This is a genomic window from Cytobacillus sp. MT66, from assembly GCF_058792595.1.
Genome location: NZ_JBXAFB010000009.1, coordinates 115,343 through 173,013, shown reverse-complemented (window position 1 = coordinate 173,013; position 57,671 = coordinate 115,343). Strand labels below are relative to the sequence as shown.

At 40.9% G+C, this 57,671-nt stretch carries 49 protein-coding genes, 1 pseudogene, 1 riboswitch and 2 other annotated features (2 of these 53 running past the window's edge); of the genes and pseudogenes, 37 read left to right on the top strand and 13 right to left on the bottom strand.

All coding sequences use genetic code 11. The features are described from left to right. Positions 1–214, top strand: a binding site (T-box leader); it begins 14 nt to the left of the window's first position. Between the two features lie 60 nt (positions 215–274). The 3 genes from leuS to AC1Q59_RS17005 all read left to right on the top strand — a co-directional run bounded on the left by leuS (position 275) and on the right by AC1Q59_RS17005 (position 3,353). Next, the gene (gene leuS / locus AC1Q59_RS17015; RefSeq protein WP_492367038.1) at positions 275–2,692 is read left to right on the top strand and encodes a leucine--tRNA ligase; all 2,418 of its coding nucleotides are present in this window, start codon (positions 275–277) and stop codon (positions 2,690–2,692) included. 106 nt (positions 2,693–2,798) lie between these two features. Further along, the gene (locus tag AC1Q59_RS17010; RefSeq protein WP_492367037.1) at positions 2,799–3,101 is read left to right on the top strand and encodes a rhodanese-like domain-containing protein; all 303 of its coding nucleotides are present in this window, start codon (positions 2,799–2,801) and stop codon (positions 3,099–3,101) included. A 69-nt stretch (positions 3,102–3,170) separates the two neighbouring features. Further along, positions 3,171–3,353 carry a sporulation protein Cse60 gene (locus tag AC1Q59_RS17005; protein WP_492367088.1) on the top strand — a complete coding sequence of 61 codons (183 nt, stop codon included), beginning with the start codon at positions 3,171–3,173 and terminating at the stop codon, positions 3,351–3,353. A gap of 19 nt (positions 3,354–3,372) precedes the next feature. On the opposite strand, the gene AC1Q59_RS17000 is transcribed toward AC1Q59_RS17005, so the two are convergent. Continuing rightward, positions 3,373–4,635 (bottom strand): BaiN/RdsA family NAD(P)/FAD-dependent oxidoreductase, encoded by a 1,263-nt coding sequence (locus tag AC1Q59_RS17000; RefSeq protein ID WP_492367036.1) that lies wholly within the window; start codon positions 4,633–4,635, stop codon positions 3,373–3,375. Between the two features lie 220 nt (positions 4,636–4,855). Between AC1Q59_RS17000 and AC1Q59_RS16995 the strand changes: the two genes are divergently transcribed. Next, positions 4,856–6,466 (top strand): putative polysaccharide biosynthesis protein, encoded by a 1,611-nt coding sequence (locus tag AC1Q59_RS16995; RefSeq protein ID WP_492367035.1) that lies wholly within the window; start codon positions 4,856–4,858, stop codon positions 6,464–6,466. A gap of 13 nt (positions 6,467–6,479) precedes the next feature. Next, positions 6,480–7,199 carry a pseudouridine synthase gene (locus AC1Q59_RS16990; protein ID WP_492367034.1) on the top strand — a complete coding sequence of 240 codons (720 nt, stop codon included), beginning with the start codon at positions 6,480–6,482 and terminating at the stop codon, positions 7,197–7,199. Positions 7,200–7,260: 61 nt separating this feature from the next. Here AC1Q59_RS16990 and AC1Q59_RS16985 read toward each other — a convergent pair whose 3' ends face one another. Continuing rightward, positions 7,261–7,482, bottom strand: coding sequence for a DeoR family transcriptional regulator (locus AC1Q59_RS16985; RefSeq protein ID WP_492367087.1), 222 nt, complete (start codon positions 7,480–7,482; stop codon positions 7,261–7,263). A gap of 356 nt (positions 7,483–7,838) precedes the next feature. Here AC1Q59_RS16985 and AC1Q59_RS16980 point away from each other — a divergent pair, with 356 nt between their 5' ends. From AC1Q59_RS16980 to AC1Q59_RS16950, 7 genes are all read left to right on the top strand, one after another. Then, on the top strand, positions 7,839–8,552 hold the full coding sequence (locus AC1Q59_RS16980) for an ABC transporter ATP-binding protein (RefSeq protein WP_492367033.1): 714 nt from the start codon (positions 7,839–7,841) through the stop codon (positions 8,550–8,552). After that, positions 8,545–9,723 carry an ABC transporter permease gene (locus AC1Q59_RS16975; RefSeq protein WP_492367032.1) on the top strand — a complete coding sequence of 393 codons (1,179 nt, stop codon included), beginning with the start codon at positions 8,545–8,547 and terminating at the stop codon, positions 9,721–9,723. The genes AC1Q59_RS16980 and AC1Q59_RS16975 overlap by 8 nt, the downstream gene beginning before the upstream one ends. 15 nt (positions 9,724–9,738) lie before the next feature. Beyond that, positions 9,739–11,157 (top strand): dipeptidase PepV, encoded by a 1,419-nt coding sequence (pepV, locus tag AC1Q59_RS16970; protein ID WP_492367031.1) that lies wholly within the window; start codon positions 9,739–9,741, stop codon positions 11,155–11,157. A gap of 123 nt (positions 11,158–11,280) precedes the next feature. Continuing rightward, complete coding sequence (gene thpR / locus AC1Q59_RS16965) at positions 11,281–11,853, top strand: RNA 2',3'-cyclic phosphodiesterase (RefSeq protein ID WP_492367030.1); 573 nt, start codon at positions 11,281–11,283, stop codon at positions 11,851–11,853. Positions 11,854–11,931: 78 nt separating this feature from the next. Continuing rightward, complete coding sequence (locus AC1Q59_RS16960; RefSeq protein WP_492367029.1) at positions 11,932–12,900, top strand: NERD domain-containing protein; 969 nt, start codon at positions 11,932–11,934, stop codon at positions 12,898–12,900. Positions 12,901–13,029: 129 nt separating this feature from the next. Then, positions 13,030–15,180: a type I pullulanase gene (gene pulA / locus AC1Q59_RS16955; protein ID WP_492367028.1), complete on the top strand. Its 2,151-nt coding sequence runs from the start codon at positions 13,030–13,032 to the stop codon at positions 15,178–15,180. 159 nt (positions 15,181–15,339) lie between these two features. Further along, positions 15,340–16,119: a phosphotransferase family protein gene (locus tag AC1Q59_RS16950; protein WP_492367086.1), complete on the top strand. Its 780-nt coding sequence runs from the start codon at positions 15,340–15,342 to the stop codon at positions 16,117–16,119. On the opposite strand, the gene AC1Q59_RS16945 is transcribed toward AC1Q59_RS16950, so the two are convergent. Continuing rightward, positions 16,116–16,397 carry a YtzH-like family protein gene (locus AC1Q59_RS16945; RefSeq protein WP_492367027.1) on the bottom strand — a complete coding sequence of 94 codons (282 nt, stop codon included), beginning with the start codon at positions 16,395–16,397 and terminating at the stop codon, positions 16,116–16,118. The genes AC1Q59_RS16950 and AC1Q59_RS16945 overlap by 4 nt on opposite strands. A gap of 230 nt (positions 16,398–16,627) precedes the next feature. Between AC1Q59_RS16945 and trmB the strand changes: the two genes are divergently transcribed. From trmB to AC1Q59_RS16930, 3 genes are all read left to right on the top strand, one after another. Next, positions 16,628–17,272 (top strand): tRNA (guanosine(46)-N7)-methyltransferase TrmB, encoded by a 645-nt coding sequence (gene trmB / locus AC1Q59_RS16940; RefSeq protein ID WP_492367026.1) that lies wholly within the window; start codon positions 16,628–16,630, stop codon positions 17,270–17,272. 229 nt (positions 17,273–17,501) lie between these two features. Next, complete coding sequence (locus tag AC1Q59_RS16935) at positions 17,502–18,872, top strand: sigma-54 interaction domain-containing protein (RefSeq protein WP_492367025.1); 1,371 nt, start codon at positions 17,502–17,504, stop codon at positions 18,870–18,872. A 62-nt stretch (positions 18,873–18,934) separates the two neighbouring features. Then, a complete protein-coding gene (locus AC1Q59_RS16930; RefSeq protein ID WP_492367024.1) occupies positions 18,935–19,738 on the top strand; it encodes an enoyl-CoA hydratase/isomerase family protein in 804 nt (267 codons plus the stop codon). Between the two features lie 21 nt (positions 19,739–19,759). Here AC1Q59_RS16930 and AC1Q59_RS16925 read toward each other — a convergent pair whose 3' ends face one another. Beyond that, positions 19,760–20,578 (bottom strand): DEAD/DEAH box helicase family protein, encoded by an 819-nt coding sequence (locus tag AC1Q59_RS16925; protein WP_492367023.1) that lies wholly within the window; start codon positions 20,576–20,578, stop codon positions 19,760–19,762. A gap of 111 nt (positions 20,579–20,689) precedes the next feature. Then, positions 20,690–20,789, top strand: a riboswitch (SAM riboswitch). A 372-nt stretch (positions 20,790–21,161) separates the two neighbouring features. Here AC1Q59_RS16925 and AC1Q59_RS16920 point away from each other — a divergent pair. The 7 genes from AC1Q59_RS16920 (at position 21,162) to AC1Q59_RS16890 (ending at position 29,272) form a co-directional block, all read left to right on the top strand. Continuing rightward, entirely contained in the window at positions 21,162–21,926 is a 765-nt protein-coding gene (locus AC1Q59_RS16920; RefSeq protein ID WP_492367022.1) for an enoyl-CoA hydratase/isomerase family protein, read from the top strand. A 13-nt stretch (positions 21,927–21,939) separates the two neighbouring features. Then, on the top strand, positions 21,940–22,782 hold the full coding sequence (locus AC1Q59_RS16915; protein ID WP_492367021.1) for a 3-hydroxyacyl-CoA dehydrogenase NAD-binding domain-containing protein: 843 nt from the start codon (positions 21,940–21,942) through the stop codon (positions 22,780–22,782). A 33-nt stretch (positions 22,783–22,815) separates the two neighbouring features. Beyond that, positions 22,816–24,393 carry a long-chain-fatty-acid--CoA ligase gene (locus AC1Q59_RS16910; RefSeq protein WP_492367020.1) on the top strand — a complete coding sequence of 526 codons (1,578 nt, stop codon included), beginning with the start codon at positions 22,816–22,818 and terminating at the stop codon, positions 24,391–24,393. Continuing rightward, a complete protein-coding gene (locus AC1Q59_RS16905; RefSeq protein ID WP_492367019.1) occupies positions 24,390–25,559 on the top strand; it encodes an acyl-CoA dehydrogenase family protein in 1,170 nt (389 codons plus the stop codon). Before AC1Q59_RS16910 ends, AC1Q59_RS16905 begins: the two co-directional genes overlap by 4 nt. Next, complete coding sequence (locus AC1Q59_RS16900; RefSeq protein WP_492367018.1) at positions 25,559–26,260, top strand: alpha/beta fold hydrolase; 702 nt, start codon at positions 25,559–25,561, stop codon at positions 26,258–26,260. The genes AC1Q59_RS16905 and AC1Q59_RS16900 overlap by 1 nt, the downstream gene beginning before the upstream one ends. A 75-nt stretch (positions 26,261–26,335) precedes the next feature. Further along, on the top strand, positions 26,336–27,709 hold the full coding sequence (locus tag AC1Q59_RS16895; protein WP_492367017.1) for a hypothetical protein: 1,374 nt from the start codon (positions 26,336–26,338) through the stop codon (positions 27,707–27,709). Positions 27,710–27,841: 132 nt separating this feature from the next. Then, positions 27,842–29,272 (top strand): NAD-dependent succinate-semialdehyde dehydrogenase, encoded by a 1,431-nt coding sequence (locus tag AC1Q59_RS16890; RefSeq protein WP_492367016.1) that lies wholly within the window; start codon positions 27,842–27,844, stop codon positions 29,270–29,272. A gap of 146 nt (positions 29,273–29,418) precedes the next feature. Here the strand turns inward: AC1Q59_RS16890 and AC1Q59_RS16885 are convergent, their stop codons facing one another. Next, positions 29,419–29,733, bottom strand: a complete 315-nt coding sequence (locus tag AC1Q59_RS16885; RefSeq protein WP_492367015.1) for a PepSY domain-containing protein — start codon at positions 29,731–29,733, stop codon at positions 29,419–29,421. Between the two features lie 182 nt (positions 29,734–29,915). Between AC1Q59_RS16885 and AC1Q59_RS16880 the strand changes: the two genes are divergently transcribed. From AC1Q59_RS16880 to murC, 9 genes and pseudogenes are all read left to right on the top strand, one after another. Then, positions 29,916–30,989: a M42 family metallopeptidase gene (locus tag AC1Q59_RS16880; protein WP_492367014.1), complete on the top strand. Its 1,074-nt coding sequence runs from the start codon at positions 29,916–29,918 to the stop codon at positions 30,987–30,989. Between the two features lie 68 nt (positions 30,990–31,057). Continuing rightward, complete coding sequence (locus AC1Q59_RS16875) at positions 31,058–31,585, top strand: DUF84 family protein (RefSeq protein ID WP_492367013.1); 528 nt, start codon at positions 31,058–31,060, stop codon at positions 31,583–31,585. A gap of 152 nt (positions 31,586–31,737) precedes the next feature. Next, entirely contained in the window at positions 31,738–32,244 is a 507-nt protein-coding gene (locus tag AC1Q59_RS16870) for a hypothetical protein (RefSeq protein ID WP_492367012.1), read from the top strand. A gap of 149 nt (positions 32,245–32,393) precedes the next feature. Continuing rightward, complete coding sequence (locus tag AC1Q59_RS16865) at positions 32,394–32,576, top strand: hypothetical protein (protein WP_492367011.1); 183 nt, start codon at positions 32,394–32,396, stop codon at positions 32,574–32,576. 2 nt (positions 32,577–32,578) lie between these two features. Continuing rightward, positions 32,579–34,075 carry a sodium:solute symporter family protein gene (locus AC1Q59_RS16860; protein ID WP_492367010.1) on the top strand — a complete coding sequence of 499 codons (1,497 nt, stop codon included), beginning with the start codon at positions 32,579–32,581 and terminating at the stop codon, positions 34,073–34,075. 62 nt (positions 34,076–34,137) lie between these two features. Continuing rightward, positions 34,138–34,482: pseudogene (locus AC1Q59_RS16855) on the top strand (thioredoxin family protein); the annotation flags it as partial. A 122-nt stretch (positions 34,483–34,604) separates the two neighbouring features. Further along, entirely contained in the window at positions 34,605–35,414 is an 810-nt protein-coding gene (locus AC1Q59_RS16850) for a DUF1444 domain-containing protein (protein WP_492367009.1), read from the top strand. Between the two features lie 271 nt (positions 35,415–35,685). Then, the gene (locus tag AC1Q59_RS16845) at positions 35,686–38,280 is read left to right on the top strand and encodes a DNA translocase FtsK (protein ID WP_492367085.1); all 2,595 of its coding nucleotides are present in this window, start codon (positions 35,686–35,688) and stop codon (positions 38,278–38,280) included. A gap of 396 nt (positions 38,281–38,676) precedes the next feature. Next, a complete protein-coding gene (gene murC / locus AC1Q59_RS16840; RefSeq protein ID WP_492367008.1) occupies positions 38,677–39,972 on the top strand; it encodes a UDP-N-acetylmuramate--L-alanine ligase in 1,296 nt (431 codons plus the stop codon). Between the two features lie 782 nt (positions 39,973–40,754). Here the strand turns inward: murC and ytxJ are convergent. The 3 genes from ytxJ to AC1Q59_RS16825 all read right to left on the bottom strand — a co-directional run bounded on the left by ytxJ (position 40,755) and on the right by AC1Q59_RS16825 (position 42,109). Beyond that, positions 40,755–41,081 (bottom strand): bacillithiol system redox-active protein YtxJ, encoded by a 327-nt coding sequence (ytxJ, locus tag AC1Q59_RS16835; protein ID WP_492367007.1) that lies wholly within the window; start codon positions 41,079–41,081, stop codon positions 40,755–40,757. Between the two features lie 79 nt (positions 41,082–41,160). Beyond that, positions 41,161–41,616, bottom strand: a complete 456-nt coding sequence (locus tag AC1Q59_RS16830; protein ID WP_492367006.1) for a YtxH domain-containing protein — start codon at positions 41,614–41,616, stop codon at positions 41,161–41,163. Between the two features lie 13 nt (positions 41,617–41,629). Further along, positions 41,630–42,109, bottom strand: a complete 480-nt coding sequence (locus tag AC1Q59_RS16825) for a DUF948 domain-containing protein (RefSeq protein ID WP_492367005.1) — start codon at positions 42,107–42,109, stop codon at positions 41,630–41,632. Between the two features lie 182 nt (positions 42,110–42,291). Here AC1Q59_RS16825 and AC1Q59_RS16820 point away from each other — a divergent pair, with 182 nt between their 5' ends. Beyond that, complete coding sequence (locus AC1Q59_RS16820) at positions 42,292–43,407, top strand: aminopeptidase (protein WP_492367004.1); 1,116 nt, start codon at positions 42,292–42,294, stop codon at positions 43,405–43,407. A 70-nt stretch (positions 43,408–43,477) separates the two neighbouring features. On the opposite strand, the gene AC1Q59_RS16815 is transcribed toward AC1Q59_RS16820, so the two are convergent. After that, the gene (locus AC1Q59_RS16815) at positions 43,478–45,643 is read right to left on the bottom strand and encodes a cell division protein FtsA (protein ID WP_492367003.1); all 2,166 of its coding nucleotides are present in this window, start codon (positions 45,641–45,643) and stop codon (positions 43,478–43,480) included. Between the two features lie 274 nt (positions 45,644–45,917). On the opposite strand from AC1Q59_RS16815, the gene AC1Q59_RS16810 reads away from it, so the two are divergent. The 4 genes from AC1Q59_RS16810 (at position 45,918) to motS (ending at position 49,855) form a co-directional block, all read left to right on the top strand. Continuing rightward, positions 45,918–46,991 carry a bifunctional 3-deoxy-7-phosphoheptulonate synthase/chorismate mutase gene (locus tag AC1Q59_RS16810; RefSeq protein WP_492367002.1) on the top strand — a complete coding sequence of 358 codons (1,074 nt, stop codon included), beginning with the start codon at positions 45,918–45,920 and terminating at the stop codon, positions 46,989–46,991. Between the two features lie 237 nt (positions 46,992–47,228). Continuing rightward, positions 47,229–48,227, top strand: coding sequence for a catabolite control protein A (ccpA, locus tag AC1Q59_RS16805; RefSeq protein WP_492367001.1), 999 nt, complete (start codon positions 47,229–47,231; stop codon positions 48,225–48,227). Between the two features lie 52 nt (positions 48,228–48,279). Beyond that, positions 48,280–49,095, top strand: a complete 816-nt coding sequence (motP, locus tag AC1Q59_RS16800; RefSeq protein WP_492367000.1) for a flagellar motor protein MotP — start codon at positions 48,280–48,282, stop codon at positions 49,093–49,095. After that, entirely contained in the window at positions 49,085–49,855 is a 771-nt protein-coding gene (gene motS / locus AC1Q59_RS16795; RefSeq protein WP_492366999.1) for a flagellar motor protein MotS, read from the top strand. The genes motP and motS overlap by 11 nt, the downstream gene beginning before the upstream one ends. A 36-nt stretch (positions 49,856–49,891) precedes the next feature. On the opposite strand, the gene AC1Q59_RS16790 is transcribed toward motS, so the two are convergent. From AC1Q59_RS16790 to AC1Q59_RS16780, 3 genes are read right to left on the bottom strand one after another with little or no spacing between them, the layout of a single operon-like run. Beyond that, the gene (locus AC1Q59_RS16790; RefSeq protein ID WP_492366998.1) at positions 49,892–51,061 is read right to left on the bottom strand and encodes an acetoin utilization protein AcuC; all 1,170 of its coding nucleotides are present in this window, start codon (positions 51,059–51,061) and stop codon (positions 49,892–49,894) included. Then, positions 51,058–51,705, bottom strand: coding sequence for an acetoin utilization AcuB family protein (locus AC1Q59_RS16785; RefSeq protein WP_492366997.1), 648 nt, complete (start codon positions 51,703–51,705; stop codon positions 51,058–51,060). Before AC1Q59_RS16785 ends, AC1Q59_RS16790 begins: the two co-directional genes overlap by 4 nt. 18 nt (positions 51,706–51,723) lie before the next feature. Next, complete coding sequence (locus AC1Q59_RS16780; protein WP_492366996.1) at positions 51,724–52,356, bottom strand: GNAT family N-acetyltransferase; 633 nt, start codon at positions 52,354–52,356, stop codon at positions 51,724–51,726. Positions 52,357–52,621: 265 nt separating this feature from the next. On the opposite strand from AC1Q59_RS16780, the gene acsA reads away from it, so the two are divergent. Continuing rightward, complete coding sequence (acsA, locus tag AC1Q59_RS16775) at positions 52,622–54,340, top strand: acetate--CoA ligase (protein WP_492366995.1); 1,719 nt, start codon at positions 52,622–52,624, stop codon at positions 54,338–54,340. Between the two features lie 52 nt (positions 54,341–54,392). Here the strand turns inward: acsA and AC1Q59_RS16770 are convergent, their stop codons facing one another. After that, the gene (locus tag AC1Q59_RS16770; protein WP_492366994.1) at positions 54,393–57,302 is read right to left on the bottom strand and encodes a transglycosylase domain-containing protein; all 2,910 of its coding nucleotides are present in this window, start codon (positions 57,300–57,302) and stop codon (positions 54,393–54,395) included. A 167-nt stretch (positions 57,303–57,469) separates the two neighbouring features. Further along, positions 57,470–57,671 (top strand) — a binding site (T-box leader) (it continues 30 nt past the right edge of the window).

The window sequence follows — 57,671 nt, the reverse complement described above, 5'->3', positions numbered from 1 at the left end:
AAGGAGCAGTAATGGTATGGTGCCTCGAATCTAGAGAGTTGACGGATGGTGCAAGTCAACCAGGCTGGCCATGAACTCGCCTTTGAGCTGCAGGTGTGAATAAATATATTAGTAATGCTTGCCGTGGTCCGCGTTAAGGATGAATGAAGTGAGTGACTCTGTCACTAATGTGGGTGGTACCGCGGGAGTTCTACATAATCCTCTCGTCCCTTATTGGGGCGAGAGTTTTTTAGTTTTTTAGCGAACGAATATTCGGTTTAGGAGGAAAAGAAAAATGAGTTTCAATCATCAGCAGATTGAAAAGAAATGGCAAGCCTACTGGGAAGAAAATAAAACATTTAAAACAACTGAAGATAAAAGCAAGCGTAAATTTTATGCGTTAGATATGTTTCCATATCCATCAGGCGCGGGGCTTCACGTTGGCCATCCAGAAGGATATACAGCAACAGACATCCTTTCCCGTATGAAACGGATGCAAGGCTATAATGTTCTTCACCCAATGGGATGGGATGCATTTGGACTTCCTGCCGAGCAATATGCATTAGATACAGGCAATGATCCTGCGGAATTTACAGAAAAGAATATTAATACCTTCCGCCGGCAAATTAAGGCATTAGGTTTTTCTTATGATTGGGATCGGGAAATTAATACAACAGATCCGAACTATTACAAATGGACCCAATGGATTTTCTTAAAGCTATATGAAAAAGGTCTTGCTTATATTGACGAAGTTGCGGTGAACTGGTGTCCTGCACTTGGCACGGTTCTAGCCAACGAAGAAGTCATTGATGGAAAAAGTGAGCGAGGCGGCCATCCGGTGATTCGGAAGCCAATGAGGCAGTGGGTGCTTAAAATTACTGAATATGCTGACAGGCTTCTTGAAGACCTTGAGCTATTAGACTGGCCGGAAAGCTTAAAAGAAATGCAACGCAACTGGATTGGACGATCTGAAGGTGCGGAAGTAACTTTCCAAATTGAAGGTCATGAAGGTACCTTTACCGTGTTTACTACCCGTCCAGATACGTTATTCGGCGCGACTTATGCCGTGCTTGCACCAGAACATAAGCTAGTAGATAAGATCACAACGGATGAGCAGCGCAGTGCTGTTGATGCTTATCTTGATGAGGTTCAGAAAAAGAGCGATTTGGAAAGAACGGATTTGGCAAAAGAAAAGACTGGTGTCTTTACTGGAGCCTATGCCATCAATCCTGTAAACGGCGAAAATATGCCGATTTGGATTGCTGACTATGTATTAGCAAGCTACGGAACTGGTGCCATTATGGCTGTTCCTGGCCATGATGAGCGCGACCATGAATTTGCCAAGAAGTTTGGTCTTCCAATTGTTGAAGTCGTTGCCGGCGGTAATGTAGATGAAGAAGCGTATACAGGCGACGGGGAACATGTTAATTCAGATTTCCTTAACGGACTAAATAAAGAAGAGGCTATTTCAAAGATGATTGCCTGGCTTGAGGAAAAAGGAGTTGGCACGAAGAAAATTACTTATCGCCTTCGTGACTGGCTATTTAGCCGCCAGCGCTACTGGGGTGAACCAATTCCGATTATCCATTGGGAGGACGGTACGATGACAGCTGTTCCAGATGACCAGCTTCCATTGCTTCTTCCAAAGACACAGGATATTAAGCCTTCAGGAACAGGTGAGTCACCGTTAGCCAACATTGAAGATTGGGTGAATATCGTTGACCCAGAAACAGGCAAAAAAGGCCGCAGAGAAACAAACACCATGCCGCAATGGGCTGGAAGCTGCTGGTACTTCTTGCGTTTTATAGATCCGCACAATCATGAAGCATTGGCTGATCCTGAAAAATTAAAAGAGTGGACTCCGGTAGATATTTATATTGGAGGGGCCGAGCACGCTGTACTTCACCTTTTATATGCGCGCTTTTGGCATAAATTCTTATATGATATTGGTGTGGTGCCAACGAAGGAGCCGTTCCAAAAACTTTTCAACCAGGGAATGATTCTGGGTGAAGGCAATGAAAAAATGAGTAAATCAAAAGGAAATGTTGTTAATCCTGATGATATTATTGAAAGTCATGGAGCTGATACACTTCGTTTGTATGAAATGTTCATGGGACCGCTTGATGCGTCTATTGCCTGGTCAACAAATGGTCTAGATGGTTCAAGAAGATTCCTTGACCGCGTATGGCGTCTGTTCATGGATGAAGATGGCAGCTTAAATGGCAAAATTAAGGATACAGAGGAAGCAAACGCCCTTGAAAAGGTATACCACCAAACAGTGAAAAAGGTTACAGAAGATTACGAGGGCTTGCGCTTTAATACAGCGATTTCGCAAATGATGGTCTTTATCAATGAAGCCTATAAAGCAGACGTGCTTCCGAAGCATTTTATGGAAGGATTTGTAAAGCTTCTTTCTCCAATCACTCCGCACGTAGCAGAGGAGCTTTGGGAAAAACTTGGGGCTAGTGAATCCATTGCCTACGAATCTTGGCCAGCATTTGATGAAGCAAAGCTTGTGGATGATGAAGTTGAAATCGTTATTCAAATCAATGGCAAGGTAAAGGCAAAGCTTCGCGTTCCATCTGATGCCCAAAAGGATGCGCTTGAAAAGATTGCTATGGATGATGTAAAAGTCAAAGAACAAATTGATGGTAAAACAATTAGAAAAGTTATTGCCGTTCCAGGCAAATTAGTTAATATTGTAGCGAATTAAGCCAACATCCTAAGCCTAAATAAACATCCTCCAAAATTGCGTTTTTGGAGGATGTTTTTTAATATAGGTGTAGCAACCTAATGATATGAAAGAAAGGAAGTCTTTAATGGAAATCCCAGAAATTACAACGGAAGAATTAGAAAAAAAATTGGCCGCTGGAGAAAAACTTGCTCTTGTAGATGTAAGGGAAGATGAGGAAGTGGCACATGGCATGATTCCAGGGGCTAAGCATATTCCAATGATGCAAATTCCCCAGAACTTGGACTATTTTGACAAAGATAAGGAATACATATTTATTTGCCGCTCTGGGGGCAGAAGCACCAATGTATGCCACTACATGCATGAACAAGGCTACAAAGTCCGCAACATGACTGGCGGCATGATGGAATGGAAGGGCGAAACAAAATAACAAGAATAAATATTGATTATTCTGTCAATGATGATGGCAAAGGTGGAAATTGTGAGGAAGGTGCCGGAGTTGATCCAGGTTAAGTTGTTTGATAAGGAGCATGAGAAGGATCTTGAGTTGGAGATGAACCGATTTCTGCAGCGCATTGAGGAAAAAAAGCTGATTGATATTAAGTACAACATTGCGGCAATGAATGAGGATGATGAAGAACAGATTTACTGTTTTTCAGCAATGATTATTTATCGAGCCTGAGGAAAACTCAGGCTCGCTGCTATTGTACACTTAAAGCTGCATTGGTTCCTGCCAGTCTGCCGGTAACTAGTGCAGAGGTAATATTATATCCGCCTGTATACCCATGGATATCAAGCACTTCTCCACAGAAAAACAGCCCGTCCATAAACTTAGATGCCATTGTCTTAGGATCGATTTCTTTGACAGAAACGCCTCCCCCAGTAACAAAGGCTTTTTCCAGTGGGAGTGTTCCATTGACTGCAAACTCAAATCCTTTGCATAGATGGGCAAAGACTCTTATTTTTTCATTTGAAATGGCAGCCCCCTGTGCGGTAGGATCGATATCGCTTTTTTCAAGCAAAAAAAGAAGATATCTTTCTGGGATAAAGCCCTTTAAAACATTTTTTATGCTTTTCTTGGGCTCTGCTTTTAGTTTTGCTGTTATCTCCTGATATAACGGCTCTTCTTTTTGGTCAGGAAGGGCATCAATCCGCACCATAACCTCTTGAAGGTTCCATTTTTTCATCGCTTTGACAACGAACTGGCTGCAACGCAGTACTGCAGGTCCACTAATGCCAAAATGTGTGAAGATCATATCCATGCGATGGGCGATAACTGCTTTTCCTTTTGGGTTGAGCACACTGAGTTCCACCGCTCTTAGGGAGAGTCCCTGCAGAGTCTTTTCTTTAATAAAAGGTTCAGCAGAGGTAACAGGAACTTCTGTAGGAAATAATTCCGTGACCGTATGGCCAGCTTTTTCTGCCCATGCATATCCATCGCCAGTTGAGCCGGTATGAGGGACGGATTTCCCGCCAACAGCAATGACAACCGATGCTGCATCAATGGTTTCACCATTCTTCAATTCAACTGCCCTGACTTTGCCATTTTCATAATGAACATCCGCCACAGGGCAATTCGTTTTTAAATCAACATTCAATTGGGCAAGTCTGGATAGAAGGGCATCAACGACAGACTGTGCTTTGTCGGTGACAGGAAACATCCGCCCATGATCCTCCTCCTTAAGCTGTATGCCCAGGCTTTCAAAGAAAGATATAATATCTTCGTTATTAAAAATGGAAAAAGCACTGTAAAGAAAGCGGCCATTTCCAGGAATATGCTTAATGATTTCATCAATGGGAAGCCTATTGGTGACATTGCATCTTCCCCCGCCAGATATGGCGAGCTTTCTGCCTAGCTTATTTCCTTTATCTATGAGCAGCACCCTGGCACGGTTCTCCGCTGCTCCAATGGCAGCCATTAAACCAGAGGGTCCGCCGCCTATAACAACCACATCATATTTCATATATTCACCAACTTCAAAATAAGATCTTTATTATTATAGCGAAAGAATGGATGGAATCATAATTTCTTTTGGTTCTCTGCTTGTTTAAAATGAAACTAGAAATCTAATAGGAAGAAGAGTAAACTACAAATAGTGTGCAAAAATGTTATCCCAGATTAACGGGCAAGAAGTCCCCGCTGGTTGAATTTTCACTTTATCGTTATTTTAAGGAGAAGAGATTATGTCATCAAAGCTCTTAAGGGGCACGTTTATCTTAACATTAGGCACCATTATATCAAAGGTGCTGGGTTTATTTTATGTTATCCCGTTTTATCATATTGTCGGCGACGATGGTAATGCTCTTTACCAGTTTGCTTATATTCCATATACAATTTTTATCAGTATTGCCACAGCGGGTGTTCCATTGGCAGTATCGAAATTTATTTCGAAATATAACGCCATTGAGGAATATGCCGTGGGGAGAAGGCTATACAAATCAGGGCAGATTGTGATGCTTGCTTCTGGGATTATATCATTCCTTGCCTTATATATGCTTGCACCTGTAATTGCAGAAATAAGTCCTCATGATGAAATTGTCACGGTAGAAGATGGCACGACAGTTATTCGGGCTGTCAGCTTTGCGCTTATTCTTGTCCCAATTATGAGCTTGACCCGCGGCTTTTTCCAAGGACACCAATCAATGGGCCCATCCGCCCTGTCCCAGGTCATTGAACAGATTGTCCGGATTGGTTTTGTCCTCATCGGAGCCTATGTTGTCTTGCATGTAATTGGCGGCAGCCTTGTTTCGGCCGTCAGTGTTGCTACATTTGCTGCTTTTATCGGTGCAATTGGCGGCCTTGCAAGTCTTGTGTGGTATTGGTATAAAAGAAAGCCATTTCTAGATGAGCTGCTTGCTCAAGATAAAGGAACAATAGAAATTTCTCTTAAGGACATGTATAAGGAAATTATCCTTTATGCCGCACCGTTTGTATTTGTCGGCATTGCCAATCCGCTCTTTCAATTTATTGATCAATTAACATTCAGCAAAGCCATGGATTCTATTGGGCTTGCAAAAGAAGCAGTAGGATCCTTTGCCGTTTTAAACTTTCAGACACATAAGCTTGTCATTATTCCTGTATCTTTAGCAACTGCCTTTTCACTGGCACTAGTGCCCAGCATTACAAAGGCTTTTGTTGAAAATGACCGCTCAAGCTTGAACTATCAGCTTAATCAGGCTTTCCAAGTATTACTGTATTTAACGCTTCCGGCTGCTATGGGACTTTCCCTTTTAGCTGAACCCGTCTTCACGATGTTTTACGATCATAAAGACCTGGGAACTGAAGTGTTAAGAGCCTATGCGCCAGTTGCTGTTTTATTTGCTTATTTCCTAGTAACTGCGGCTATCCTTCAGGGAATCAATGAACAACGGTTTACTGTATTAAGCCTTTTGACAGGGCTGTTAATTAAGCTTAGCTTAAATATCCCTTTCATTAAGTTATTTGAAACAAACGGGGCAGTTTATGCTACAGCAACTGGCTATCTGGCGGCCATTTTAATCAATCTTTTTGTGATAAAAAAATTTGCTGACTACCCATTTAAGCTCGTTATAAGAAGAAGCGTGCTCATTATCATATTTACAGCACTGATGCTTATGGGAGCGGGGGCAGCATACAAAATTCTTACATTATTTCTTTCACCGGAAACGACCTTCTCTGCCCTTTTAATTGTGAGCATTTGTGCGATTGTCGGGGCGGGAATCTACTTTTATCTAAGCTTTAAAACAAGGCTAATTTATTATCTATTTGGAGAAAAAGTAGATAGGGCAATGAAAAAACTGCGATTGCGCTCATAATAGGAGGAAGCAAATGCGAATAGATAAATTGCTGGCCAATTTAGGCTATGGCAGCAGAAAGGAAGTTAAGAAGCTTCTAAAAGATGGAATTGTTATAGTGAATGATCAAAAAATTAAGGATCCAAAGCAGCATGTCGACCCTAAGAAGGACGCCGTTATTATTAATGGCGAAACAGTCGATTATAAGGAGTTTATTTATCTGCTGATGAATAAACCGCAGGGGGTCATCTCTGCAACAGAGGATAGTGAGCATGAGACGGTTCTGGATTTATTGGAAATGGAGGATGCTATTTATTCTCCTTTCCCCGTTGGACGCCTTGACAAAGACACTGAGGGCCTTTTGCTGTTAACAAATGATGGCCAGCTTGCCCATCGCCTGTTATCTCCGAAAAAGCATGTGCCGAAAACTTACTTTGCTGTAATTAATAGTGAAGTAACAGAGGAGGATGCTGAGGCTTTTAAAAAGGGAGTTGTTCTGGACGACGGATATAAAACCAAACCGGGAGAATTGAACATCCTTAAATCCGGACTGACATCAGATATTGAACTGACAATCACAGAAGGAAAGTTTCATCAGGTTAAAAGAATGTTTGAGGCTGTTGGAAAACGGGTTATGTATCTGCAAAGAATTTCAATGGGGCCGCTGAAGCTTGATGAATCACTTGAGCCCGGGGAATATAGAGAACTCACTGATGAAGAACTCGATCAACTATTGAGCTATGAAGTAAAATGAAAAAATCGCCATAGGCGATTTTTTTCGTATATGATTCTTATTCTGGCCATTTCAAATTCACTTAGGATGACATTTTTACTTTTCGATTGGTAGTTGTCCATTTTCCTCGGCTAGGGCTTTTTACTAAATCGTTATACACGAGTACATTCAGATCCCTTTGAATCGTGCGAGGAGTAATACCAAATTCCTCTACAAGCTCCTGAGTTGTTACAGTTCCACGCTTATTAATAAACATGTAGACGGACTTGATACGGTTTAACATCCGGTTAGTTGAAGGTTTCAAAGAACCACTCCCTATCCTTTTTTCAAACCAATGGCAATATCCTGCAACCGGCAGCTTAGTTGAAGAAACAAGTTCTTCAAGCATATGTAGTTTTCTTTTCCACAGCCATCTCCTTTTTCAGGTGATTTCTTAAAATATCATCCTTTATTAACATTGTACCCCGATTTTTTTGCAAATTCTACAATCTTGTGAAATTATCAAAATTTTATTGGATATTCCTTCCTCCTTTTCTTTTTTTACAATAATATGTTGCAAGGTGCTTGGAATATGTTTGAAAATTTGGATATATTAAATATTTCTTATCGATAAAAAACTTTTCCAAGTTTTAATCGTAATATTAATCAGGAGGTTAGGAGATGACGTTACTACATGTAAATATAAAAAGGTCAGGTTATGAAAAGGAAAAGGCGATCATTCGCAATGTTTCATTTGAAATTGGCGAAGGTGAGCTTATCGGATTGATTGGACCGAATGGTGCGGGAAAAAGTACAACCATTAAGACCATATTAGGTCTTTTGGAAAATAAAGATTCGGAAATATCTTTTCGGAATAACGCAACCTATTCATATATTCCGGAACGGCCAATCTTTTACGACGAACTCACTCTTTGGGAACATCTTGATTTTATTTCTGCTGTTGAAGGAATCGACAATAAAAAATACAAGTGTCAGGCACGGGAATTGCTCGAGCGTTATAAATTAGCAGAACATGCCCACGAATTCCCCAGAACCTATTCAAAGGGAATGCAGCAAAAAGCAATGCTGATTCTAGCGATGATCACAGAGCCGGACGTCTATATTATTGATGAGCCTTTTATCGGTCTGGATCCTGATGCAATGAAACTTTTTCTCGCATCTATCGAACAGGAGCAAAGACGCGGGGCGGGAATCCTGATGTCCACACACGTACTGGATACAGCAGAGAAGGTGTGCGGGAGATTTTTAATCATACATAACGGCACTTTGCAGGCCTCAGGGACGCTTGAAGAGATAAGAACCCAATGCGGTCTCCCTAACGCAAGCTTATATGATTGCTACCATTACATTGCGCATGGGTCAAAAGATGAGTAGCAGACAGATATTCACTTCGCGGCTGATCAAAGGATGGAAATATCAATACGGTGTCATCCGCTCCATCGCCGATTGGACGATTATGCTTTATCTCGTTATTCCGTTCACAATTATTTCTGTGTTGATCTATCGGTCCTGGTGGCTTGAAACACCTGTGTGGCTGGAACATATTCCGTTAATTATTCTATATTTGGTTATCTATGCTTTTTCCTGGAGCGGCAATATTCATACCCTTGTGGAGGAAGCGGATAAGGTATTTTTAATTAGGGATCGAAATCTCTATTATGGCATGAAAAAATGGGGCTATGCCTTTTCGCTGATTGTTCAAATGTTTGCTTCGGCAATGCTCATCGGATTAGCCCTGCCATTTTTAAGAAATCTCTATCACCTGGATTGGCAGGAAATATCCGTTTGGCTCTGGTATTTTATTGCCTTAAAGCCGGTGATTCTATATTTAAAATTTCAATTAAGAAAAATAGACAAAAGGCTGAAGAAACTAGGTGCTGGATTTCTGCTGTTTATCCTTTTAAGCTGGGTGAGCCAAGGGATTTTTTATGTCTGGGATAAAGGAGCTTTTCCTTTTATCTACTTATTTGGCGCTGCCGCGGCTGCTGTCTTCATTTTTCTGACTTTAAAACTATTAATAAAGATCTCTGCGATCGAGCATGAGATTGATATGGGAATGAGAGATAGAACAAAGTATATTGAATTAATTTTTACGGCTTCTTACGATATTGAAAAACCTATATATATGCCAAAAAGAAGCAAGCCATTGCTGTTTCGAAAATCAAAGGTGGTCTTTAGAAAACGCACAAAAATAAATGGATTTTTGGAGCTGTTTATAAAAATATTTATTCGAAACTACTCCTATATCGGCGGGTATTTTCAAATGATCTCGATTACGTCGGCTGCTTTGGTGATCATACCGCCCTATTGGATCAAAGCTATTATTTTTGTAGGGTTCCTCATTATGATGTATTCTTGGCTTGTTGCCATCTGGGATAGGATTACCTTATCCAACCCGATTCATAGACACTATCGGGAAAGTATCTCCTATTTTTCTGCAAGAAATAGGGCAGTTCGTATCTTATTTGTTTTGGCCATTGTCATTCTTGCCATAATAATGATGGGCTGGATATCTGTCATGTCTTATTTTAGAGGCTATTTTTAAAGGAGGGTTCTAAAAATGGGCGAAATAGATTGGATAAAAGAAGTGGAACAAAGGAAAGAGGCCTTGATTGAAGACGCGAAAGGTCTTTTGCAAATAAAAAGTGTTCTTGATGAAGAAAATGCAACAGCGGATGCACCCTTAGGCGAAGGCGTAAAGGAAGCCCTTGATTATATGCTTCAGCTTGGTGAGAAAGATGGGTTTATCGCCAAAAATGTTGGGAATGTTTCCGGGCATCTGGAGTTTGGCCAAGGGAAAGAGATTATTGGAGTTCTTTGTCATGTAGACGTGGTGCCTGAAGGGGATGGCTGGTCAAGCGACCCATTTGGTGCTGAGATCAGGAATGGAAAGATTTTTGCCAGAGGGGCCATTGATGATAAAGGGCCGACAATGGCAGCCTATTATGCAATGAAAATTGTAAAAGAGCTTGGCCTGCCATTAAAAAAGCGTGTGCGGATGATTATCGGTACAGATGAGGAAAGTGATTGGCGCTGTGTAGAGCACTATTTCAAGCATGAAGAAATGCCGGCCATGGGTTTTGCCCCGGATGCTGATTTTCCGATTATATATGCAGAAAAAGGAATCTCTGATTTTGACCTCGTGCAAAAGGATGCCATTGACAAAGGATGCGAAAACGAAAAAATCGAGGTCATTACTTTTCAATCTGGCAGAAGGTACAATATGGTTCCCGACTTTGCTAAGGCTTCCCTCGTTGTAAAAGGAGAATCAACCGAGATCATACAAAAATATACAGATTTTCTTAAACAGCATGAACTGAAGGGCCAATTTTATGTGGAAAATGGCGAGCTGGTTCTCGAAGCAAAAGGGATATCTGCCCATGGAATGGAGCCTGATCATGGAAAAAATGCAGGCTTATATATGGCAAAGTTTTTATCAGAATTGCTGCTGGATGGACAAGCCAAGCGCTATGCTGATTTTGTTATCCGATATTTTTGGCAGGATTCGCGAGGGCATAATTTGGGCATCGCCTATTCTGATGATATTACAGGCGATCTAACCATCAATACCGGAAAGCTTTCATACGAAAAGACAAGCGGCGGAAGACTTGGGTTGAATTTACGCTACCCTGTCACCAGCCAAATGGATGAAATTAAAGCGGTGCTCGAAAGGCTTTTGGCTAATGAAGGTTTTGCACTTGAAAACTTCTCAGATTCTAAGCCGCACCATGTCGATGAAAAAAATGTGCTGATTCAGACATTAAAAAAAGTGTATGAAGAACAGACGGGGCAAACAGCGAAGTTAATTGCCATTGGCGGCGGGACCTATGCCCGTTCATTAGAGTCTGGTGTTGCCTTTGGACCATTATTCCCCGGAAGAGATGACATCGCCCATCAAAAGGATGAATATATGTACATTGAGGACCTTTTAAAGGCAACAGCTATTTATGCCCAAGCGATTTATGAGCTGGCAAAGTAATTTATCTAATCATTAACTTAACTGCTGTTAATCTAGCAGGAAGAACCAGTGTATCGGGCTGGTTCTTTTTTCGTGCGCAAACATTTGCTAAAATAAGTTAAATAAGTTAAACGGAGGTTCGTAATGGAAAATAGTCCGCATTTCTTCTTTGCTGTGAGTTTGCCAATAGAGACAAAGCAGCAAATTGAAAACGCATGTCTTGGTTTAAAAGAACTTTTACCATTTAAACGCTGGGTTCATCATGAAGACTACCATATTACGCTTGCTTTTTTAGGGTCTGCACCAAATGATAAACTTCTCCTTGCCAAGGAACATGTCAAAGAAGGATTACATGGACAGCCTGGTTTTTCCCTGAAGATGCATAGTATTGGAACCTTTGGCAAAGCAGATTCGCCAAGGATATTTTGGGCAGATACATATGAGGATAACAAGCTTGCTGATATACGCAGCATTGTCTATCATGCTTGTACAGATGCAGGATTTGAACTGGAAAAAAGGCCATTTCGGCCCCATATTACGCTGGCGAGAAAGTGGGCAGGAGACGAGCCGCTGCACAAAGAGTTATTGGAAAAATATAATCCTTTCAAACAGTCATCAATGTCTTTTTCAGCAAATGAAGTGGTTTTATATCAGACACATTTAGACAGGACGCCAAAATATGAAAGGATTGCCACCTTTCCTTTATCGTCCGAATAAACTAATTATACAGAAGAACACTTAAAAAGGATTATGTGGAATAAAATGGGGTAAACAGAGAAAACGAGGAATGAAAAAATGGGACAGCTGATTAAATTGCAGGATTATGTTTCACGCTATGAACAGGATATTTATCTATATCCTTCACGTTTTGTAAGACTTAAGAAACAGCATTGGGAGAAGCTGAAGATGGCTTGGGAAAATAACGATCATGCCATCTTTTCTCCAAGTGTGGAATTGCAAACGAAGAACAACGAATGGCATACGGAAGAAAAACAGCCTTTTATTAGTAAAATAAAGGGATTTCTCAAACCTGGAAAGCAGGAAGAAGAGGAGGATTCAGCACCGCAAAAAACAGCTATAGAAGAGACAGGGGAACAAGAGCCCTTTAAATTCGAGACCAATTTTTCCTATCGGCCTGATACTGTCGAAGATCTGAAATATCAATTTCTTGATCAATTATTTCGCTTTCAGATGAAATGGGCCAGTTCAACAATCCTGGAAAAATCGTTCGTTGAGAAGAAATTTTATTATGATACAAGATTAAAATATTTTCTGCAGAGATTTCCTGATACCTATCTTGTTCTCTTTAAGCCGCTATTTTTATTAAAAAAGGCACCGATTGAGCTCGAAACTATGATGATCGGACCTACGGGTATCTGGTGCGTGAGCTTCCTTGAAGAGGAGGATATGTCTGTATTTCTTGGATCAAAAGAAAAGTTTTGGGTGAAACGCGGAAAAACGGAGGAGAAAAGGGTTCTAAACCCCCTTCTAGCTTTAAACCGGACAGGTAAAATTGCTCAGCAAATTTTAAAATTAGAAGGAATTGATTTTCCAGTTTATAAGCTATTAATATCTCGGAACGGCTATATCGATTTTCCATCTTCGCCCTATGATATTCAAATTATTGAAAAGCGAAATTACGAGGAATGGTTTAGCAATATGAGGAAATTGCGCTCTCCGCTTAAGCACGTCCAGTTAAAAGGTGCCAAGGCCCTGCTGCAGCACTGCCAAACAACCTCCATCCGAAGGCCAGACTGGGACTAATGTGTTTAGCGCGCTAAAGCAACGGGGGCCTGACCCCCAACAGTTTACAGCGTTAAAGCAACGGGGGCCTGACCCCCAATGGTTTACAGCGTTAAAGCGTGGAATTTGCCGGAAAAGGGTGTTGTGTAAATGGATTCCATGGAACGTGATTTTTATGCTTATTTAGATGAATTGGACATTGTTACTGTGCTGATCCCATTTGGTAATCAGAGGGGCAGTTCTGTTACTTTTTGTTTAAAGGATGATCGCAGTGGTCGATTATCTCAGTTGGATATTATCGAGCAGATTCCTTTAAAGGATGCCATGAAATATATTTGCCGTCTTAATGAGGAAATTGAGATTGGCGAACAATATTGGGTTATTGACGAGCACGGGCAAAAAACAGACATGCAAATCGGAGCGGTTATTCGAACGCAAGAATTTGATGAGAGATTCTTCTATGATGGTCCCCTCGGTATTTCTTATTCTAAGGAAACAACAGAGTTTCGCCTTTGGGCGCCAAGTGCGTCTGATGTGCGTCTTAGGCTTGTTGCTCCTGACAGCCATAATGAACATGCTAAAGAATATCCATTAACGCGAAAAGCTAAAGGTGTCTGGGTAATTCAAATTAGCGGGGACCTGGAAGGTTTTCGCTACTATTATCTTGTATGTGTGAATAGGCAATGGAAAGAAGCTGTTGACCCCTACGCATCGGCTGTCAGCGTGAATGGGGAACATGGAATGGTCATTGATATGAAAAAAACGAGACAGCAAAAACCCCCTTTGCCCCCATTAGACCTTCCTGGCGATGCAATTATCTATGAAACCCATATAAGAGATCTCACGGTGCATCCCAATAGCGGGATAGTCAAAAAAGGAACCTATCTTGGTGCAGCTGAATTAAACACGATGAATGGAAAGGGCATGGCCACAGGCCTATCCTATATGAAAGAGCTCGGTGTGACCCATATTGAATTTCTTCCTGTACATGATTTTGCCGGAGTAGATGAGCACAACGTTACAAGAGAATACAATTGGGGCTATAATCCGCTCCATTTTAATGCGCCAGATGGGAGTTATTCGTCAGACCCGGCGAATCCTTATGCAAGAATTAAAGAATTAAAGAAACTGATACGTTCCATCCATTCACAGGGACTTAGGGTCATTATGGATGTCGTTTATAATCATGTCTATATTAGAGAGTCATCATCTTTTGAGAAAATTGTTCCCGGGTATTTTTTTCGCCACGATTCTTACGGAATGCCGTCGAATGGAACAGGGGTGGGCAACGATTTTGCTTCGGAAAGACTTATGGCAAGAAAGTTCATTATTGATTCCTGTCTATTCTGGCTAAAGGAATATCAGATTGATGGGTTCCGTTTTGATTTAATGGGGATTCTTGATGTTACGACTATGAATCAAATCAGAAAAGCCGTTCATTCCATTGATCCAGATGTGCTGATAATTGGAGAAGGCTGGGACTTGAATACCCCGATTCCGCAGCATCAAAAAGCAAACATCCGCAACCAGGAAAGACTCCCCGGGATTGGTCAATTTAATGATTGGTTCAGGGATACGATTAAAGGAAGCACCTTCAATCTTTATGATAGAGGATACGCACTTGGAAATGAATATTATTATCAGGCAGCAAAAGAAGTGCTAGCAGGGAGCATCGGTATAGAAAAAAAGGAAAAAGGGCTGTTCGATTCACCGCTGCAATCGGTTAATTATGTGGAATCACATGACAATCATACATTATGGGATAAACTTTCGGTTTGTTCAAAGAATTTGACAGAAGAGATGAGGATGAAGCAGCATCGGCTTGCGACCGTCATGGTCCTCCTTGCACAGGGAATCCCGTTTTTGCATAGCGGACAGGAGTTCTTCCGGACAAAGCAAGGAATTGGCAATAGCTATCGCTCATCTGATGAAATTAATCAGCTGAATTGGGATCGGAAAAATAAATATATTAAAAACGTCCAGTATATTCATGGGATGATCAGGATTCGAAAGTCCCATAAAGCCTTTAGGCTCACCAAGGCAGAGTTTATTCGATCACATATGAAATTTTTGCCCCTGGAGGCTCCTGTTATTGGGTTTACTCTTAGTGATGTAGGGGCATATGGGAAGTGGGATCGCATTATGGTCATTTTGAACCCCAGCTTCGAACAGAAAACGTGTGAAATTGAAGGAATATGGGAGGTTCTTGCCGATGAAAATCGCTCAGGAACCGTACCGATAAGAAGCGCTCAAGGGCCGATAAAGCTGTTGCCCATCAGTTCGTATGTTTTCGTACAATAATATGGCATGTAAGCTTTTCTATAAATAGCTTGACGGCTTAAGCATGTTGGAGCTAAAATTTATTAAGATAGCTATTGTGGGAAAGGGAAACAATAGCTTTTTTTCTTTTATTCAATCCTGCTTTTTGCAGGTTTGCTACTAAATTGCAGGTGAACAATGTTGGAATATTTATTTGGACAAGAGTGGGAGATAAGTCCCGCTGGGGGCGCGACTGGGGAAGCTTTTGTCGCTAAACACGAAGAAAACAAGCTATTCCTAAAAAGGAATTCTTCTCCTTTTCTTGCCGTACTTTCTGCAGAAGGTATTGTGCCAAAGCTTATTTGGACTAAGAGGCTTGAAAACGGCGATGTTATAACAGCACAGCAATGGCTAAATGGAAGAGAGCTTAAGCAATCTGAGATGAACCATAAAAGAGTGGCAAGCCTCCTAAGAAAGATCCACAGTTCAAAGCCTCTGGCCACCATGCTTAAAAGAATCGGAAAAGCTTCGATAGGTCCTGAAATGCTTCTTCAGGCAATTGAGGAAGGGCTGGATGCTGATCTTAAAGAGCATGTCATGGTTTCCAAGTCAATTGAATTTTTAAAAAATGAAGTTGAAAATATCCAATGTGAAGAAAAGACTGTTTGCCATTGCGATGTCAATCACAACAACTGGCTGCTGACAGATGACAACCAGCTGTTCTTAATTGACTGGGATGGAGCGATGATCGCAGATCCTGCCATTGATTTGGGCATGTTATTATACTGGTATATCCCTAAACAGGAATGGTCTAATTGGATTGAACTCTATGGCAAGACCTTAACAGAAGATCTGATGTTTAGGATGAAATGGTATGTCATTGCTCAGACCCTGACTTCGATTCAATTGCATAAGAACAAGCTGAGGCTGGCAGAAATGAATAAATCGCTCGAATTCCTTGATGTGCTTTACGAGTCTTAAGAAAATTGATCAATACTGCTAACCCATTGTGACAAATTTTGCTGATGGGATTCAATATGATCATCAAGGTGCGGAGTATTGACTCCGTTTTGACTGTAATAATAAATTTCTTCTAATGTTGCAAGTGTCTCGCTATCCAATTCTGGATGAGTCGTCATTAAAGATTTGACCAGCCGCTGTAATTGCTGGCATTCAGAAACAGATCCGCAACAATCGGCTTGATGGTTGCTTAATATATCTTTTAACAGATTCAGCTTATCCTGATGGCTGATCGGCATAATCTTGAATCTCCTTTCTTCTTTTGAAAGCAGAAATTTTAAAAGGATTCACATGTTAGGTTGTGAATCCTTTTTTAATTTATGCATGCGTGCGCAGTTTAATAAGGAAAGTTAAACTTTCAATTTCCGGAATTGGCCATCTATTGGCTTCTGCCTTTAAACTTGCATCTTGCATCCAAGGTTTTCGCGTGATATTGTTTGAACGAAATACATTTTAGGAGTTGTAAAGAATGCGTCAAAGAAACAAGCCATGGGCGAAGGAAAAACTTGCAAGCTATCCGCAATATGTCATTTCCTCCCCTGAAAGCTATAAAGGAAAGTGGCAGGAGGCTTTTGAAAAGGAGCAGCCGCTGCATATTGAAATTGGCACAGGAAAAGGCCGCTTTATTACTGGAATGGCAAAAGAAAATCCGCATATCAACTATATTGGCATCGAACTCCAGGATAGTGTGATCGTGACTGCGCTCGATCGGATCATTGAGGATGAGCTGCCTAATATCAAGCTAATCATTGTCAATGCTGAAGATCTCCAGAAGTTTTTTGAACAGGGAGAAGTAGACCGTGTCTATTTAAATTTCTCCGATCCATGGCCGAAAAAACGTCATGCCAAAAGAAGATTAACCTATAAAAACTTCTTGCAGATATACGAAAACATCCTTGTTGATGAAGGAGAAATCCACTTTAAAACGGACAATCAGGGTCTATTTGAATACTCGCTTATCAGCTTTTCTGAATACGGGCTCCTGTTGAAATATATAAGCCTTGACCTTCATAACAGTGATTTTGAAGGAAACATTATGACGGAATACGAAGAGAAATTCTCGCAAAAGGGAAACCGTATTTATAGATGCGAGGTTCAATATAGAAAGAAATAGTCTTTTCCTAAAGTTTAATGTAAATTTTTACTATTTGGTTGATTGGAGCGGAAATCAACGGCCAAATTCAAATCAGAGTCTATCTGAAAAGAAAGCGCATGAACACAATTGTTCATGCGTTTTTCTTTTTAAAGGAAAAGTCTGCAGGAAGATGTTTGTGCTATAATTTAATCAGGATACAGAATTTTCAGACGCATATGGAACATTAATCATTGAAGGAGCCGATTTAATGAGATTAGAGAAGCATTTATTATCTATCTTAGAATCCCTCCATGATGCAGTTATAGTCATAACAATGGACAGTACCATCGTTTATGTGAATAAGGCTTATTCCTTGCAATTTGGCGTTGCTGCAAACAAAATTATCGGCAAAAAGCTAAGGGATATTGAGAAAAAGTCAAGGATATTAGAGGTATTAAAGACTAAGAAGCCGCTCATCAATGATTGCAGCTATGTTCATTCCCTTCAAAAGGATGTGTGCGCCAATATCACCCCTCTGATTGAGAATGGAGAGATGATTGGCGTTGTAACGATCATGAAGGATATTTCTGAACTGACCATGATGCAGGATGAATTAACGAAATATAAAAGTGATGTAACTAAACTCCGGGAGCAGTTAGACAGAAGAAACTTCTTTAAGCTGGAAAGTCAATCGCAAGTGATGAAAAAAGCCGTACAGTTAACCAAAAATGTCTCTAATACGGATGCAACGGTTATCCTTTATGGCGAAAGCGGTGTCGGCAAGGAAATATTTGCAACAGCCCTCCATGAATCAAGCAAACGAAATTCTAAGCCATATGTAGCGATAAATATAGCCTCCATCCCTGATGCCTTATTTGAAAGCGAGATGTTTGGCTATGAAGAGGGCTCATTTACAGGTTCTAGAAAGGGCGGGAAAAAGGGGCTTTTAGAATTGGCCAACGGCGGGACACTGTTTCTCGATGAGATTGGTGAAATGCCATTAAGTGTTCAGGCGAAGCTTTTAAGAGTCATCCAGGAGAGGAAATATCAAAAAGTGGGCGGAACAAAGCTGCATCCCATTGATGTGCGAATTATTTGCGCCACCCACAGAAATTTGAAGGAAATGATCAAACAAGGCAAGTTTAGGGAGGATTTGTTTTATAGAATCAATGTTGTCCCGATTTATATCCCGCCTCTTCGAGAGCGGAAAGAAGATCTAGAGTTTTTGGCAAATAATATTATCCATGATTTATGCTTGAAATATGGAAAGCATGTCAGGATTGACGAAGAGATTTTCAACTTTATGAAACAATACGATTGGCCAGGTAATGTAAGAGAGCTCGTTAATGTGCTGGAAAGAATGATGGCTGTTTGTACAAAATCAATTCTTGAACCTGCTGATCTTCCCGACTATTTGCTACATAAACAGCCTGTCCTAACAGCGGAAGCGGATTACTCTGCTTTTGTGCAGGTATCCGCTAAAGGGTCAAAAAAGCTTCATGAAATATTGGAAGATACAGAAAAGGAACATATCGAATTTGTCATGAAGAACAGCAAAAATAAAACAGAGGCTATACAGGAATTAGGAATCAGCCGAAAGGCTTTCTATGCCAAACTAAGAAAATATGCTATCAAATAATATTTTTCTGGCATAAAACTTGCAAAAGTCTTTAGTGAGTAAAAAGCTGAGGGGGTCTCACAATGAAAGTTGATATTCAAAGAATGGAAGCGGAGCAAGCAAAAATTATTCTGCAGGAAACAGCGGGACTTGCCATTATAACCATCCACAGGCCGCAAAAAAGAAATGCCTTAACGGCAAAAATGTGGAAGCATTTATCAAAGATAGGAAGGGAAATATTAGATAATCCCAAAAATAAGGTTGTCTTGCTAAGAGGGGCAGGGGAACAGTTCACAGCGGGGTCTGATATTGCTGAATTTCACCAAATGACACTTGAGGAAGCTGAAGAATCCTTTGTCCTGATGGAAGAGGCAATCTCAACATTTGAAAGCTTGCCGATTCCAACCATTGGTGTGATAAATGGGCCGGCTATGGGAGCGGGCCTTGAGCTTGCTCTTGCCTGTGATTTGAGAATTGGGTCGGAGAAATCTAAGCTTGGCATTCCAGTTGGAAGATTAGGAATTACACTTAGCAATAAATTTGCCCAGCGGTTAGTTGACTTAATTGGCCCAAGCCTGACAAAGGACTTGGTCTATACAGGAAGAGTATTAAAGGCAGAAGAAGCATATAGGCTGGGCATGCTCAACTATTTAGTCGATGAGAATAATCTTGACCGGTATGCCATACGGATGGGGAAATTGGTTGCAGCACAATCGCCTGCATCACTGCTAGCTGTAAAAAATTCTGTAAGCGCGTGTGTGAACAGTGTTCCCACAATGTGGGAAGGCAACCAGAAGTTTGTTGATACACATGATTTTCCTGAAGGTGTAGCAGCCTTTGTGGAAAAAAGAATTCCGCGTTTTCCCCGCAGGACTCCGGCAAACTAAAGTTTAAAAAGGAAGCTCAATTCAAGTTTGAGCTTCCTTTTTTATTGCTCTATGTATTAAAATATCGATTGAGTAAAGCTCGATATTCAGCTTCTGCAAAAATTGATCATGAATTTCTTGCTGAAGCTTTTCCATTACATCTATTAAGCGTGTCGTCACCGGATATTTAATGGTTATTTTTATGCTTAAAGCAGGCAGCTGCTGAAGGCTGATCGATACAGATTCACATTTTTCTACCTGTTCATGATTCTTACAGATGATCTCAACCATGTCATGATAGGCTCTTTTATATATTTTTATCGATCCCCGGTGGAAATCTGGGTGGACAATGGTTGTTTCTCCAATTCTCTCTTTTTTCGGCGAAAAAATTTCAACCCCTTTGATTATGAGTTTCTTAAAAAGATTCTGCTCAACCTGTTTGTAAGGAATGGGGATTACATGTTTCCCTTCTGTGTTTCTGATAAATTGTGCAATCTTGATTTCACTGGATGAGCGGATATCTTCAATGTGATAAAACTTCTTTATTGCTCCTAATTCCAAACGGTCAGCGATCATTTTGACCATTTTGTCCGAGGTGCCGATAATAAGTATTTTACTTATAAAGTGATTTTTGATTGCGTTTTGGACCTCAACTTTATGCTGATCATCATTGAATGTGGCTCTTTTAACAGCTGATATGGTGTTCTTTTCAAATTTTGCAGAGGTTCCGGCTATTTTATGTCCATTTAGAATCAGGAGCCCATCATCAATGATAGCGGGGATCTTTTTTTTGTATGCAAAGGATAAAGCACTTGTACTTTTACCAGTACCGCTCTTTCCACTTAGTGTATAAACTTCCATTGTACCCTCCCTTTTCCAAAATATTTAAAACGAATGTTTAAAATATATTGACTTTTGTTAAATATCATTATAAAGTAATAAGCAGATTTAGTGAAACTTAATAATCTAGTTTTCTTATCAAGAGAGGTTGAGGGACTGGCCCGATGACGCCTCGGCAACGGACATCTATGCACCGTGCCAATTCCAGCAAGCAAGGCTTGAAAGATAAGAAGAGGACTTAAATTTGTGTATTGCAACCTCTTCTTTCAGAAGAGGTTTTTCTATTTTCATGCCAAGAATATTTGATAGAGTCAGTACATACCATGTTGTATTCCTCAAGAGATTCAGTCATCAAGACTCGCTTTTTCAGTTATTTTTTAGAGAAATCCCAGTTTTTTTATTGGAATAGTAATTTATTGAGAATGAACACTTTACTCATTTGATTATTTGTATCCTTTTGAAACAGTTGTTTCTAAAAGAAACAAGTTTATTTCTTTTGGAAACAACTTTAAACGGAAAGTTCGAAATATTGTGCGATTTACCCCTAAGAACTTGGCATGAAAATTGCAAAATTAATAGCTATAAAAGAATAGGAGTGATTTCTGTGACAAAGGTAAGATATGAAGAACAGAATCGAGTTGGAATCATAACGATTGACTCACCGCCTGTAAACCCGCTTGATCGTGAGGTATTGGATCAGCTTGAAAGTACTATTAAACAAATTGGCTCACATATTAACGCGGTAATCGTTACGGGAGCTGGAGAAAAAGCATTTGTTGCGGGAGCTGACATTAAAGAATTCCCTGGATTGACACAGGAGACAGGGGAGGCACTTGTTAAAAGAGGACAATCTATTTTCCAGGCATTATCTGAATTAAAGCAGCCTGTCATTGCTGCGATAGATGGTTTCACATTAGGCGGCGGATTAGAATTAGCCCTTGCATGTGATATTCGCGTGGCAACTGCCCGCTCTCAGTTTGGGCTGCCAGAAGTTAAACTTGGCATTATTCCTGGATATGGCGGTACACAAAGATTGCCTAGATTAATAGGTGTTGGAAAGGCATTACAGCTTATTTTATCTGGAGAGTTCATCACAGCAGAAAAGGCTCAAGCGATCGGCCTGGTAGAAGAGGTAACAGAAACAGATGCATTAGGCAAAGCTTTAGAACTTGCGAATGTGATTTCATCAAGAGGGCCAATTGCCGTTAAAAAGGCAAAAGAAGCAGTTCTTAAGGGAATTGAAGGCACTTTGCAAGAAGGATTAGATATTGAAGCAAAATTATTTGGAGAACTTTGCACAACGGAAGATAAGGATGAAGGTGTTGCAGCGTTCTTCGAAAAAAGAAATCCAGTATTCACAGGAAACTAAGGAGGAAAAAAACATGAAGAAAATTGCAGTTATTGGATTTGGAACAATGGGATCAGGGATTTCACAAGTATGCGTGGAAAGCGGGTATCAAGTAACAGCAATCGAGCAAGAGCAAGCCTATTTTGAACGAGGGCGTGCGCAAATTAATAAAAACTGGAATCGTGCGATTGAAAAGGGAAGAATCGATGAAGCGAAAAAAGCTGAATATGAGCAATTACTGACACTTTCTACCGAATGGGAATCCATTTCTGATGCGGACTTCGTTATTGAGGCTGTAAGTGAAGATATTGAATTAAAGAAAAACATCTTCAAAAGAATCAGTGAGCTGGTAGACGAACAGACAATTGTTGTTAGTAATACATCTGGTTTAAGTATCACAGAAATCGCCAGTGTGATTAAAAATCCTGGAAGAGTCATGGGCTTCCATTTCTTTAATCCAGTGCCAGTTATGAAATTAGTTGAGCTGATTAAGGGCTATGATACGGCAGAAGAAACGTATGAGAAATCAAAGCAATTGGTTGAATCTCTTGGTAAAGAGCCTGTAACAGTAAAAGAATCGCCATTATTTGCCGTTAACCGGATTCTTGTTCCAATGATCAATGAGGCCATCTTTGTTCTGCAGGAAGGTGTAGCAACAGCCGAGGATATTGATAAAGGCATGAAGCTTGGTGCCAACCATCCGATCGGACCTCTTGCGCTGGCAGATTTAATTGGTCTGGACACCCTTTTATTTGTTCAGGACTCTTTATATGAGGAAACACAGGATTCTAAATACCGCTCTGCACCGCTATTGAGAAAACTGGTTCGCGCCGGCCATCTTGGCAGAAAAACTGGAAAAGGATTTTTCGAATATTGATAGATTAAAAAGATGATAGAAGGAGGCAAATAAATGAGTACTACCATTGGAGAAATTATTGAATGGTCTGCTGCAAACTACCCGAATAAAACAGGGCTTGTATACAAGGAAAAGGGTCAAAAGTTTACCTTTCATGAACTAAATGAAAAAGTAAATCAGTTTGCTTCCGCACTTACACAACTTGGAGTAAAAAAAGGTGACGTTGTTTCCGTTTTCCTTTATAACAACAGTGAATTTGTTATTACTCAATTTGCCGCAGCAAAACTAGGTGCTGTGTTTAATCCAATCAATTACCGCTTAACAGCCCATGAGCTCCAATTTATTTTAAATGATGCCGGTTCAAAGGTTCTTCTTTTTGAAAAAGAGGTGGCCGGCATTGTTGAGGAAACAAAAGGTTTAGGGGTTAATGTTGACCATTATATTTTTACGGATGAACAAGCACCGGAATTTGCCCTTGATTTTTATAAGCTGCTTGATAAAGGCGAGCCCTCTCCGCCAAGTACTGATGTAACTGAAAATGATATTTATATCATGATGTATACAAGCGGCACAACTGGAAAGCCAAAAGGGGTCCTCCATAAGCATAGAGATATGGTTCATCATTGCTTCTTGATGATTGAATGCAATAAGTTTAATAAAAATGATATCGGGCTTACTGTTGCGCCATTAAATCATACGGCGGAATTGCATACAGCCTTTTTGCCAAGATTGATGGTAGGTGCAACTACATATGTTCATCATCAATTTGTTGCTGAGGATGTACTAAAGACGATTGAGGAAGAAAAAATCACCTCTATTTTTGCCGCTCCTACCATGGTGAATATGCTGCTGAATGTAAAGAACTTCGATCAATACGACCTTTCTAGCCTTAGAGTCCTAGGTTATGGCGGTGCTTCTATGGCTCCGGTATTGATTAAAAGATTTCAAGAACGAACAGGTGCCGATTTAGTGCAGATGTTTGGAACAACGGAAATGGGACCAGTGATGAGTGTCCTTTATCCGGATGAACAATTAGAAAGAGCAGGTTCAGCAGGAAAAGCGATTCTTACCCATCAAATGAAAATTGCCCGCATTCAAGAGGATGGCAGCCCAACAGATCCTAGGGATGAATGTGAAGTGGGTGAAATCGGGGAGATCTTAGTCAAAGGTCCTTGTATGATGAAGGAATATTACAAGCGTCCGGATGCTACGGAAAAGGCGCTAGCTTATGGCTGGTATCATACTGGTGACATGGGCTATGTAGATGAAGACGGCTATATATGGATTAAAGACCGGATGGATTTCATGATCAATACAGGCGCTGAAAATGTTTATCCCCGAGAAGTGGAAGATACAATTCAAGAGCATGAGGATGTCGTTGAAGTAGCAGTTGTCGGTAAGCCTGACCCAGCTTGGGGTCAGATTGTTGTTGCCTTTGTAGTTAAAAAAGATGGCAGTTTGATCACAGAAAAGGATTTAGATCAGTTTCTATTAGAAGGCAAAAAATTAGCCAAATATAAACGTCCAAGAGAATATCACTTTGTCGAAAGTCTTCCAAAGACAACCAGCGGAAAGCTTCAGAAATTTGTACTGGCGAATGAACTTAGGGCAGAAAAGGGGAACGTGAAATGACAACAGAAATAGTGCAAAACAGCTTCTTCGATCTTTCCGATGAACATTTGCAGATCAAGCAGGAAATTCACCGCCTTGCACAAGAACGCATTAAGCCAAGGGCAAAAGAGATTGATGAACAGGGCGTTTATCCAATGGATATTCTGCAGCTGCTATCTGAATATGGATACATTGGGGCAAATATGCCTGAAGAGTATGGCGGGCTTGGCTTAGACCTTCTAAGCTTTTGCCTGATTGTTGAAGAGATTGCACGCGTGTGCGCTTCATCTTCACAGGTGGCTGTTGTCCAGGAGTTAGGTACATTACCGATTATGATTGGCGGAAGCAAGGAACTAAAGCAAAGATATCTGCCCGATCTTGCCTCAGGGAAAAAGATTGCTGCTTATGCATTGACGGAGCCAAACGCTGGATCGGATGTAAGAAGCCTAAAAACACGCGCAGAGCGGGATGGAGATTCCTATATTATCAATGGCCAGAAAATGTTTATCTCTAACGGCGGTGTCGCAGATATTTATTCTGTTTTTGCCCAAACAGACAAGGGCATTACAGCTTTTGTTGTAGAAAAAGATACTCCTGGCTTTGAGGTAGGAAAATTGGAAAAGAAAATGGGGATTAAAGGATCTCCAACAGCTCAGCTATTTTTTGAAAATTGCCGTGTGCCAGCAGAAAACAGAATTGGAGAAGAAGGAGAAGGCTGGCTGATTGCTATGAAAACCTTTGATAAGTCAAGGCCAACTGTTGCTGCACAGGCTTTGGGGATTGCGCAAGGGGCATTTGATGTAGCTTTAGAATATGTTCAGGAACGTGAGCAGTTTGGCAAAAACATTTCTTCTTTCCAAGGAGTTCAGTTTATGCTGGCTGATATGGCAACGCAAATCGAAGCTGCCCGCGGACTTGTCTATAAAGCTGCTTCCAAAGTGAATGAATTAACCGCTACCGGAAAAAATCCTGAATTGACAAAAGGGTCCTCAATGGCAAAAATGTTTGCATCCGATACAGCTATGAAAGTAACAACAGATGCGGTTCAGCTTTTGGGCGGATATGGATTTATCCATGAGTATGAAGTGGAAAGAATGATGCGTGATGCAAAAATTACACAAATTTATGAAGGAACAAACCAAATTCAAAGAGTTGTCATTGCTAGAAATCTATTAGGAGGAAGGTAATGGGAAACTATAAAATCTTATTTATTCACGGAGCAGGCGGCACAAAGAGCAAATGGCGGACGATAAAGGACTACCCTGAGATCTCTAATTATGAAGCGATCGATCTTCCAGGACATGGCGAAAATGAATTCAACCTTATTTCCTCCGTTCAGGACTATGCGGCGTCTATTGATCAGACGATTCAGGAAGATACAATTGTGGTTGGACATTCAATGGGGGGATTGATTGCCCTTGAATTGGCTGCAAGGAACAGTCGTGTAAAAGCAGTTGTTCTGGCAGCAAGCTTCTACGAATTGCCTGTACATCCAAAAATTCTTGGCAGTCTGGCTGATGGGGAATTTCCAGAATCCTTATTTAACGCTTCCTACTATCGCAATGTAAGCCAGCAGCTGCTTCAGGAAGAGAAAGAAGAATTAAATTTGGTGCCTGTAGAAATTACACATGCAGATTTTAAAGCATGCAATGATTACAAGGAAGGCGGTGACATTCTCGAAAGCTTAAAGATTCCGGTATATGCGATTCTTGGCAAGCAAGATAAGCTATTGCCTAAGGAACCAGCAGAGAGCCTGAAAAAACTAAATCCGGCCATCAATATTATTGAAATTGATGAGTCCGGGCACTATATCATGCTGGAACAGCCAGAAAAATTTGCTGAAGCATTGACGAAGGTAATCCAAGAATTAGAAAAGCAGACAGTATAGGAAGACAGATGGGTTTGTTGAATTTGAAAGTTTATTATGAATGATCCTATTGTTTTGATGGAGGAGTGAAAGGAAATGGGATTGTATCGAAAACGAAATGATGGCAGTGAACAGCCATATGCCGCTGGACCCCTAAAGATTAGGGTGCCTTTTGTTCACTATAAGTTTGAATTTCCTGATTGGCTTCAGGGTGCTATTTTATGTGTAGTTCCAATGGGCATCACAGCTGTAATGATGGATGTCCTAGGCATTCCATTTGAATTAGCAATCGCCTTTGTTATTATTAACAATTTTCTTTACCTTCTCCACACACATTTCGGCGACCCATCGATTGCTGGCTGGATTACTGCAGGAATTCCGCTGTATGTGGGATTCCTGACCGGCTTCCCTGAAGGGGATGCCAGAATTCTGGCCTTAATAGCATTGCAGCTGACTGTAGCCTTGATATTTTTGCTTATGGGTTTATTTAAAGGAGCAGACATCCTTGTTAAACGGCTGCCCATTTCGCTTAAGGCGGGAATTCTCCTAGGTGCTGGGTTTGCAGCCATCTTCGGTGAATTCTCCGCAAATGGCCGGGTGTGGACAATGCCAATTACTATTTTGCTAGGTGCGGCGTTTGGTTTCTTTATGATGTTTTCACAAACAGCGGAGCCCTTACGAAAAAAGTACTCAATGTTCCGCTATATTGCACAGTTCGGGATAGCGATTCCATTCGCCCTATCCTATGTAATAGGAATTGTGATAGGCGAGGTGCAGCCGCCGCAGGTCACATGGAATTTCGTTCCGCTGCCAATTGGTGAAATTATTGCGAATTACAGTGTGTTTGGTCTTGGATTTCCGCCGTTTGAATATTTTATAAAGGCGCTTCCATTGGCGATTGCTGCTTATATTATTGCTTTCGGTGATATTCTTGTAGTAAGCTCGTTAATCAATAAAGCAAATGAAGTACGCAAGGATGAGAAGATTGTCTTTAGCGCAAGCAGAAACAGCATCATTGTTTCCATTAGAAACTTTATTGAAGGCTTGTTCATGCCGTACCTGCCTTTAGCCGGCCCGCAATGGACGGCAGGCCAAGTGCTTGTTGTTAACAGATACATGAACAACAGCAGAAAGGTAGTAGACAGCTACTGGGGCGGGGCAACTGGGATATTCTGGGGGATGAGTATTGCCCTTATGCTTGGGCCTGTTGTGTCCATATTTAAGCCAGGCATCAATATTGGAATGGCCCTGACTATGCTCATACAAGGCTATTTGTGCGGTTACCTGGCGATGGATGTCCTTAAAGAAAAAGGCAATCTAGAAAAAGGAATTGCGGTAATTATCGGTGCTGTCCTTGCATCAAAGGGCGCTGCCTGGGGTCTGGGAGTAGGAATTATCCTATGGCTTCTCCTGGAGAAAAACTGGGTTAAGGGAACGGCCGAAGAAGAAAGCGAAACAAAAACCGCTTAACGCTTGTAGAACCAAAAATCTGAATGTTATGATAAAAGAGAGAAGAATGGATTCTTCTCTCTTTCTATTAATATAGAAAAATAATATGACTTTAAACACCTAAAAGCTATGCAAAATAAAGGAGGAAATACTGTGCTTTACATTAATGGGGAATGGGTTGAATCTGAAACACATCGTTCTTTTCCGGTCTATAATCCTGCAAATGGAGAAGAAATCAAAACAGTAGCAGATGGGACACGAAATGATGCAAAAAGAGCCATTGAGGCTGCTGCCAGCAGTTTTAAAAGCTGGTCCAAACTAACAGCTTATGAACGTTCTGGCTACCTATATAAAGCCTATAACATTATGATGGAAAGAAAAGAGGAGCTAGCCCGTTTAATGACCATCGAACAGGGGAAACCGCTAAAGGCCGCCCGCAATGAAGTTCAATACGGGGCAGATTTCCTTTTATGGTATGCCGAAGAGGCCAAAAGGGTATATGGAGAGATTATTCCGTCGTCAAGAAAGGATCAAAGATTTTTAGCACTCCGCCAGCCTGTTGGAGTGGTAGGTGCCATTACACCATGGAATTACCCTGTTTCTATGATTACCAGAAAGCTGGCTCCTGCCCTTGCTGCAGGATGTACGGTTGTTTTAAAGCCAGCTGAAGAAACTCCTCTTTGCGCAGCTGAAGTGTTTAAGGTACTGGCTGATGCAGGAATTCCTAACGGAGTCATCAATTTAATCAGTTCAAGTAATCCAGAAGAAATTGGCGATGAATTATTAACAAATAAATCTGTAAAGAAGATTACTTTTACAGGATCCACTGAGGTTGGAAAGCTATTGGCTGAAAAGGCTGCCAGAAATGTGAAAAGGATTTCTATGGAATTGGGAGGACACGCACCATTTATCGTTTATGATGATGCGGATCCAGTCCATGCAGCAAAAGGTGTATCATTAGTGAAGTTCCTAAATACGGGACAGGCATGCATCAGTCCAAACCGAATTTTTGTTCAGCGGTCCATTGCTGAAACCTTTACCAAAACATTGATTGAACGAGTGGCAAAAATGAGAGCCGGCAACGGACTGGAAGATGGAATCAGCATAGGCCCGCTTGTCAATGAAGCTGCAGTGGCAAAAGTTGATGAACAAGTAAAGGACGCTGTTGAAAAGGGTGCAGCCATAGAATCTGGCGGAAACAGACTAGTGGAAAATGGACTAGACAAAGGAAATTATTATGCTCCGACTGTTTTATCCGGAGTTAATAAAGATATGAAGATATTTAGAGAAGAAACATTTGGTCCGGTTGCACCGATTATTATTTTTGATACAGACGAAGAAGTCATCGAGATGGCCAATGATACAAATTACGGCCTAGCAGCCTATGTATATACAAACAATCTATCAAAGGCAATGAAAGCATTTGAAGATTTAAATTTTGGCATTATAGGAATCAATGATATTAACCCTACATCAGCAGCAGCGCCATTTGGCGGAATGAATGAAAGCGGACTTGGAAGAGAAGGCGGCAGAGAGGGAATTGAAGAATATTTAGAAACAAAGCTCGGCGGATTTTCAATCTAAAAGCGCAAGGCGCCCGTTTAGCGAAGTACATTAACCGCTGGCGCCTGGAGCTGGATAATTACCAAAGTTGAGAGATTATACTTTCTTTAATATGAAGCAATAAAGGCAGGTCCTTTGTCTTGGAAGACATAGGGCCTGTCCTTTTTTTACGACAATTTCTTTGCGTCTAAAATAGTGCCAGTGTCTTTATCTGCGACAAATTCATATTGAACGATTTCGTCGCCTTCTTTTCTGGAAATTCCCCCGCGATACACGTTGTAATGAAGTTGATCATTTTGATATGGCTCAGGCTTCATTTGAATCCAGGATCCGCTGATTTGTCCGTCAGCCATAAAAGCTGCCTTTGCATTTGCTAAGGCTTTTTCAGGAGTTACTGCTGCCTTTTGCGTGAGGAGTTCTCTAACCGCATATCCTCCTGCTATACCAACTCCTGCACCTAATAAAAACGATTTCCAGTTCATAAACACTCCCCCAGTGGAAAAAATATAAAAGAAATAACATATTCAAGATAATATTTTTATTATTTCTACTCTTTCATCTTACCAGAGTTAAAGCCAGGATAAAACCGAAAGAGTGGTAAGACTTGTGAAAGTTAAGTAAAATAATTATATACATAATGTCTCTATAAAAAAGGAGTTTAAACATGAACGAGAAAACTTTGCAGCTTTTTAAAACATTAACCGAACTGCCAGGTGCATCAGGAAACGAGCATTTCGTGCGTAATTTTATGCGTGAAGAGTTATCAAAGTATGCAGATGAAATCGTCCAGGATAAACTAGGAAGTATTTTTGGCGTAAAAAAGGGAACAGATAACGGACCGACTATCATGGTTGCCGGCCACATGGATGAGGTTGGCTTTATGGTAACGTCGATTACGGACAATGGAATGATTCGCTTTCAGACATTAGGGGGCTGGTGGAGTCAGGTTCTTCTGGCACAAAGGGTTCAAATTATCACAGACAATGGACCGATCATTGGGGTGATTGGCTCTATTCCTCCACATCTTTTAAACGAAGAAAAGCGCAGCAAGCCAATGGAAATATCTAATATGCTCATTGATATTGGCGCAGATGACAGGGAGGATGCGAAAACCATCGGTATTAAACCAGGTCAGCAAATTATCCCTATCTGTCCATTTACACCTATGGCGAATGAAAAGAAAATATTGGCGAAAGCTTGGGATAATCGTTATGGCTGCGGCCTTGCAATTGAACTCCTCCAGGAGATTAAGGATGAAAAACTGCCAAATATTCTATACTCAGGTGCAACCGTACAGGAAGAAGTAGGCCTTCGCGGTGCCCAGACTGCATCGAATATGATTAATCCAGATTTATTCTTTGCTTTAGATGCAAGCCCTGCAAATGATATGACTGGGGATAAAAATGAATTTGGCCAGTTAGGGAAGGGGACGCTTCTGCGGATATTTGACCGTTCCATGGTAACACACCGCGGAATGAGAGAATTTGTCCTGGATACAGCAGAATCAAATAATATCCCATATCAGTATTTTGTTTCTCAGGGAGGAACGGATGCCGGACGTGTTCATTTATCCAATGAAGGGGTCCCAAGTGCGGTTATTGGAATTTGTTCACGCTATATTCATACACATGCTTCTATTATTCATGTGGATGATTATGCGGCAGCAAAAGAGTTATTAGTTAAGCTTGTTAAATCTTGTGACCGTACAACAGTTGATTCTATTCGACGAAATAGCTAATTTTTAAAGGCAGCTTATAGTTGCCTTTTTCTCGTGCGTCAAAACAAATTTAGAAAGGACTTTTTACCATGGAAATCATCATTGGATCAAAGAACCCAGCTAAAATAAAAGCCGTTGAAGCTGTTTTTCAGCCTTATAATGCTGAGGTTATCCCCTATAATGTCGCATCTGGAGTGAGTGAACAGCCTTTTTCAGATGAAGAAACAATCAAGGGTGCTATCAATCGGGCAGTTACCGCTTTGCAGGAAGCCGAAGGAGAAATTGGGATTGGCTTAGAGGGAGGCGTCCAGGAAACAGAATTTGGTCTATTCCTTTGCAACTGGGGAGCTCTCGCGGAATCTGGGAAACCGCCTATTATTGCCGGCGGTGCAAGAATACCGCTCCCTGCAGAAGTTGCAGAGAGACTGCGTGCCGGAAATGAGCTGGGTCCTGTTATGGAAAGCTTCACACACAAGGATGATGTAAGGAAGAAAGAAGGGGCGATCGGAATTTTTACTGACGGCCAGATAAGCCGGGCAGAAATGTTCACGCATGTCACAAAGCTTTTGCTTGGCCAATATGAATACAGAAAAAAGATGGAGACACCTCCTGAATAAGGCAGCAGCTTTTATTTTTTATCGTTTTGTCTTAGGAATCAGCAGACATGTATATTTTTCCAGAGCTTGATAAAGTGCTAAAGGTTGTCAGACTATTTGATGAAGCGTATGATAGAAAACGTGAAAACCCTTTCGGGGAGGAGGAATAGGGTGTGAAACGTTTTTTAAAAGCTGCACTGCTTTTCACTATGGCATTAATGCTGCTAAGTGCTTGTTCCGCTTCTGTAAAGGAAGAACAAAACGGTGCCAAAGACGCTGTCAGTGAAGGATTAAAAAGTGGCATAAAAAAAGCCAACGAGCAAAATGAGGATATTGAATACTATCTTCCTTTTGGATATGAAGTGAAAGAGGAAGAACCAAATAATATTATTTTGAAAAATGGTTCGAAAACATATATCCTTTTCTATAATCAGCATGAAAACCCTGACAGTAAAGTAGTATATAATGCAACAATAAAACAAAGTGAATTTAATTACAATGAAACATTTGAAGAAAATGGAAGCTTTGCATTCCTGCTGGTCAAGAATACAGATGACAACATGCATGAATTGACAGTTGGAGTCGGCGGAGTAAAAATGACAACACAAGTAAAGACTAAAAACTTATCTGCAGAAGCAGCAGCCATGATTGAAATGGTTAGATCAGTAAAAATGAAATAATTACAGTGAGGATCCCCTGTGAAATTAGCAGCGGGATCTTTTTTTTTATTTTAACAGGTGTCTTTACATATGTAATTAAGCGCGTATAATTAAGGGCGTGGTTAAAGAACAGAGTTTGGACTAATACTTTTACTAGAGGTGATATCTTTATGGACTCACGTGAAATAAAATGGGGTTTGCTTATTCTGTTTATTGTTTTGCTAGGCTATCTTTTGCCATATACTGTTTTCACTGAAACGCCCCATTGGTATGGAAGCTTTTTGCTGTGGTCGTTACTAGCATTAGCCATCATTGTTATTAATTATCTTTTTACAAGGAATTGGGGTGAGTAGCGTTGAGCACAAACATGGTTTGGTGGACTATTGTCATTTATATCATTATTTCTTTAATTATAGCTTTTTTATCCAGGAGCGGGAAACAAACAAGTATGGAAAGCTATTTTCTTGGAGACAGAAAATTAAATGGATTTGTTTCAGCCTTAAGCTATAGTGCAACAACCTACAGTGCCTTTATGCTGGTCGGTCTCGCTGGATTAACCTATAAAGGCGGTATTGGAGCCTACGGATTTGAAATTATTTATTTTATGGGTGTGTCATTGGTAGCATTCTTTGGTCCAAGGTTCTGGCTGGCTGGGAAAAAATATGGCTATGTATCACCTTCTGAGATGCTTGGCGACCGCTATGATAATAAAAAAGTTGCGGCGGTTGTATCGATTTTCAGCTGCCTTTTCCTGATTCCCTATAGCGCCGTACAGCTTGCTGGGGTAGGATATCTTTTATCTGGAATGACAAATAATGCGATTTCATTTACAACAGGTGTCATTATTTCAACGATCCTTGCCATCGTTTTTTCTTATATTGCAGGGATACGATCGGTGGCCTGGACGGACTCATTACAAGCATTATTTATGATTATTACTGCAACGATCGTTGTCCTTTTAATCATTAATGGGCTGGGAGGATTTGGGCAATTTTTTCAAACCCTTGCAGCCAAACAGCCAGAAAGTCTAACTGTCCCAGGCAATGGCTTTTTTAGCTTTTTAACCTTTTTAGGATTAACCATCCCATGGTTTTTCTTCAGTTTGTCTAATCCGCAGGTTAGCCAGAGATTATTCATGCCATCCTCCTTAAAAAGTTTGAGGACAATGCTGATGGGCTTTTTAATCTTTGGGTTTATTTATACAATTGTTTCAATCGTTTGGGGTTTTTCAGCATCCATTATGTTCCCGGATTTAGAAAATGCCGATCTTGCCACTCCGAAGGTTTTGTCATCGGATTTAGTTCCGCCTATCCTTGGAGTGATTGTTATGGTGGGAATTTTGGCTGCAGCGGTGTCCACGATTGATTCGATCCTGCTTACATTGTCTTCTCTTATCGCAAGAGATGTTTACGGGAATATGAAAAAAGAGGCAAGCGAAATGAAGCAGCTTCAAATAGGGAAAATTGTCATACCGGTTATTGCTATATTGGCGTTTCTGTTCGCTCAAATCAATGCTAATCTCATTGCGGTCTTATCTGTGGCATCTTCAGCTGGATTGCTTGTTGCTGTTCCCGCTATTATTGGGGCTTTCTTTTGGAAGAGAGGAACAGCTGCCGGTGTCATAACCAGTGTGGTTGTCAGCGGTTTAGTTGTAATAATTTTAGAGTTTGCAAAATTAAAGCCATTCGGCCTAGCATCAGGATTATGGGGAATTGCTTTATCAACCATTCTTTTTATTTTCGTTAGTTTAATGACGAAAGCTCCAGAAAAGAAAGCAGATGAATTTATAAGCTATATAAGAAGTGAGATGAAAAATACTAGCGGAAAAAACTCCAGGCAAATAAAAGCTTGACCCAGTGCAGTTTGTTGGCAGTATGGCCATAAGTCTGCTATTCTACAAATACAAGCAAAAATAGAAATTCAAGACGGGGGGCTGCAATTTTGGAAAAGCTGCAATCAATGGAACAATTTAATGAATTAAGGGGCAATGGAAAACATATTTTTCTGTTTTCTGCTGATTGGTGCCCAGATTGCCGGTTTATTGAACCTTTTATGCCAGAGGTTGAAGAAAAATATAAAGATTATAATTTTGTTTATGTTGACCGTGATCAATTTATTGATCTATGCAGCCAGCTTGATATTTTTGGTATTCCAAGCTTTATCGCTTTTCAGGATGGAAATGAGCTAGGCCGTTTTGTCAGCAAAGATCGGAAAACACAGGAAGAAATTGAGAGCTTTATTGCAACACTTACTAAATAGAAGCTGTTGATTGGATCGAAGCGCTCTTCATTGCAATCAAGATTAAAACCCTTCATCCTTTAAGATGGAGGGTTTTTAGTGTAGAATGGATAGGAAATACTCCTTAAAGGAGGGTTATTTGCATGAATATGGACAGCAAAAAAATGAAAGCGGAAATTCAAAAGCGCTTAGATAATGGTAATCGAAAGTTCTCTTTTGACAGTAAAAAGGATGAGCTTCGTATTGAGAATAAACAGTCTGGAAAAGGCATTACCATCTCCCTTCCTGGCATTGTTGCCAAATGGGAACTGCAGCAGGAAAAGGCAATTGATGAAGTCGTTTATTATGTTGAAGAGGGACTAAAGGCGATGGACGGTGAGGTCCCGTTACAGCTTTCTGGACATGAGAAAAATATCTTTCCTGTTATCCGGTCCACCTCATTTCCGCAGGAGTCTGAGGAAAATGTCCCGTTTTTAACGGACGAGCATACTGCCGAAACAAGAATCTACTATGCATTGGACCAGGGGACAACATACCGGCTGATCGATAGCAGATTAATGGATAAGGAAGGCTGGCAGCCAGAAAGAATAAAGGAAATTGCATTATTTAATGTCAGGTCGTTATCTACTGAGATGAAAAAAGATACCGTTGCAGGAAACACTTTTTATTTCTTAAATAAAAATGACGGTTACGATGCAAGCCGGATCTTGAATGATGCTTTTCTTAAAAGAAAAAAAGAAGAAATTAAAGGAACAATGGCGGTCGCTGTTCCACATCAGGATGTCCTGATAATAGCTGATATCAGGAATGAGACAGGCTATGATATTCTTGCTGAAATGAACATGAGCTTTTTTGCGAATGGCCGTGTGCCAATAACTGTATTATCTTTCTTATACGAAGATGGGCAATTGGAACCAATTTTCATTCTTGCAGGTAATCGCAAAAAAAAGTAAGATTTCCCTGACACCTATGGACCATATATTGTGGTCCTTTTTTATTATCTTTGAATGATTATTTTACCTATATACCCATTCTCTGATTTTTTCTCCAAATTTCGCGAAATACTGCTAAAATAAGATAGATAGAATGAAAGAAAGAGTTGGTAAAGTGAGCTGGATAAAAAAATTATTTCAATTGCTAAAAAGCAAGGAAGAGGAGAGTGACAGCGGGCAGCCGCTTCATCAAGATTCATTTGAATGGGAAGAGGATATTGCCTCTCGGAAAATGAATCAAGCGGATCCGGGAAAGGAAATGAATGCAAAGGTTATTTACCAATACCCAAAGGGCCAATTTCGCTTTCCGCTGATTCCAGATGGGGAAACCCCCGCGCCTAGAAATAGAAATCGTCAAGCTCCGAAAGAGTACAAGGAATATAAGGTTAAACAGGCAGATGTAGAGAAAAAGGTTGAGCCTGTGCCTACATCAAAAAATAAAAGTGTTGAAAATACGAAACCGGCATCAAAGAAGATTGTGAAGGAAAATAACACCCCATTCCGTCCAACGGAAATTCCTTCACCCATTTATGGATTTGGGCGCCCTAAATTAAATAGGACAGTAGAAAGCAGACAAGAGCAGCCAATAGAATTTGAACTTGAGAGCAAGAAACGGACTGAACATCGGGATGTTTTTGAACAGCAGGCTGCAGCAATTGAGCATATTTTGACAATGGAAGAGGAATCCCTGTGGGTTCAGGCTGACTTAGCTGATCCTGAACCCATGTCAAGGGTTCAGGATCAAGGACCTGAAGCAGAGGTTCGAGAGCCTGCACCCAAAGATGAGCAAGAGCCGGCTTCAGAGATTCGAGAGCCTGTACTCGAAGATGAGCAAGAGCCAGCTTCAGAGGTTGAAGTGTATGCACCGGAGGATCAGGAATCTTCGCCAGAGGTTCAAGAGCTTACACCTGAGGAGGAAGAAGCTGCACCTGAGCACCAAGAAGCTGCACTAGAGGATCAGGAGCCAGCATTGGAGGTTCAAGAGCATCCCCTGGAGGATCAGGGAACACGATCAGATATTCAAGAGCATGCCCTGAAGGATCAGGAATCTGCACCAGTAATTCAAGAACCTGCACTAGAGATGCAAGAGCTTGAACCAGAGATTCATGAGGAATCATCTGAACTAACAATCCCGGAAGAAGGGGAGCCAAAGCCTGTTGAAACTCAAAGAAAGCATATTCCTTTTAATGTAGTTATGCTCAAACAGGATAAGCAAAAGCTTGCCGAAGTCATGAGTCCATTTATTGGAAAACGGGAAACTCCAGTGATGCAGCATGCTAATCCAATCGTTGAAAAAGAGAATACCCACACAATACAGGAAGAAAAGCCGGCTGCTCCAATCGAAAATGAAACCCAGACCCTAAACACTGAGGTGCCTACATCAATAATTGATGTGCTGATGGATTATCAATTTCCTGGGGCAGAGCTGCTTTCTCCGCCAATTTTCCAGGAAAAATCTTCTGATTGGATTGAAGAACAGGAGCAGCTTTTAAACTCAACCTTAAAAAACTTTAATGTAAGAGCAAAGGTTGTGAATGTGACACAAGGCCCTTCAGTAACAAGATTTGAAGTTCAGCCTGAGCCCGGGGTAAAGGTTAATAAAATTACAAACCTTACAGATGACATCAAATTAAGCCTTGCTGCAAAGGATATTCGTATGGAAGCACCGATACCAGGAAAGCATACGATTGGCATTGAAGTGCCTAACCAGAAAAGCCGTCCGGTTTATATAAGCGAAATTATCAATAGCCAGGAGTTTAAAAATTGTTCATCACCGTTGACAGCAGTTCTTGGTCTGGATATTGCCGGAAGTCCGATTGTAACTGATCTCGGCAAAATGCCGCATGGTTTAATTGCCGGGGCCACGGGTTCAGGAAAAAGTGTCTGCATTAATTCCATTCTGGTGAGTCTGTTATATAAGGCACATCCTGATGACTTAAAACTCATGCTAATAGATCCAAAAATGGTGGAATTAGCTCCATATAATCGGATTCCGCATCTTGTCAGCCCTGTCATTACTGACGTGAAAGCAGCTACAGCTGCCTTAAAGTGGGCAGTTGAGGAAATGGAACACCGATATGAACTTTTTGCTCATACAGGGGTAAGGGACATCAAGCGCTTTAATGAGCATGTGATGGAGGAAAAACGTTATTCAGATAAGCTTCCATATTTAGTTATTGTCATTGATGAGCTTGCTGATTTAATGATGATGTCGCCGGCTGATGTTGAGGAAGCTATTTGCCGTATTGCTCAAAAGGCAAGGGCTTGCGGCATTCATTTAATTGTGGCTACCCAAAGGCCATCCGTTGATGTAATTACGGGCTTAATTAAGGCCAATATTCCGACCCGGATTGCTTTTTCCGTTTCTTCACAGGTTGACTCAAGAACCATTATTGATATTAGCGGGGCTGAGAAGCTCCTTGGCCGAGGAGATATGCTGTTTTTAGAAAACGGGTCTTCTAAGCCTGTACGCCTGCAGGGAACTTTTGTATCGGATGAGGAAATTGATGATGTTGTTTCACATGTTCGCAAGGAAAAAGCCCCAGAATATCTATTTGAGCAGGAAGAGCTGCTGAAAAAGGCTCAGGTTATTGAAGAAGAGGATGAACTTTTTTATGAGGCATGTGAGTATGTCGTCGATCAGGAAGCAGCATCGACCTCAAGTTTGCAGAGAAGATTTAAAATTGGTTATAACCGTGCTGCAAGATTAATAGATATGATGGAGCAGCAGGGATTTATTTCAGGCAACCGCGGAAGCAAGCCGAGGGAAGTTCTTATTACAAGCGCAGACCTTGAATCGCTTCATGACAGCAGTACAATAAAGTAGACTTCCATCTGTGGGGGGGCTTCATCCCCCACAGATGGTTAGTAGCACTTATCAGGTCTTTACGGGCAGCTGATCCTTCGTGCTTGTCTATCATATTACTTAGAATCTTAAGGTGAGGATCTTACTGCCCGGTATGACGTGATAAATAATCCGTGGTATTCTTTGCTTGTGTATTTAAAATAATAAGAGTAATGAAAACATAGGCTATAAAAGTAAATAATGCTATAATATTTTAATGTGATGAATTACTCGGTATAGAAATTATTAGTCAAAAGTAAAATAGAGTCTTGGATTGGCGCATGAATGATTTCTATTGAGATCCATAATGGATATGCGCAATCCAAGATAAATGTCATATACTGTTTTACATATATACGATGGTTGGAGGTTCTTTATATGACTATTTACCATTTCGTGGGTATTAAAGGGTCTGGAATGAGTGCCTTGGCGCAAATTCTTCATGATATGAAATACCAAGTCCAAGGCTCCGACGTCGAGAAGCGCTTTTTTACACAAAAGGCCCTTGAACAATCAGGAATAAAGATCCTTCCCTTTCAAAAGGAAAATATACAGCCTGGAATGACAATTATTGCCGGCAATGCATTTCCGGATTCTCATGAAGAAATACAGGAAGCCATGAATCTGGGCCTCCCGGTCATTCGTTACCACCGTTTTTTGGGCGAATTTATGCAAAAATTTACGAGCGTGGCTGTTACTGGCGCGCATGGGAAAACGTCTACTACCGGCTTGCTCGCTCATGTTATGCAGGGGGCGAAGCCAACATCATTCCTTATTGGCGATGGAACGGGAAAAGGAGACGAAAACGCAGAATACTTCATTTTTGAAGCTTGTGAGTACAGAAGACACTTTTTATCGTACTTTCCTGATTACGCGATTATGACGAATATTGATTTTGATCATCCAGATTATTTTGCTAATATTGACGATGTTTGTTCCGCATTTCAGGAAATGGCCTGGCAAGTGAATAAAGGGATATTTGCCTGCGGCGATGATGAACATTTGCAAAAGATACAGGCAAAGGTTCCTGTTGTTTTTTACGGATTTGGTGAAGACAATGATTTTCAGGCAAGGAATATTGTTAAATCAACAACAGGCACGACCTTTGATGTTTTTGTCCGAAATACATTTTTTCAAACCTTCTCCATACCGTCATTCGGAGACCATAATATCTTAAACTCCCTAGCGGTAATTGCCCTTTGCCAGTATGAAGGAATCGATTCACAAATCGTACAAGAATATCTGAAATCCTTTGAGGGTGTAAAGAGAAGATTCTCTGAAAAGAAAATGGGTTCTCAGGTTATTATTGATGATTATGCACATCATCCAACTGAAATTAGAGCTACCGTTGAAGCGGCAAGGCAAAAATACCCAGACCGCGAAATTATTTGTGTCTTCCAGCCGCATACATTTACAAGGACGCAGACGTTCTTGGATGACTTTGCGGAGAGTTTAATGAAGGCAGACAAGGTATACTTATGCGAAATTTTTGGTTCAGCACGCGAAAATCACGGGAAATTATCAATCACAGACTTAAAAGAAAAAATTCCTGGCGCTGATATTTTAAGTGAAGATGAAACAGCAGTTTTAAAAGTGCACGAAAACAGCGTACTCATTTTTATGGGGGCTGGGGATATTCAAAAGTTTCAAGAAGCATATGAAAGTCAATTATAAAAAAGATGCTGCAGAATGCAGCATCTTTTTTTAGCTGGGAAAGGAAAAACTTGAACGCATTCGAGAATGAATCCGGTGCTGATTCTGACAGGATGAGCGGAAAAATCCCTCAATCGAGTCAGAATGGAGGTCCTATTATGACAGGATGGACGGGAAAGCCCTCAATCGAGTCAGAATGGAGGTTCTATTCTGACAGGATAGACGGGAAAGCCCTCAATCGAGTCAGAATGGGGGTTCTATTCTGACAGGATAGAGGGGAAGTCCTCAATCAAGTCAGAAACAAGGTAGCATTCTGACAGGATAGACGGAAAAGTCCTCAATCGAGTCAGAAACAAGGTAGCATTCTGACAGGATAGACGGGCAAGTCCTCAATCAAGTCAGAAACAAGGTAGCATTCTGACAGGATAGGCGGAAAAGTCCTCAATCAAGTCAGAAACAAGGTCGCATTCTGACAGGGGAGGCGGAAAAATCCTCAATCGAGTCAGAAACAAGGTCGCATTCTGACAGGATAGACGGAAAAGTCCTCAATCAAGTCAGAAACAAGGTAGCATTCTGACAGGATAGGCGGAAAAATCCTCAAACGAGTCAGAAACAAGGTAGCATTCTGACAGGGTAGGCGGAAAAATCCTCAATCGAGTCAGAAACAAGGTTTTATCCTGACAGGATAGTCTAAAAAAACCTTAACCCGGTTCAAAATCAGGATTCAGTTCAGACTGGATTAAGTGAAAAACACCTAATCCAGTCCCGAAGACGAACAGAAACTAGTCACTCTGTCTATCCGTTTAGTTATTCTCTACAGCCGCCTTTAATGCTTTCTCAGTGATTTTCCAATGCGAGGCATTCCACACAGGCTGGCCGTTGCGAAACAAAATGGCTTGTGGGGATTCATGTTTAATTTCAAATTTTTCCGCAATATGATTGGATAATGGACGATCATCCTGAACGACAAGATAGTAAGCAGGAACCTTTTCATTTTCTGAAGAATAGCTTTCGTATTCTTCGTGTGCAGCCTGACTGATTGGGCATGTAGAGCTATGCTTAAGCAAAAAGAATTCCTTTTCCGCTTCAAGCGCTTTATCAAAGGCTTCTATTTCATTTAGTCTAATCAATGCAAAAAACCTCCTATTAATATAAAAATAGCGATGAAGTGATTGTATCACTCCACCGCCCGAATTTCCATCTTACAGCTTACTGATGAATTTTTCCTTCGGTCTCGTCGAAAGCACGCTGTGTTTCTTCAAGACGCCTTTGAATCTCGTTATAGTCTTTTCCAGCTGCCTCATCGGCCGTCTGTTCAGTTTCTTCCTCTTTTGGCTTCAGGTTTTTCACCTTATTTACTAAATCAGCTGATTGCTGTGATACTGAGTGGGTAAGACTGTTTGTTTTATCCTTTGTGACAGCAGCAATCTGTGAGCCCTTGGCCATTGCCGATTCCTTTAAATGACCAGTTTTTTCTCTTATTACTAAGGCTTGTTCATTGATATTGTTTCTTAGTTCCTTCCCAGACTTAGGGGTAAGGAATAGAGCGGCGGCAGCGCCGACCATACCGCCAATAAGTGCACCAATTAAAAAATCCTTTGTATTGATGCTATCATCTGATTTTGCCTGAGATTGATCATTTTGACTTCTTTCTTGATTGCTCACTCTTTTACCTCCTTTAAGATCTTCCTCGTACCCTTCTTGCTGGAAGGTTTTCTGACTCCTTCACAACTTCCGTATTAGAGTACTTCTTTCTCGCTTGCCACTTTTCCTTCAATTCTAAGAAAATTTGGCTCCATTGTACGATTTGCGATATCTTTTCTTTGTTTTCTTCAACCTGTTCATTTACGGAGGAAGTAATTTTTTGAATAGAGCCATTAAAGCCGCGTACGGATTCACCCACTTCTTTAACAGCATGAACAACGCTGTTGAGGTTTTCTGATTTGTGCTGAATATCCTCAGCCAAAGTATTTGTTTTTTGCAATAGGGCGGTAGTTTCTCTTGTTACTCCATCTAATTGTTTCTCTAATCCGTCCAATGTTTTAGAAACACTGTCTAATGTTACCTTTAATGACGTTAATGTTTTCCCTAAATAAATGACAAGAATGAAAAATGCGATGGCAGCAACAGCTGCACTTAAGTATAAAATAATTTCCAACTCATCTACCTCCAACTGACAAGATATGAACAATTTTCCTTATATCACCTCATATTTTACGTTATTTCAATAAACATGTAAAATGCTGGGCTGCTCATTTGTTAGCCAAAAACCTGCTAACTTGCTTTCCTAAAATATTAAATGTATTGTAAAATTGAATTTTGTTTTTCGGAGGGATAAGAATGAAAGATCCGCGTATTGCAACACTAGCAAAAAATTTAATTAATTATTCGGTTCGTTTGCAAAAGGGCGAAAAGGTTTTAATTGAAAATTTTGGCCTGCAAAGAGAGCTTGTGATCGCTCTTGTAAAAGAAGCCTACGAAGCGGGCGGATATCCATTTGTTTCTTTAAAAGATCAGCAGGTTGACCGTGCGCTGCTCCTAGGTGCGCAGGAGGAGCAATTTAATATGATGGCTGACTTTGAGGCGAATGTTATGAGTAAGATGGATGCATACATAGGTCTTCGTTCAGGCGACAATATCAGCGAACAGTCAGATGTGCCAGATGAAAAAATGAGGCTTCATGGGACAACCATCGGCAAGAAGGTTCACCGCGAAATCCGTGTTCCAAAAACGAAATGGGTTGTTTTAAGATATCCCAATACTGCGATGGCCCAATTGGCTAAAATGAGCACAGAAGCTTTTGAGGATTTTTACTTTAATGTATGTAATCTTGACTACAGCAAAATGGATAAAGCTATGGATCCATTAGTTGAATTAATGAATAAGACGGATAAGGTCAGATTAACTGGGCCTGGCACAGATCTGTCTTTCTCCATTAAAGACATTCCGGCCATTAAATGTTCGGGCCAAATGAATATCCCAGATGGAGAGGTATATACCGCCCCTGTCCGTGATTCTGTAAATGGTGTGATCAGCTATAATACGCCATCACCATATAATGGATTTACCTTTGAAAATGTGAAATTAACATTTAAAGATGGAAAAATAATTGATGCTTCTGCAAATGATACAGAAAGAATCAACAAAATCTTTAATACAGATGAGGGAGCGCGCTTTATCGGTGAATTTGCCATCGGCGTGAATCCATTTATCTCCCACCCAATGCAGGATATTTTATTTGATGAAAAAATTGATGGAAGCTTCCACTTTACGCCTGGCCAATGCTACGACGACGCTTACAACGGCAACCACTCCAATATTCATTGGGATATGGTCAATATTCAGCGCCCTGATTACGGCGGCGGGGAAATCTTTTTTGATGATGTACTAATCCGCAAAGATGGCAGATTTGTTATCCCAGAATTGGAGCCGTTAAATCCCGAGAACCTGAAATAGAACATAGGGTTTCTTTGTCCTTTTCATGATCAAAAAAAACATAAGGGACAGGGTGCCTGTCCCTGTGTCCTTATGTGATTTTTTGGCGGGCGTTTTCTGGCCAGATGATTTGCAGCTGGTCACCAGGTTTGAGTTTGCTGTGGAAGGCTGCCTTTTCTCCGTTTTGCAATAATTCAAATGTTCCGCTTGCCTTTTGGGGTATTTCGATATCGACATGTCCGAATATATCCTGAAACGTAAAGGGCTCTATGTTTCCTTCTTCAATGGTCAGGTAATCCCCATCTAAAATGATCTCTTCTTCTGAAAGAACTTTTCTATTTCGCCTAATGATGGCAACGGGTTTTGTAATGGTAATACTGTTGCCGTTAAAGGTTACTGGCAGGCTTTGCGATAATATCAGCTGCTTTAGCTGTGCAAGTTTTTTTAGGGTTGGCGTCCCCTTTTTTTCAATCGTTATCTCATCATGGCTGTCAAATGAATGGAAAGGCTTTATTTCTCTGCCATTTCTAAAAATCTTGCCTGATAAAGGAGGGATAACTGTTTCCTTTCCATCAATATTGACCCTAAAGGGCCTTATTTCTGCCATAAGTTCGTGAAGCTTTAAATCATTCAGTAATTCCTCGATAGTTTCCGGCATCCGGCATTCAATGACATCGCGGTCTTCAACTAATTTATCAGATGAAGCATCCGTGCCGTTGCAAGTAATACGCGCCTTTACGGTGTATTCCCTGCCATTAATTTTGACATTCTTAACAGGGATTTCGTCAATTAAATCCTTAATATAGAGCTCAGTAATTTCCCCATCCTTGCCTTTTTCAATCGTGATTTTATCGCCATTTTTTATTTCTGCATCAAACGTGCTTGGCAGGCCATTTTGCAGGATCAGCGGGGCTTCACCATATCCGCCTGGAATGGTAATGTTTTGCCCATTCACACTGACAATCATCGCCAGCCCCGGCTTGCCGTATAGCTTATTTATTTTGATTCCAGCGGCGAGGAGGCAATCACCAACCGTCATTTTCTTTACTTCAAATAGACGGACAGGACGTTCATTTACTTGAACAGTATGATACTGAACCGGTGATTGATGTGCAGCGATAGCAATTCCAATTGGCGTTACAAGGTCAGGGCCTTTGCTAATCTGTTTTGCAACAGTCAGTGAAGAAATGGCATCGATCCCGCGAATCGCCACCCGATTTTCTGGCAGGCCAAGCTTTTCTGCAATCCTTTTTGGCAGCTCTGGTGTCAGGCTTCCTCCGCCGACAAGCATGACTGCTTTTGGCGGCTTATTATTCATTTGAAGAATTTCCTGACAGATAGCTGAAGCCAGCCGGTCAATCGCGGGGGAAATTTTTTCTATGATGTCAGTTCTGTGAACCTCAGTCTCGAAGCCCAAAATATCTGTTACCGTAATGGTCTCAGTGCTGTTAAGCTCTCTTTTGGCTTTTTCAGCTAAAGGAAAGTCTAAGAGCAGCTGTTCACTGATTTCTTCGGTAATTTCGTCTCCAGCAATTGGTACCATGCCATAGGCAGTGACTGTGCCAGAATCTGTTATGGCAATGTCTGAAGTACCGGCTCCAACATCAACTAGGGCAACATTCAGACGTCTCATTGATGGAGGGATTAGGACGTTGATAGCGGCAATTGGCTCAAGGGTAAGTGCCTCCATTTCTAAGTCCGATCTTTGGAGCGCAGAAAGAAGTGATTCAACAACGACCTTTGGCAGAAAGGTTGCGATGATGTCAACGGAAGCCTCTTCACCCTGCTGATCAATCAGATTGCCGATTTCTTCTCCATCCAGTGTATAGCGAAGCACCGAATAGCCCACACAGTAATAATTTGCCTTTTTATCACATTCGAATTTTTCTGATACAATGGCTTGAGCCTGCTGAACAGCACTTAATTCTAAGTGCAAAATATCTTGTTTTTGCATGAGCGGTTTTCCGTGAATTTCTATTGTTTCCGATGCCCGCTCTGTAACAAGAGATCTGCCGGCAGCCGCCACACAGACCTTTTTTAATTCCCCATGTGTTTTTTCGAGTATGTCCTTCACCATAGTGATGACTTTTGATACAGCCAAGATATCGTGGATCTGTCCATCTAGCATGGCCCGCTCCGTATGTTCCTTCATCACCATATCAGCTACATGATAGTGGCCATCCCTTTTTTCCAAGATAATGCCGATGACAGATCGGGTTCCAATATCCAGGGCGAACAGTTTTTTATTTTCAAGCAAGGAAATCCCTCACTTTCTATAAGGTTTTGGAAGTGTTGTAGACCTTCATTTTGCAGGAAAAATTCTTTATCGCTTAAAAGCGTTTAATTATTAAAGAAAAAGTTAGTGACATCTTCAGATAATTCATATATAATAATTTCTAATTATTAAAAATGTATCACAGATTAATGAGCCTATAAAGGAGAATAAAAGGTGAACCCCATTTTAAAATAAATGCACCTTATTGCTTCGAATAACATGCTCAATTTAAAACTGAAGGGAAGGGACAGGAAAAATGAGTAAAGATCTTAATGAATTGCGTCAGCGTGTGGATGAACTTAATTTACAGCTATTGTCATTAATTAATGAAAGAGGGAAATTGGTTCAAGAAATCGGTAAGGCGAAAGAGACACAGGGGGTCTACCGTTTTGATCCTGTCCGTGAGCGCGATATGCTTAATCTTATCTTAGAGCATAATGATGGTCCATTTGAAAATTCAACAATTGTTCATGTTTTTAAAGAAATCTTCAAAGCTGGTTTAGAGCTTCAGGAAGATGATCATCGAAAAGCTCTATTAGTTTCAAGAAAGAAAAAGCCGGAAAATACTATTGTTGATATTAAGGGTGAAAAAATCGGTGATGGTAATCCGCATTTGGTTTTTGGCCCATGTGCGGTTGAATCCTATGAGCAGGTTGCAACAGTAGCTGACGCTGTAAAAGCAAAAGGCTTGAAGCTTCTTCGCGGAGGCGCGTTTAAACCAAGAACATCTCCATATGATTTCCAGGGTCTTGGAATTGAAGGCCTGAAGATTTTAAAAAGAGTAGCCGATGAATACGATTTAGCAGTTATCAGCGAAATCGTAAACCCTGCTGATATCGAAACGGCTGTTGAATATATTGATGTTATCCAGATCGGTGCTAGAAACATGCAGAACTTCGAATTATTAAAAGCAGCAGGTGCTGTGAACAAGCCAGTTCTTTTAAAACGAGGTCTTGCAGCAACGATTGAAGAATTCATTAATGCTGCTGAATATATTATGGCACAGGGAAATGGACAGATTATCCTTTGCGAACGCGGCATCCGTACGTATGAACGTGCAACAAGAAATACATTAGATATTTCTGCCGTACCTATCTTAAAGAAAGAAACTCATTTGCCAGTATTTGTGGATGTTACCCATTCCACAGGAAGAAGAGATTTATTGCTGCCATGTGCAAAAGCAGCTCTAGCAATTGGTGCAGACGGTGTTATGGCTGAGGTACACCCAGATCCGGCCGTAGCTCTTTCAGATAACGCCCAGCAAATGGATCTAAAACAATTTGATGAATTTATGAGCGAACTTAAATCATCTTCATTATTAAGAGTTTAATCGTCATAAAAAATTGCCTTCTGCCTAAAGGACAGAAGGCTTTTTTTTGTTGGAATAAATCTCAAATTAGCAGTATGCTTACAATAAAAATGAATTTAACGAGAAATACATATTTATGCATAAAAAAATTTGTTATTATGAAGAATGAACAAATGCATGAGTAGGCGGCTCATTCGTGCCGTAAACTAATATATACATCAATGTTTTTCGTTCAATTGAAGAAGGAGTGTCAATAAAATGAATGTAACGATTTATGATGTGGCTAGAGAGGCCAATGTTTCAATGGCTACCGTTTCACGGGTTGTCAATGGAAACCCAAATGTGAAACCGGCCACCCGGAAAAAGGTGGTAGAGGTTATTGAACGGCTTGGCTACCGTCCCAATGCGGTTGCCCGCGGTTTAGCAAGCAAAAAGACAACGACTGTTGGCGTTATTATCCCAGATATTTCAAGCACTTTTTTTGCAGAGCTTGCAAGGGGAATTGAGGACATAGCGACAATGTACAAATATAATATCATTCTTAGCAATTCAGACCAAAACCTAGAAAAGGAAATGCATCTATTAAATACTATGCTTGGCAAGCAGGTGGATGGAATTGTCTTTATGGGAGGGAATATTACGGACGAGCTTGTAGATGAGTTTGAAAAATCTCCTGTTCCGATCGTACTCGCAGGTTCCATCGAAGAAAATGAAAAAATTCCTTCTGTAAATATTAATTACGAACAAGCGTCATATGATGCAACAAAAATGTTTATCAGCGAGGGCCATAAAGATATTGCTATCGTTCTTGGCTCGTTCCATGAGCCTATTAATAAAAAGAAGCTGGACGGCTACAAGAAGGCACTGAAAGAAGCTGGGCTTCCTTATAATGAGGAATTGGTCGCAGAGGGAGACTACACATATGACTCCGGAATAGATGCCTTTGAAAAGCTCCTTGATGGCGAAGTCAAACCAACAGCCATTTTCTCTGGTTCTGATGAAATGGCTATTGGCATTGTGCATGGAGCAAAGGATAAAGGATTTAATATCCCTGAGGACTTTGAAGTGATCAGTTCAGATAATACCAGATTATCATTAATGGTGCGCCCGCAGCTGACTACGGTAGTACAGCCTTTGTATGACATCGGCGCGGTTGCCATGAGACTTTTGACAAAGCTGATGAATAAGGAGGAAATTTCAGATCATATTGTCGTCCTTCCCCATAGAATTGAACATCGAAGCTCAACAAAATCATAATCCAGCCGATGATATAGATAGATAAGAAAACGCAAAAATCAGGAGAGGGAATATGAAAAGGTTAGATATTTTAACACCGGTCGGCTTATTAGTTGGGATCATTATGCTTATTTTCGGTATTGTTGATAATGGGGGAATAGATGGCTTCCTATCCTTTATTGATCCGGCATCCTTCTTTATTGTCATAGGCGGACTGATTGCGGGGCTTCTAGTGAGTTTTCCTTTAAATGATATGAAGCATGTCTTTACCGTTGTCAGGCAAGGATTTACCCACAATGCAGGGGATCTGAATGAGTTAATTAATACCTTTGTCAGCTTATCTGAGCGTGCAAGGAGAGAGGGACTTTTGTCTCTTGAAGCAGAGATGGAGGAGCTGAACGATCCTTTTATTAAAAAGGGTATATTGCTTGCTGTTGACGGGATTGAGGCTGATATGATTAATGATATTATGAATGCTGAAATTTCCGCAATGGAGGAAAGACACAGAAAGGGCAGAAGTATTCTTGAAAAGGCCGGGGAATACGCGCCTGCATGGGGAATGATCGGTACATTAATCGGGCTGGTTCTCATGTTAAAGAGCTTAAATGACCCATCAAGTCTTGGCCCTAATATGGCAATTGCCCTGTTAACAACCCTATATGGAACTTTGCTTGCAAACCTGGTATTTCATCCAATCGCATCAAAGCTAATGTTAAAGACAGAGCAGGAAGTGTTTTTTAAGCAATTAATTATTGAAGGTGTGCTAGGGGTTCAGTCTGGCCAAAACCCTAAGCTGCTGCGCGAAAAATTAAGTGCATTTCTATCCTCCGATGACCGAAAAAAAGCAGCCTCAGCCCTTTTAGAGGGGGCATCAGATAATGAAGCTTAGGAAAAGGCCCCCTGAGCAAAAAAGAGGCGCACCCGGCTGGATGGTGACTTTTTCCGACTTGGTAACCTTAATTTTAGTCTTTTTTATTTTGCTATTTTCAATGTCGCAAATTGATATGATGAAATTTAAGGCGGTAACAGAATCATTGCGAGAACAATTTTTTGATTTTTATCCTACTGTTGTTCCGCTGGATTATTCCTCAGTTATTGAAAACGATATGCCAGCAAAAGATAAAAATCTTGAATCTGGTTCACAGCAGCAAGAGCAGAGTGCAGAAGAGGAATCAATGCAGAATCTATTGAACGAGGTTCAAGGTTTCCTGAGCAAAAATGGAATGGATGATGTTATTGTTGCTAACAGGACCGAGCGCGGCGTAGTCCTGGTGCTTGAAGAAAAGGTTCTCTTTGACCCTGGTGAGGCGACCATTCTTGGCGACGCCTATGGTTTTTTAGACAAGGTAGGAGAATTATTAAAGTCGATGCCCAATTTGGTCAAGGTTGAAGGACATACGGATGACCGCCCAATGAATAGTTTTCGCTATCCTTCGAATTGGGAGTTATCTGCTGCTCGGGCCAGCAGTGTCATTAAATATTTAATCGAGAACCATGGGCTGGACAGCAGGCGGTTTATTGCAGTTGGCTATTCTGATACTAGACCGCTTGTATCAAATGATTCCCCTGAAAACCGCAAAAAAAACCGCAGGGTTGAAATTGTGATATCTGATCCTAAATACAGTAAGGACGATCTTACATCAAATTAATGGAAAAGGACCCTTTTGGGTCCTTTTTTACTGTGGTTAGATTTCAGATCTTTTCATGCTTCTAATCGGATACAAGGCTTTTTCTAATGTTTGTCTATTTTTTTCGGTGATTTCCATTTTTCTAGGAATTGGTTTATATATGCCTTCCGGGTCATCCCATGAAAGCGGCAATGGCACAGGAGAAGCTTCCTTCCATTTATCTATCCAGGAGGAAGGAAGGGTGCCGAAACAATTTGAGTTTTCGGTCATCTCCATCCAGATTAATGCCCAGGCCCGTGGAACAACACGGAAAATATCATATCCGCCTCCGCCTACAGCGATCCATTTGCCGCCGCAATACTTATGTGCTAATTCATGTGCAAGCTTTGGGATCTCTCTGTATATTTTCATTGTTGCAGATAAATGGGTAAGCGGATCGAAATAATGGGCATCCGCACCATTTTGAGTTAAGATGACATCTGGCTTGAAGTACTCCGCCACTTCCCTGACTGAGGTTAGATACATTTCGAGCCAGGATTCGTCTTCCGTAAAGGCATCTACTGGTATATTAAAAGTAAAACCATAGCCTTTGCCCTGTCCCCGTTCATTCACATATCCTGTTCCCGGGAATAAATATCTTCCTGTCTCATGTATAGACAATGTACAGACATCAGGATCATCGTAAAATGCCCACTGGACCCCATCTCCATGGTGGGCATCGGTATCAATGTATAAAACCCTTGCATGATATTTCTGCTGCAGGTATTTGATCGCTACAGAACTGTCATTGTAAACACAAAAGCCCGAAGCTTTGCCGCGAAATCCATGATGCAGGCCTCCGCCAAGGTGCAAGGCATGTTTTGCACGGCCGCTCATTACTGCATCAGCAGCTGCCAGTGTCCCGCCAACTAAGAGGGAACTAGCCTCATGCATATTAGGAAAAATCGGTGTATCCTCCGTGCCAAGTCCGTAATTTTCCCCCGTCTCTGGGGGCAGCTTGCCAAGGCCAGCAAGTTTGACGGCATTGATATAGTGGGGGTCATGAATGAGCATCAGTTCCTCGTCCGTAGCAGAACGGGGAGGAATCATTTGATTATCTTCAATCGCATGCAGCAATTTAAGCAAATCAAGTGTCAGTTTAATCCTAAGCTGATTAAAGGGGTGCGTTTCGTTGAATTTATAGTTCAGTAAATCCTTTGAGAAAACAAAAACACTTTCATCCATCATGATGATTGCCCCGGAAAGTTTGGCCAAAGCACGACATGGCCGCATTTTTTGATATCTTCAATTAATGCAAGAGGATTCATGGTTTGAACCCTTAAAACGATAATTTTATAATTCTCATCACTTTTATCCGGATAAACTAGGACACTTTGAATATTTGCTTTTCGATTTTTAATCACTGCGGATATTTCATGCAGCATGCCAGTTCTGTTTGGCACCTTAATCTCAATTTGTGAGCCTGGCTGATGGGCACCGGTTAATTCTACCAATGTATGAAGCAGGTCAGTTTGAGTGACAATGCCGACCAGTTTCCCATCATTTAAGATAGGTAGACACCCGATGCGATGCTCATAAAGAATAGCGGATACCTCTTCGACAAAATCAAGGGGATGCCCTGTTATCACATCCGTCCTCATAATCATTTTTAGCGGATTTTGCAGGCCTTCCTTAAACTTTTCAGTATCAAAGATGGAAGGGGTCGCATCTCGTATGTCTCTGTCAGTGACAAGCCCGATTAAATGATGTTTTTCATCGATGATAGGGAGATGGCGGATTTTATTTTCGCGCATGACCTTCAATGCCTCCGCAATACTATCAGTTTCTGCAAGGGCAATAACCTTTGTTTTCATAATTTCTTCAACAATCATTCTTATAACCCCCTAAATTTAGTACATAAATCGATTCATAAAACGGAGGCGGTCAAATTTCTGAACGGACTCTATATCAATACGTTTGCCGATTCTAGCCATCAGGCAATTGGCTGGGTGAGAGCAAATCTCCGGGTCATCTGTTGCGTACCATTCCAGTCCGCCGGCATTCATCATTTTTTCCATGATCTTTCGATATTCCCATACATTTAGGCCGGTTCCTTTAAGGTCCCAATGCCAGTAATACTCAGTAGTAATAATGATGTAGTCTTCCATAGCATCATCCATCATGGAAACCTTAAGAAGGGCTTTGCCTGTTCCAGTCCCGCGAAATTCAGGTATTACTTCAATGGCACCTAGTTCAATTAGATCCTCCATTTTTCCTTGAGACCACCGTTCAAGCGGATCTGGGTAAACATATGTAACATATCCGACAATGGTTTCCCGAAATCGGGCAATAATAATTCTTCCTTCTGGCAGACCGGCTATCTCAATCAATGCTTTCTTTTGCTTTTCTGGCTGGCGAAAAGCTACTAAGTCGTTATGAAACTCCAATTCTGCAATTGCTCCTGGTGATACGGGTCCCTCAATAATTAAATCACCTTTTGCAGTCTTCAATTCCATTGCATTATAGGTTTTTTGATGCTCCATTCCTTCACCGCCTAAGACATATCAATTATATCTATTATACATAAATAGCTGCTTGTTTTTAGCGGCTTATATATATTTTCAGTATTATTTGAAAACATTTTGTGAACGTTGGATAAATAGTACTTTTTTACAATTTTTAAAAATATCCTGAAAATGAATATTTAAAAAATTGTGAAAAGATAAAACTTATATTATAATAATATTAATCTTAAAAACTGGCCATACTCGGTTAAGTTTTCTTAGTAATTTTAAAGGAGGATATACTATGAAAATAGAAGCACTGCCAGCAGCTCAAGGAAATTATAACTTAAAGAACTATGAAGAAACGTATTCGCAATTCGACTGGAAGGAAGCTGAAAAGGTATTCTCCTGGCACGAGACCGGGCGTGTGAATATGGCTTATGAAGCTATTGACCGTCATGCAGAATCCTTTAGAAAAAATAAAATTGCCCTGTATTTCCGTGAAGGCTTAAGAAACGAAAAATATACATTCAAGGAAATGAAAGAGCTTTCTAATAAAGCAGGGAATGTGTTCAAGACATATGGGGATGTAGAAAAAGGCGATCGCGTATTCATCTTTATGCCTCGTTCCCCGGAGCTGTATTTTGCCACGTTAGGAATTATTAAGCTAGGTGCGATTGCCGGCCCGCTTTTTGAGGCCTTTATGGAAGGAGCTGTCCGTGACCGGTTAGAGGACAGTGAAGCAAAAGTCCTTATTACAACTCCAGAATTATTGAATAGAGTTCCAGTTGATGAACTTCCAGCATTAAAGAAAATTTTCCTTGTGGGCGAGAACATCAAAGAAGAAGGCCCGTATGTTGATTTTAATAAGAAAATGGCCAAAGCAAGCACAAAGCTTGCAATAGAATGGGTAGAACGTACAGATGGCTTAATTTTACACTATACATCTGGTTCAACTGGGAAGCCAAAGGGTGTGCTGCATGTTCATAATGCAATGATTCAGCAATATTATACAGCTAAATGGGTGCTGGATATGCAGGAGGAGGATGTATACTGGTGTACCGCAGACCCAGGCTGGGTTACTGGAACATCCTATGGTATTTTCGGTCCATGGCTGACAGGAACATCCAACTTGATTGTTGGCGGACGGTTTAATCCGGAATCGTGGTACAAAATGATTGAGGAATATGGTGTAACCATTTGGTATAGTGCCCCAACGGCATTCAGAATGTTAATGGGAGCGGGGGATGAAGTAGTTAAGAAATTCGACCTATCCAGCCTACGTCATGTCGTAAGCGTTGGAGAGCCGCTTAACCCTGAGGTAATTAAATGGGGAATGAAAGTATTCCAAAAACGCATTCATGATACTTGGTGGATGACTGAAACGGGAGCGCAGCTGATTTGTAATTACCCTTGCCTGGAAATAAAACCTGGGTCAATGGGTAAACCAATTCCTGGTGTTGTGGCTGCGATTGTGGATGATCAAGGAAATGAACTTCCGCCAAATCGCATGGGAAACTTGGCCATTAAAAAAGGCTGGCCTTCCATGATGCATACCATTTGGAATAATAAAGAGAAATATGAATCTTATTTTATGCCAGGTGATTGGTATGTTTCAGGCGACTCCGCCTATATGGATGAAGAGGGGTATTTCTGGTTCCAGGGACGTGTCGATGATGTCATTATGACTTCAGGCGAAAGGGTAGGTCCGTTTGAAGTTGAAAGTAAACTTCTCGAACATCCAGCTGTTGCTGAAGCAGGGGTTATCGGAAAGCCTGACCCAGTCCGCGGTGAAATTATTAAGGCATTCATTGCTCTTATGGATGGATATACTCCATCGGAGGAATTGACTGAGGAAATTCGCCAGTTTGTAAAAACAGGTCTTGCTGCACACGCAGCACCGCGAGAAATTGAATTCCGCGATAAGCTGCCAAAAACTCGAAGCGGCAAAATTATGCGCAGGGTGTTAAAGGCCTGGGAGCTTAACTTGCCAACTGGGGACCTTTCCACAATGGAGGACTAGGATATAATAAAAAATAACCGCACCCATTCGGGTGCGGTTATTAATGTTCTCATTAATTTTTTTCTGTGTTCTCGCTTTCTTTCTTGTCTTCCTTCTCTTTTTCCTTTTCTGAATCAGTTCCGGAAGGTTTTGTTTCGCTCTCGTTCTGCTGTGCAGCAGGTGGCTGGTCTTCTGCTGATGACTCCGTTTGCTGCTCTGGGTTGTTTGGTTCACCTTGCCCAATCTGGACAATGTTTGATGGTTCTGACTCATTCCCAGCAATATCAACAGCGGTAATATAGAAATCGCCATTTGATGCATTGAAGGAAAATGCGCTTCCTGCAGGTATACTTCCTACCTTCTTAGCTCCATTTCCTGTTCTTTGATATACCCGATAACCGATGACATCACTTTCAGGGTGATTTCCCCAATTGATCGTTGAACCCGAAGACTGGATATTTAGAGCGCTTGGGGTCTTCCCATTTTCATTCATTTTAGACCCAGCAGCAAGCAGATTTGTCCATCTGGACTTGTTTGGAATTAGCTGAGATGCATTTTTCACTGTGATGCCGAATTTTTCCTCAAAATAATTTGGACTCAGCAATACACCTGTTTTTGTAAATTCATTAGGAGTGCTGTCAAGAGCCAAATATCGCTTATCGCCAATTTGTACATATTTGCCGCTTGAGAAGCTGTTATCAGCTGCCTTTGGCACAAACTTTGCATTATACAAATCTGTTTCAACGAGGCCAGCTTTTGCACATGCTTCTGAGGAAAGAAGTCCTGTAGCCGCGCAGTACGAACCGCGGATTATTCCTTCTGGCATTTTAAAAGATTCATTTGTTGCAACTAATTCTGGTGCTGCGCTATAGGCCGCGTTCATTAAATCTGCCCATAAATAAATGCCCCTTGGTCCATGATGCAGGCCTTTGTATCTGAGTTCCAGAGGCTTTGGCGTATCATAGCCGTTCCATACCCCGAAGCTTACCTTCGGATTTACGGCAACAAACCATGAATCTTTCAAATCCTGCCCAGTACCTGTTTTTCCTGCCCAGTCAGACTTGAATTTTATCCTGCTGTTTAAAGAGCTTGCTGTTCCATATTTAACAACATCTCTCATCATATCGATTGTTAAATAGGCCGTTTGCGGGCTGAATACTTCAACAGGTTTGACCTCATGCTGATAAATGACATTGCCTTCTTTGTCTGTTATTTTATCAATCATATAGGCATCAATGAATTTACCGCCATTAGCAAAGGTGCCATAAGCGTTTACATTCTCCTCGACAGTAACACCGTTAGTAATTCCTCCCAAAGACAGGGAGTTAATGTGGTAGTCACTTTCGATGACCGATGTAAAGCCCATTTTCTCTAAATATTGAGCTGGCCTCTGGTCAATAATTGACCGATAGACAAGCATGGCAGGCACATTGTATGACATCGCTAGTGCATATCTCGCAGATACTAGACCGCTATAGCGCTTATCATAGTTTTGCGGATAAGGCACGCCAGGACGGGACGGGTCAAGGTAAACTTCTACATCTGGAATAACTGTTCCTGGAGATGCAGCCCCGAGTTCCATCGCTGGGGCATAGACAACTAATGGCTTCATGGTGGAACCATTGGATCTTAGCGCATCTGTTGCATGGTTTAATGCCTCATCCTGATAATTTCTTCCGCCTACAAAGGATAAGATTTTTCCCGTGCTATTATCAATTAAAATAGCACCTACCTGAACAGGTTCGATAACTTCCTTCTTTTCTCCAGTTTCAGGATCTGTGACAACTTCAACTCTATCACTACCGTAATAGGTGAATTTATCCTTTGCCTCCTGCATAGCATCATAGATGCCTTTATGAATTGTTGTGTGAATTTGATAGCCATTTTGGCGAAGATTGCGGTCAGCCAGCATTTTATATTCGTTTCTAAGCTCACTATTTTCCTTTAAATCGCTGTGGGCATATCCATCACTTTCCGCTAAAATGCCTGCCATAATTTCAACAGCGCGTTTTTCGATTTCGAAAGTTAAGTATGGATATTTCTCAATAGTGCTTTCTGCACGCGGAGCGAAGTCCTTCGTCACATCATAAGCTAAAGCATCTTCATACTGCTTTTGAGTGATTTTCCCTCCATCGTACATTCTTTTTAAAACGACTTTCATTCTTTGCATGCCTGGTTCGAGTCCTTCAGGGCTTTTTAATTCACCTTTTTGGGTAAATGGAGTATAGCCGAACGGACTTTGCGGCAGGCCGGCAATGAAGGCTGATTGCGGAAGATTCAGTTCTTTTGCACTGATGTTAAACAATCCTTTTGCTGCCGCCTCAACACCTGCAATATTCCTTCCAGATGAGTTTCTGCCAAATGTGGAAACATTTAAATAAGCTTCTAAAATTTCCTTTTTATCAAAAAACTTTTCAAGCCTTAAGGCAAGAAGAATTTCTTTTGCTTTACGTTCAAAAGATACCTCATTTGTCAGAATCTGGTTCTTTATTAATTGCTGTGTTAGAGTACTTCCCCCAGATTGGACAGAGGCATTAGTTACCTCCTGAAACAAGGCCCTCATAATCGCTTTTGGAACAACACCCTGGTGCTGATAGAAATACTCATCTTCCGTTGAAACGATGGCATCGATCAGGAATTGGGAAACGTCCTCGAGCTTGACTTCTTCACGGTAAAGATCTGTCCGGAGCTTACCAAGATAAACATTATCTGAAAAGTACAGCTCAGAGGTTTCTTCGTAGTTATAAATATCCTTTTTCATTTCGTCATAAGGGCGAATTTTTTCATTTTTAACAAGCGAGGCGAAATATCCAGCTCCAACGCCGCCGGCAAAAGCACCGCCTATGACCATAACGATAATCAGCAATAAAATAAGGTTCCAAATAACCTGAAAGGAAATTCTGGCCCCTTTCGTTGCTTTTTTATTTGTAAAAAGCCTAAGACCCGACCTTAGTATTTCTTTCCAATCTTTATTATCTTTCATCCGCACCTCTCCCCTTAAAATCACATTCAATTATAGCATAAACAGGGGTATCATTTTTACCTTATTTCAACTATAAAAATCTGAAGAATTAGTTATTTTTTTAGCCTTCAAAAAGAATGTTGACTTTTTCTTTACGGTTTGATAAAAATGCTTTATATCAAAAAAATAATAAAGCCAAGACGGGAATCAGTAGTGCTTCTATCCCTGTGATCAGAAAGCCGGCGGTGAGCTGCGAGCCGGTACAAATAGAAGGATGAATTACCTCCCTGAGCTTTCACTGTCAACCTGTTAAACAACACAGTTATAGCAGTGAACGGATTTATCCGTTATCCGAATGAAGTGGAGGATTATCGATCCTCAATCTGGGTG

Coding starts and splice junctions, on each gene's coding strand:
- leuS (WP_492367038.1), top strand. CDS start 275: ATGAGTTTCAATCATCAGCAGATTGAAAAGAAATGGCAAGCCTACTGG.
- AC1Q59_RS17010 (WP_492367037.1), top strand. CDS start 2,799: ATGGAAATCCCAGAAATTACAACGGAAGAATTAGAAAAAAAATTGGCC.
- AC1Q59_RS17000 (WP_492367036.1), bottom strand. CDS start 4,635: ATGAAATATGATGTGGTTGTTATAGGCGGCGGACCCTCTGGTTTAATG.
- AC1Q59_RS16995 (WP_492367035.1), top strand. CDS start 4,856: ATGTCATCAAAGCTCTTAAGGGGCACGTTTATCTTAACATTAGGCACC.
- AC1Q59_RS16990 (WP_492367034.1), top strand. CDS start 6,480: ATGCGAATAGATAAATTGCTGGCCAATTTAGGCTATGGCAGCAGAAAG.
- AC1Q59_RS16980 (WP_492367033.1), top strand. CDS start 7,839: ATGACGTTACTACATGTAAATATAAAAAGGTCAGGTTATGAAAAGGAA.
- AC1Q59_RS16975 (WP_492367032.1), top strand. CDS start 8,545: ATGAGTAGCAGACAGATATTCACTTCGCGGCTGATCAAAGGATGGAAA.
- pepV (WP_492367031.1), top strand. CDS start 9,739: ATGGGCGAAATAGATTGGATAAAAGAAGTGGAACAAAGGAAAGAGGCC.
- thpR (WP_492367030.1), top strand. CDS start 11,281: ATGGAAAATAGTCCGCATTTCTTCTTTGCTGTGAGTTTGCCAATAGAG.
- AC1Q59_RS16960 (WP_492367029.1), top strand. CDS start 11,932: ATGGGACAGCTGATTAAATTGCAGGATTATGTTTCACGCTATGAACAG.
- pulA (WP_492367028.1), top strand. CDS start 13,030: ATGGATTCCATGGAACGTGATTTTTATGCTTATTTAGATGAATTGGAC.
- AC1Q59_RS16945 (WP_492367027.1), bottom strand. CDS start 16,397: ATGCCGATCAGCCATCAGGATAAGCTGAATCTGTTAAAAGATATATTA.
- trmB (WP_492367026.1), top strand. CDS start 16,628: ATGCGTCAAAGAAACAAGCCATGGGCGAAGGAAAAACTTGCAAGCTAT.
- AC1Q59_RS16935 (WP_492367025.1), top strand. CDS start 17,502: ATGAGATTAGAGAAGCATTTATTATCTATCTTAGAATCCCTCCATGAT.
- AC1Q59_RS16930 (WP_492367024.1), top strand. CDS start 18,935: ATGAAAGTTGATATTCAAAGAATGGAAGCGGAGCAAGCAAAAATTATT.
- AC1Q59_RS16925 (WP_492367023.1), bottom strand. CDS start 20,578: ATGGAAGTTTATACACTAAGTGGAAAGAGCGGTACTGGTAAAAGTACA.
- AC1Q59_RS16915 (WP_492367021.1), top strand. CDS start 21,940: ATGAAGAAAATTGCAGTTATTGGATTTGGAACAATGGGATCAGGGATT.
- AC1Q59_RS16910 (WP_492367020.1), top strand. CDS start 22,816: ATGAGTACTACCATTGGAGAAATTATTGAATGGTCTGCTGCAAACTAC.
- AC1Q59_RS16905 (WP_492367019.1), top strand. CDS start 24,390: ATGACAACAGAAATAGTGCAAAACAGCTTCTTCGATCTTTCCGATGAA.
- AC1Q59_RS16900 (WP_492367018.1), top strand. CDS start 25,559: ATGGGAAACTATAAAATCTTATTTATTCACGGAGCAGGCGGCACAAAG.
- AC1Q59_RS16895 (WP_492367017.1), top strand. CDS start 26,336: ATGGGATTGTATCGAAAACGAAATGATGGCAGTGAACAGCCATATGCC.
- AC1Q59_RS16885 (WP_492367015.1), bottom strand. CDS start 29,733: ATGAACTGGAAATCGTTTTTATTAGGTGCAGGAGTTGGTATAGCAGGA.
- AC1Q59_RS16880 (WP_492367014.1), top strand. CDS start 29,916: ATGAACGAGAAAACTTTGCAGCTTTTTAAAACATTAACCGAACTGCCA.
- AC1Q59_RS16875 (WP_492367013.1), top strand. CDS start 31,058: ATGGAAATCATCATTGGATCAAAGAACCCAGCTAAAATAAAAGCCGTT.
- AC1Q59_RS16865 (WP_492367011.1), top strand. CDS start 32,394: ATGGACTCACGTGAAATAAAATGGGGTTTGCTTATTCTGTTTATTGTT.
- AC1Q59_RS16850 (WP_492367009.1), top strand. CDS start 34,605: ATGAATATGGACAGCAAAAAAATGAAAGCGGAAATTCAAAAGCGCTTA.
- AC1Q59_RS16845 (WP_492367085.1), top strand. CDS start 35,686: ATGAATCAAGCGGATCCGGGAAAGGAAATGAATGCAAAGGTTATTTAC.
- murC (WP_492367008.1), top strand. CDS start 38,677: ATGACTATTTACCATTTCGTGGGTATTAAAGGGTCTGGAATGAGTGCC.
- AC1Q59_RS16820 (WP_492367004.1), top strand. CDS start 42,292: ATGAAAGATCCGCGTATTGCAACACTAGCAAAAAATTTAATTAATTAT.
- AC1Q59_RS16810 (WP_492367002.1), top strand. CDS start 45,918: ATGAGTAAAGATCTTAATGAATTGCGTCAGCGTGTGGATGAACTTAAT.
- ccpA (WP_492367001.1), top strand. CDS start 47,229: ATGAATGTAACGATTTATGATGTGGCTAGAGAGGCCAATGTTTCAATG.
- motP (WP_492367000.1), top strand. CDS start 48,280: ATGAAAAGGTTAGATATTTTAACACCGGTCGGCTTATTAGTTGGGATC.
- motS (WP_492366999.1), top strand. CDS start 49,085: ATGAAGCTTAGGAAAAGGCCCCCTGAGCAAAAAAGAGGCGCACCCGGC.
- AC1Q59_RS16790 (WP_492366998.1), bottom strand. CDS start 51,061: ATGATGGATGAAAGTGTTTTTGTTTTCTCAAAGGATTTACTGAACTAT.
- AC1Q59_RS16785 (WP_492366997.1), bottom strand. CDS start 51,705: ATGATTGTTGAAGAAATTATGAAAACAAAGGTTATTGCCCTTGCAGAA.
- AC1Q59_RS16780 (WP_492366996.1), bottom strand. CDS start 52,356: ATGGAGCATCAAAAAACCTATAATGCAATGGAATTGAAGACTGCAAAA.
- acsA (WP_492366995.1), top strand. CDS start 52,622: ATGAAAATAGAAGCACTGCCAGCAGCTCAAGGAAATTATAACTTAAAG.
- AC1Q59_RS16770 (WP_492366994.1), bottom strand. CDS start 57,302: ATGAAAGATAATAAAGATTGGAAAGAAATACTAAGGTCGGGTCTTAGG.